The sequence below is a fragment of the Candidatus Eisenbacteria bacterium genome, from assembly GCA_005893305.1.
GTDB lineage: Bacteria > Eisenbacteria > RBG-16-71-46 > SZUA-252 > SZUA-252 > WS-9.
The window spans coordinates 214,738-256,277 of record VBOZ01000029.1 but is presented as its reverse complement, the minus strand read 5'-3'; the positions used below and the strand labels follow the sequence as shown (position 1 = coordinate 256,277).

The window sequence follows — 41,540 nt, the reverse complement described above, 5'->3', positions numbered from 1 at the left end:
TGCCTGCCTTCTCGTACACCACCCGATAGCGGGACGCCTGCGGTCCGCGCGCGGCAGCGGGCCAGACGCGGCGACGACGGCCGAACTCGCGGCCGTCTCCGTCCCCGTTGCCGTTTCCGTTCCCCTTGCCGTTGCCGTTCGCCGCGGGGGCCGGCGGGGTGGCCGCCTTGACGGGCGGGCCCGGCGGGGCCGTCACATCTTCCAACAGCGCTTCGATCGGCTTCGCCTTGAGCTCCTCGATCCGGGTCGTGATGTCCGCGCCGGTAACCTCGGGCGGAATGCTGAAGTCGAGCGACTTGGGCTCCACGCCCTGTCCCGGGGCCAGCTGCAGGGAGAGGTGCCGCCCGTCGCGAGCCTTGGGCGTGAAGCAGGGCGCCCCGCAGCGGTAACAGGCGTGATCCCTGCAGTCCGGCGTCAGCGCCGCCGCGTATGCCTTGGCCCGCTCCGTAAGGAGGAACTTCTTCACCACCGGGGTCCGGATGTGGTCCCAGGGGAGCTGCTCGTCCAGGTCCCGCGGGCGCAGGTAGATCGAGGGATCCATCCCGATCCGCTCGAACGCGCGCATCCAGAGATCGAAGTCGAAGCACTCCGACCAGCCGTCGAACCGGGCTCCCATCCGCCACGCCTCTTCCAGCGCGTCGGCGGTGCGTACGTCCCCGCGCGCGAACACGCCTTCCAGGAACGCCGTCTTGGGCTCGCGCCACTTCAGCCGCACGGTGCTCATCCCACGGAAGCCGATCTTGAGCCGGTCGATCTTCCGCTTCAGCGTGTCCATGTCGTCCTGGATCTCCCACTGGAACGGCGTGTGCGGCTTCGGCACGTGCGGCGAGAGGCCGACGTTGAAGTGCATCCGCTTGTTCCCGCCCTTGGCCCATTCCTGGGACTTGCGGAGCGTGTCCGCGATCCCGTCCACGTCGGCGTCGGTCTCGGTGGGGAGGCCGATCATGAAGTAGAACTTGATCCCGCCCCATCCCTGGTCGCGGGCCAGCTTGACCGAATATTCGAGCTCCGCCTCGTCGATTCCCTTGTTGATCACGTCGCGCATCCGCTGCGTCCCCGCTTCGGGCGCGAACGTGATGCTGCCCTTCCGACCCTGGCCGATCTTCTCCGCGACGGAGGGCGCGAGGGTGCCGACGCGGGTCGACGGGAGCGAGATCGATACGCCCTGTTCGTTGGTGAAGCGGTCCAGCTCGTGCAGCACCACCGGGAGCTGCTTGTAGTCGGTCGTCGAGAGCGAGAGCAGGGAGACTTCGTCCCACCCCGCGTGGACAATCCCGCACTGGACTTCCTTCACGACCTCATCCGCGCGCTTCTCGCGGAGCGGCCGGTTCATGTAGCCGGCGAGGCAGAAGCGGCATCCCCGCGTGCAGCCGCGCATCACCTCGACGCCCAGCCGGTCGTGCGTGATCTCGGTCGGGGAGATCAGCGGGCGCTCCGGGTAGTACTCCGGCAGGAGCGACGCGACGTAGCGGAACCGCGGCTTCGCGGCCGGCGCGTCCGGGAGCGGCTCGCGCGCGATGTACCCGAACGGGTTCTTGACCTCGGCGTAAAGCGCCGGAACGTAGACGCCCTCGACGGCGCCCATGCGCCGGATCACCTCGGCGCGCGGCATGCGGGTTTCCCGGCGCTCGGCCATGAGGTCGCAGAGCTCCTGGATAACCTCTTCCCCATCCCCGATCACGAAACCGTCGATGAACGGCGCCAGGGGCTCCGGGTTCACCGTGCAGAGACCGCCCGCGATCACGATCGGATCGTCCTCGCGGCGATCCTTGGTGCGAAGCGGCATCTGCGCGAGGTCGATCATCGTGAGCACGTTGGTGTACGAGAGCTCGTACTGGAGCGAGAAGCCGATCAGATCGAACTCCCGGGCCGGCGTGCGCGACTCGAGCGAGTAGAGCGGCAGCCCCTCCGCGCGCATCAGGCGCTCCATGTCGCTCCACGGCGTGAAGCAAAGCTCGGCGACCCCGTCGGGGCGCCCGTTGATGATGTGGTAGAGGATCTTGAGCCCGAGGTAGGACATCCCGATCTCGTAGAGGTCGGGGAAACAAAGCAGGAGGCGAACGCGGGCCTTGGAGGGATCCTTCCGCGCCGCGTGGAGAAAGCTTCCCGTGTACCGACTCGGCTTCGTCACGAGCGGCAGGTATGCTTCATCCAGAAGGCGGAGCTTGTCCATGGCGCCTCTCCAATAAGGCTCGGGTCTAGGGTAACCGACTGAAAGTGTAGGCGTTAAAACGAAATCGCATGGCGCGGTACCCTCCGCGACCAAGTCGCTGAGGCTACCACAGGCGCCGCTCCCCCACAACCGCATCCTGGGACATGGGTTCCGGCCACTTGGCAAGGCCTCCGTGGGTCGGGGAGAGCGCCAGAATCCACGCCGCGCCGGCAGATTCCAGGACCCCCGCCGCTTCGAGCAGCGTGCTTCCGGTCGTCACCACGTCGTCCACTAGGAGAACCGGCCGGTCGAGCACGAGGGTCGGGCGGGCCACACGGAACGCGCCTCGAACGTTCTCGCGCCGGACCACTGCGTCGAGGCGGGCCTGCGGCTCATGGTCCCGCACGCGCTCGAGGGCCTGGACCACGGGAATTCCCCACCGGAGCGACGCGTCCTCGGCCAGGAGGAGCGCCTGGTCGAAGCCGCGCCACGCCCGCCGCGCGGGATGGAGGGGCACCGGAACAAGAACGGCTTCTCGACCGATCGTGCCGGCCCGGTCGGGCGGCTCGGGAAGGAGCGAAGCGATCCAGGGGCCGAGGCGGCGCGCCCCATCGTACTTGAACGCGTGGAGGATCCTGTCGAGCGGAGCTTCGTAGCGCGGTCCCGCGAGCGCGAGGCGCCGCGATCCATGCGACGGACAGGCGCCTACCGACGCGGCGGGATCCGAAGGGTCTTCATGCAGGCAGTGAAGGCAGAGGACCGAGCCGCTCCGGGGCACCATGGCGTCGCACGCGTCACAGACCTCGCGGTCGCGTGGAACGCGTCCGACGCAGCCGGGGCACCGCCGGTCGGACAAGCAATCGATGAGATCGCGCCACCACCACACCGCCGAAGGTCCCCCACACGTCTCACCGCGATCCCCCGCCCGCGACGAGCGCCGCGCGCATCGCGTCGAGAGGCGCCGGCTTACCGGTCCAGTACTCGAACGAGATCGCCCCCTGGTGAAGCAACATCCCGAGCCCGTCCTCGAATCGATGCTTCCACGCTGCGGCTTTCTCGCGCGTCGCGACGGCGCGGGCTCCGTAGTTCAGGTCGAGGACCAGCCCGCCCGGATCGAGATGTTCCCACCAAAGGGCCTCGACCGCATCCACGGCGCTCGAGGAAAGGGCGCGAACGAGCAGATCCCACCCTCGCCCCGGTTCGCTCTTCTCGGCGAGCGCCGCGGCCGTCACCTCGGTCGAGGGGCCGCCACGGCCGCTGGGACGGATCTCGTCCGCGACCGCCCGCGCGCGACCGCGGTCGCGGCTGACGACGTGGACCGAGGCCGGCTGGAGCGAAGCCAGGACCGGTGCCACACTCCGGGCCGCGCCTCCCGCACCCAGCAGGAGCACGCGCGCTCCCCGTACGGCGACGCCGAGCGAGTCGATCCACGCGGCGAATCCCGGACCGTCCGTCGCGTGCCCCGCCCATCCCGATTCCTCGCGGCGGAGCGTGTTCACCGCGCGGGATCGCTTCGCCTCGTCCGTCGCGCCCCGAACGAGCGCCCACGCGGCTTCCTTGTGCGGCGCCGTGAGGTTGAGCCCGGAGAATCCCGCGGCGTGGAGCTCCCTCAAGACCTCCGCCAGCCGCTCGGGCGGAACGTCCAGCGCGACGTAGGTGGCGTCGATCCCGGTCGCGCGGAACGCCGCGTTCTGCATCGAGGGAGAGAGCGAATGATTCACCGGGTGCCCCAGCACCGCGTAGAGGCGGGTCGGGCCGGTGAGGCGCGGGGCCAAGCGGCCCTCCACCCTCAGCGCGCCGAGCGGGGCTCGGGGGCTCCCGTCGGGGGAGTCTCGACCTCGGCGCGGGGGCCCGTCCTGGCGTCCGGGGTACCGCCCTGCGGCGGGGCGCCGACCGCCGCGGCCCGTCGGCGGGAGAGGATCTTCAGCATCGCGATCGACGTGAGGAAGAGGACCGCGCTCAGGATCTGGTTGATGTTGAAGGATAGCCCGCCGATCTTGCCCAGGAACGAGGTGGAATCGTAGTAGCGGGTGAAGTCGATTCCGAACCGGAGAACAGAGTCGAGCGCGACCCCCATCCAAAAAAGATAGCCGTCGAAGCGCGGCTTCCGATCGAGGCGGAGAAGCACGACGAAGAGGAGGACGCCCGACAGCACCATGTAGAGCTGGGACGGGTGGATGTGCGATCCCGGGAATACAAATGTCGAATACGATCCTGGGGGAAACTGGACGCCCCAGGGCGCGTGGGTCGGGATCCCGAAGCAGCAGCCGTTCAGAAAGCAGCCGATCCGCCCGATGCCGATGCCCAGCGCCATCGCCGGCGCGGCGGCGTCGGCCACCTTCCAGAGCGGCAGCTTGGCCCGCCGCACGTAGACGATCCCGCCGACGATGGCAAGCACGTACCCGCCGTACAACATGAGGCCGCCTTCCCACAGGCGGAGGATTCCGAGCGGATCGGCGGCGTACTCGGACCAATGCGTCAGCACGAACAGGCCCCGCCCGCCCACGATCGCGAGGATCAGGAGGACCAGGGAGATCGTGTGGAGCGCGTCCTCGGAGATCCCGCGGCGCTTTCCGCGGACGACGAAGATCTGGATCGCGACGAGAAACGCGATCGCGAGGAGAAGGCCGTAGCTGTGAATCTGAAACGATCCGAGCTTCAACAGTGTTGGATGCAAGCGGATCTCCGGGTCAGTACTCGCGCCATCGCATGGCGATATTTTGAATCAGACCGACCTGCAGGAAGCTCGTCACGAGCGAGGTGCCGCCGTAGCTCAAGAGCGGAAGCGGCAACCCGGTGACGGGCGCGAGCCCGACGGTCATGCAAATGTTGACGACGACATGGTACAGAAAGATCGAGGTCATGCCAATGGCCAGGAGGCTGCCGAACCGGTTTCGCGCCCGATGGGCGACCCTCACCCCGCGCAGGATCAGCACCATGTAGAGCACCGTAACGAGCGCCGCTCCCAGGAATCCGGTCTCCTCGCCCACCACCGAGAAAATGAAGTCGGTGTGCTGCTCGGGGAGGAACTCGAGCGCCTTCTGCGTCCCGTGGAGGAAGCCCTTCCCCACGATCCCGCCCGAGCCGATCGCGATCTTGGATTGGATGATCTGATAGCCCGCCCCGTAGGAGTCGGCGCTGGGATCGATGAACGTCGTGATGCGCTGGCGCTGGTAGGGCTCGAGGTGGTTCCAGACCTGGGGCGTGACGATGCCCACCGCGAGGTTCACCGCCACCACCAGGACGAGCGGGGCGAGACGCAGCCGCGAGCGATAGAGGACGAACGCGAGAACGACGGCGAAAACCACCCAGGCCGGGAAATAGAACGACAGCGCGACATTGATCATCGGCGTCAGGAGCAGGAAGAGAAAGAGGAACGAGAGCCCGCCCCAGTAGAGCATCGTGATCAGAATGCTGATGAAGCAGAGCGACGTCCCCAGATCGGGCTGCTTCAAGACGAGGAGGAACGGGACGCCCGCGACGAAGATCGCCTTGGCCAGGGTACCGAGCTGCGTCAGGTCGACCCGACGCTGCGAGAGCATGCTCGCGAGCACGACCACGGTCGCCAACTTCGCGAGCTCGGAGGGCTGGAACTTGACCGGCCCCCACCCCAGCCACCGCTGGGCGCCGAGTCCGACGTGCCCGATCACGAGCGTCAGGAGAAGGAGCGCGACCCCGATCCCATAGAAAAGCCAAGCCGTCTTCCCCTCGTAGATCCGGTACGGCACCGCGGCCGCCAGCGCTCCGGCGCCAAGCGCGATCGCGAGCCAGATGAACTGTCTCAAGTAGAGCCCGTGCTCGACGGTGGAGGCCGGCATCATCGTCGCGCTGTAGACGAACGCGATGCCGATCAGAGCGAGCAGAACCGTCGTGACGAGGAGCGGCCGGTCCAGGTCGGAGGAAATCCGCGGCGTCAGCATGTCAGTTCCCCGCGATCACGGCGGCACTCTCGGGCTTCGCCGGGTGGAAGTAGGCCTGCAGCACCTTCTGGGCGAGCGGAGCCGCGGCGCTCGAGCCGTGGCCGGCGTTCTCGACCAGCACCGCCACCGCGATCACCGGATTCGCGGCCGGCGCGAAGCAGATGAACAGGGCGTGGTCGTTCCCGTGGGGGTTCTGCGCCGTTCCCGTCTTTCCCGCGACGATGACCGAATCGACCCGCGCCTGGCCGCCGGTGCCGCCGCCCTCGTTCACGACCGCGACCATCGCGCTCCGCACCGCCACCAGGTCGCCCTGGCTCAGGCCAAGGTCGCTGCGGAGGGAGTCTTCGAGCGGCACCGCGTGGGGTATATCGACGCCGTCCCGAGTAACCTGCCGGAGTAGGTGCGGCCGGAAGAGCAGCCCGTTGCTCGCGATCACGGCCGTGAGCTGTACCAGCTTGATCGGAGTGAGCGATACCTCGCCCTGGCCGATGGCGAGGTTCAGCACGAGGCCCTTGCTCCACCGTCCGGCGCCGTAGCGGCGGTCATACCAGGCGGGGTCGGGAAAGAGTCCGCGCCGTTCTTGCGGCAGGTCGATCCCAGTCCGCTCCGACGCCGTCAAACGCTTCATGAAGTCCGAGATCCTTCCAAGCCCGCTCCGAACCCCGAGCTGGTAGAAGTAGACGTCGCACGAGTGCTTGATGGCGTCCCGGAGCGACAGCAATCCGTGCCCGGTCTTCTCCCAGCACCCGAACCGGCGCCGGCCGAATTGGAAGTAGCCGTAGCAGGGCTCCTGGAACGTGGTCGTCGATGAGATCGCGTGCATGTCGAGCCCGGCCAGCGCGACGAACGGCTTCAGCGTCGAGCCCGGCGGATAGGCCGCCTGGATGGCTCGGTTGAAGAGCGGGTAGTTTCCCCCCTGGCTCATCTCGTTCCAGCGCGCCTGCGTGATCCCCGTCGAGAACTCGTTCGGGTCGTAGTTGGGCTTGCTCGCGAGGGCGAGCACCTCGCCGGTCCGCGGATCGAGAGCGACCACCGCCCCGCGCGTCCCTGGTTGGAACGCCTGCTCCGCCGCCCGCTGGAGATCGAGGTCGATGCTCAGCGTCACGTCGGCGCCGCGCTTGGGCAAGATTGGGTGCTTGTTGCCTAGGAGCTCGGCCTTACGTCCCATCGCGTTCACCTCCACGAACCGTTTCCCGTCCACGCCGCGCAGGTAGCTCTCGTACTGACGCTCGATCCCGGCCCGGCCGATGAGGTCGCCACGCATGTACGACGTCGCAAAGCGCGGATCCTCCAGCTCCTTGTCCGAGATTTCGCCGACGTACCCGAGGAGGTGGGACGCGAAGAGCCCGTAGGGATACCGCCGGAGCGGCTCCGCCTCGACCTCGACACCGGGGAGCTCGGCCCGGTGCTCCGAGACATAGGCCACCGACTTGAGATCGGCGTTCCGCTTCAAGCGAATGACCAGGAACGACTGCTTCCGCTCCTTCTTCACCTTGTCGATCAATTCCTCGGGGTCGACGCCCAAGATCCCGCTCAGCCGCACCAGGGTGGAGTCCAGGTAGCCCTGATTGGAGACGTACGTCTTTTCGTAGGGATCAATCGTGACCGTGAACGAGGGAACGTTGTCGGTCATGAGCCGTCCCTTCCGATCCCGGATCTCGCCGCGGGGAGCGGTCAGGACCTCGACTCGGATGCGGTTTTCCTCGGAGAGCTCGCGATAGCGGGTCCCCGCGAGCACTTGTAACGAGAAGAGGCGGAGCAGGACCATCCCGAAGATCGCGGCCACGAGGATGGTGAAAACGCGCTCCCGGCGCTGGGCGTTGACGTGCGATTCGGGATCGTACGCCACGGCTCAGGCCTCGTCGGTGAGGAGCAGCCCCTTCGAGACGCTCTCGACGAGGGTCAGGATGAGGAGCACGATCGCCGTGGTGTAGAGCGCCGTAGGAAGCGCGACGAAGAACATTTGAACGATGAATTTGCCCAGATCGCCCGACGTCGAAACGGCGAAATAGACCACGTCGTGCATCAGCATGGCGACGAAGAAGAACGCGAAGCGCACGCCGATGTTCGACCGGTGAACGCGGAATCCCGCCTTCGCGACGAGAAACCCGATCAGCGATTTGGAGAGCGCGTTCAACCCGAGCGGTCCCGGCGCGTCCAGATCCTGTATCAATCCCACGATGAAGCCCCCCGCCGTGCCCGCGATCGGCCCCCTCATCCATCCCAGATAGACCACGAACGCGACGAGAAGGTCCGGGCGAATTCCCGCGATCTCCATGCGGTAGACGACCGTCGCCTGGAGGATGAGCACGATCGCAAGGACGATGCCGTCGCGCATTCCCCTCACGGGGTCGCCATCCCGGTCGATTCCGACGAGACGCTCTCCGGCGGCGCCCCCACGCCCTTGGTGATCGCGCCGGGCGCAGGCTTGGCCGCCGGAGGCGGCGGGACCGGGGCCGACGGCGCCGTCGTGGACGTGGATGGGGCCGGGGCTGACGGAGTGGGCACGGCCGCCGTCGGCTCCGGCTGCTCCAAGAATAGGTCCGCGGGAGCCGAGCCGCGGAGCGTCGAGGGCAGGTAGACGAGGATCTCTTCCAGGGACCGGAAATTGACCGCGGGCCTGACCGTGATCTCCTTCATGAGCCCGTTCGGATCGAGGCTCACCCGGGCCACCGTGCCGATCCGGATCCCCGCCGGGAACATGTCGCCCAGACCCGAGGTCACGACGAGATCGCCGGCCTTCACGTCCTCCTGCGAGGAGACGTAGCGGAGGTTGAGCACCGGCTGCGTGCCGAATTCCCACTGCATGACGCCGTCGACGCGCGAGCGGTCGATCCGCGCGGCCACGGCGCAATCGCGATGGAGCAGCGTGAGGATCCTCGCCTGGTGCTGCGTCGCACGCTCGACGCGGCCGACGAGACCGTCGGGCGTCAGGATGGCGCGCCCCGCCTCGACGCCGTCGGCGATCCCCTTGTCGATGGTGAGGCTGCCGCCCAGCCGGTCGAGGCTCCGGCCGACCACGCTCGAGGCGACCAGACTATAGGGGTGCCGCTCTTCCAGCTTGAGGAGCTGGCGGAGGCGGGCGTTCTCCTGGCGCTCGCCGTGCAACGCGTCCGTCTCGATCTGGAGCCGCGTCAGCCTTTGGCGGAGGTGTTGATTATCCCAGTAGACGCCGACCGCGCTGTCCATCCACCCCATGGCGGCTTCGAAGGGGCCGAGGAGCGTGTGCTGGATGAACCATGCGACGCGGGCCTGCTCATGCCGCTCGAGAACCATGAGGGAGAAGGAGAGACCGCAGGCGATGACGAGGACCGTCCAATCGGTGCGACGGGCGAGCAGATTTCGCAGCATGTGGGCTCACGCCCCAGGCTCAGTCGCGGACGACCGACATGAGCACCTTTTCGTATTGGGTGGGGTCATCCAGGATCTTGCCGGTGCCCAGGACGACGCAGGTGAGCGGGTCCTCGGCGACGGTGATCGGCAAATTGGTCGCTTCGCGAAGGAGCATGTCGATCCCTCGAAGGAGCGAGCCTCCGCCCGTCATCACGATTCCGCGATCGACAATGTCCGACGCGAGCTCCGGAGGGGTCTTCTCGAGCGACTGCATGAGCGCGTCCACGATCTGCTGCAGCGGCTCGCTCAGCGCCTCCCGCACTTCCACCGAGGAGATCTTCATCGTCTTGGGAATCCCCGCGACGAGGTCGCGGCCCTTGATCTCCATCTCCTCCTCCTGCTCCAAGCGGAATGCGGATCCGATCTTGATCTTGATCTGCTCCGCGGTCTGCTCGCCGATAAGGAGGTTGTAGGCCTTCTTCACATACTGGACGATCGCCTCGTCCATCTCGTCGCCGCCCACCCGGATCGACTGCTGATTCACGATCGAGTTGAGGGCCATGACCGCGATCTCGGTGGTGCCGCCGCCGATGTCGATGATCATGTTGCCGGAGGGCTTCCCCACCGGGAGGCCGACGCCGATCGCAGCCGCGATCGGCTCGGGCACGAGCAGCACCTCGCGCGCGCCGGCGTGCTGCGCCGAGTCCTGCACCGCGCGCTTCTCCACCTCCGTGATGCCTGACGGGACACAGATGATGATCCGCGGCCGCACCCACGTGCGCCGACGGAGCGCCTTGGTGATGAACTCGCGAAGGAGGTCTTCCGTCTTCTCGAAGTCCGCGATGACGCCGTCCTTGAGGGGACGGACCGCGACGATTTCGTCGGGCGTGCGCCCGAGCATGCTCTTGGCCTCTTTCCCGACCGCGATGACCTTGCCGGTGGTCCGATCGACGGCCACGACCGAGGGCTCGTTCAGCACGATGCCCTTCCCCTTCAGATAGACCAGCGTGTTGGCCGTTCCGAGGTCGATCGCGACGTCGTTCGAGAAGACGCCCATCAACTGGTCGAGAAACATCCGTGCCTCCCGAAAGCCGTGCTTGGACATTGGTGGGCCACTCCCTGACCCCGGCCCGGGCGGGACGGAGCATTTCCTAGGTTCGGAGCGCTCGGACCGTAACAAACCGTCCTCCCAAGGCGCAAGGTGTTTCTCCTCGGGAAGCCGCGTTGACACGCCGAGATACGGGTGGTAGCGTCGCCTCGGGAATCCCCTTCGGCACGCGACACGGGAGGTATCGGCCATGATGCGTCCGAACTTGAGATTAGTCGTATTTTTCGCCGTTTTTTCCTTCGCGCCCGGTTTTGTCCTCGCGGCGCCCCCCAACACGACCCCGGGAAATGAGCCCAATGCCGGGTCGCCTGCCAATCAACCCCCGACGCGGGTCCAGGAGTTCCAGGGCCTTGGCATCGACCGCCGGGCGGCTTCCTTCTCGGGAAACGTACTGGACGTGAGCGATCACCCCATCGCGGGCGTGGCGGTCAAGCTGTTCCTCGACGGGCAATTGGCGGGCGCGTCGGTGACGGACGGGACCGGTCATTACGACCTCAAGTCGCCCTACGACGCCGCCGCTGATATCACCGTGCTCCTCTGGTTCGTCGCGCCGGATCACTCCCTGACGCCCAAAGAGCTGGTCATCCGCGAGAGCAAGGCGAGCCGGGACAATGGGCTGATCTCGCCCTGCGTGCCCCGCGCCGACCTGCTTCCGGGGCGCCAATTCCGCGTCTACCTGTTCGACCCGCAGAGCCGGAACAAGGAGCTTGCCGAGCTGAACTGCCTGCCGTAGTCAGGCGGTCGTGGAGCGGGCGATCTCCGCTTCGGTGCGCTCGACATGCTCGCGCACGACCCGCTCGATGTCGGGGGTCAACCGGCGGAGGAGCAGCTCGTCGTAGAGGTACTTCGCGCGGCCCGGGTTGTTGAGGGTCCGCTGCTCGATCTCCGCGCTCTTGAGAATCGCCACGGCCGCGCCTTCCCGATCGGGGTAGTGCCGCCCGAACGCCTCGTAGGCCCGGCTCGCGTCCCCGGGGCGCCCCAGCTCCTCGCACGCCCGGGCCACTCGGAGGAGATCCTCCGCGGGGAGCGTCACCGCACCGAGAAGTCGCTTCATCTCCTCGTAGGCGTCGCATGCCTTGGCGTTTTCCCCTCGCTTGAGCCAGATGTGGATCGCCTTACAGAAAGAATCTGCCGCGACCGCCTCCTGGTGCGTCACGCGATGGATCCGTCCGACCTGGGCGATCACGTCCGCGTCCTCGGGCGTCTTGGCCAGATAGGCCTCGTATTCGCCGAGGGCGGCGAACCACTCGGCCCGCGCGGCGTGACGGCTGCCCTGCGCGAGGCGGCTCTCGACCTGCCCTTCCCCAGCGAGGCCCAGGCCCCACCCGAAGAGAATTCCGACGAGGAGGCCGCCCAGCTGGCCGACGATCGCCATCTCCGGAATCGCGTCGCCCACATGGTGGAACGTCTGGAGCGCGAACCAGAATCCGATGCCGGCCAAGGCGGGAACGGTGAAGGGGCCCGCCTTCACGATGCCCTGGAGCAGGAGCTGGCTCACCGAGGCGAAACGAAGACGCGCGAAGTAGAGGCGCACGAGGAAGAGCCCCATCAATCCTGAAATCGCCCCCGAGGAGCCGAAGATAGGGATCGAGGCCATGCTGGGAATCACGGTCATGACCCAGGCGGCCTGGGCCAGGTGGGCGAGCCATCCGCATCCGACGAACGCGATCGCGAACCGGGCCCGGCCCAGCCTCGACTCAAGAGGCGGACCAAACACGCCCAGGAAGAGAAGGTTCTCGAGCAGGTGGAGAGGGCCGGCGTGGATGAAGAGCGAGGCGATCGCGGTCGGGACGGTCGGCTCGCCGGGCTTGAAGGCGAGGCGGTACGCGAGGGCCTCCGCCCCGGACACCGTATGGAGCGCGGCGAAGACCACGACGTTGGCCACCACGAGGGACACGGTGACCCAGGGGATTCCCCGGACCTTTGCGTCGGTCCCTATGGGCAGCCAGTAGAAGTAGTACATGCTTGCGTGGTCTCCCCGCCTTCTCTACACTAGTTGGGGCCTAAAAGCGAAGTATTTTCGTCACTTACGGATGAGCCCCAACCTCATTCGGGAAGGATTTATGATCGAAACCGCCACCGAATCCTCCGGCATGGACATGGGCTCGACGATTCAGAAGGAGCTCGATCCGCTCGAGAACGCCAGGCTCCAGTTCGAGGAAGCCGCGGCCCGCCTCAAGCTCGATCCCACGTTCGTCCAGATTATCAAGGAACCCCGCCGGGCCACGATCGTGAAGCTCCCCGTCCAGATGGACGACGGGAGCTTCCGCGTCTTCACCGGCTATCGCGTCCAGCACTCGATCATCCGCGGTCCGGCCAAAGGCGGCATCCGGTATCACCCGGACGTTCACTTAGAAGAGGTCATGGCTCTCGCGGCGTGGATGACCTGGAAGTGCGCCGTGGTGGGAATTCCGTTCGGCGGCGGAAAGGGCGGGATCGCGTGCGATCCGTCCAAGATGTCGAAGGGAGAGCTGGAGCGGCTCACCCGGCGCTATACCGCCGATTTGATCGATGTGTTCGGACCCGAGTCCGACGTTCCGGCCCCGGATGTGAACACGAATGAGCAGACGATGGCGTGGATCATGGACACCTACTCCATGCACTCCCGCCACACCGTGACGTCGGTCGTGACCGGAAAGCCGCTGGCCCTGGGCGGGTCCGCGGGGCGCCGGGAGGCGACGGGCCGCGGGGTCCTCCTCGTGGTGCGCGAGGCCGCGAAGCGGATCGGCCTCGCCCTGAAGGGCGCCCGGGTCGTCGTGCAGGGATTCGGAAACGTCGGCTCCGTCGCGGCGGATCTTCTCGCGAAGGAAGGCGCCCTCGTCGTCGCAGCCTCCGACGTGCAGGGCGGCATCACCAAGCCCGAGGGCCTCGACGTGCCGGCGCTCATCCAGCACGTGCAGCAGAAGAAGACGGTCGTCGGTTTTCCCGGCGCCACGCCGGTCGACGGGAAGAAGATCTTGGAGCTCCCGTGCGACATCCTGATCCCCGCGGCGCTCGAGAACCAGATCACCCATTCCAATGCGGGCCGGATCCACGCCCGGATCATCGCCGAGGGGGCGAACGGTCCCACCACGCACCAGGCGGACAAAATCTTGAACAAAGCGGGCGTGCTCGTGATCCCCGACATTCTCGCGAACAGCGGTGGGGTGACGGTCTCCTACTTCGAGTGGGTCCAGGACCGGCAGGGATTGTTCTGGCGCGAGGAGGAAGTGAACCAGCGTCTCGAGCACATCATGGTCGATTCGTTCAACGACGTGGCGCGGATGGCCGACGAGCACAAGGTTTCGTTCCGGGTGGCGGCGTTCATGCTCGCGATCAAGCGGGTCGTGGACGCGATGACGCTTCGCGGGGTCTACGCCTAAGGCGGATCCGGTCCGGAGCGCCGCGCCGGCGGCGTCGCCTTCAGGAAACCAGCCCCTGCTCGAACACGATCCGGCCCCGCCTTGCATCGAGCAGCGCCCGCGCGCCGAGCGGGAACGGAAGGTTGCGCCGCGCGTGACCTGCCTTGATCCCCATGAGCGCCGGGACGCGCGATGCGCGAACGTGATCTTCGAGCACCTCCCGGAGCGGAAGCTCCGGCCGCCTGGGCTTCGGCTTGCAGCGGTAGAAATCCCCCAGGGCGATGCCGCGAAGCCCCGCCAGAACCCCTGAAAGCCGTAGGTGGGTGAGCATCCCGTCGATCTTGTAGGGCGGCTCGTTCACTTCCTCCAGAAAGAGAATCGACCCTCGAAAACTCGGCATCACGCGCGTCCCGATCGCGTGGTCGAGCAGCGTCAGATTCCCACCGAGCACGGGGCCGCGCGCCACCGCGCGCCCTCCCGCGAGCCGGACCGGCGCGTTGAGGAAGCGGATCGACTCGGGCGGCATCGGCTCCGTCACCCAGGCGACCCAGCGTTTCACGCTCCCCCGCCTCATGCCGGCGAATCCGTGGAGATTGGGTCCGTGGAGGGTGCGCACGCCCGCGTGCCGCGCGAAACCAAGATGGAGGAAGGTCGCGTCCGAGAAGCCGGCGAAGATCTTGGGGTCGCGGCGCATGGCCCCCCACTCCACCGACTCGGCGATACGCATCGCCCCGTAGCCGCCCCGGGCCATGAGGACGCAGCGGATGTCCGGGTTTCGGAGCATGCGGTTCACGTCCTCGGCGCGCGCCCCATCCTCACCCGCGAGGTGTCCCTTTCGGTCGAAGACGTGCCGCGCCAGGATGACGCGGAATCCCTCGCGCTCGAGAGCGCGTGCGCCCCGCTCGACGAGCCGCCGGAGGACAGGTCCGGACGGCGCCACGACTCCGATGCGGTCGCCCGAACGGAGGCGCGGCGGCGCGATCAACGCGGAATCCCGATCGGCTGTGGGGCGGTTTGGGCCATGTGCCTGCTCCTGGCGAGCACCGTGACCAGCCGCTCCTCGGCGTCGCGGGCGGCGGCGACCGAGCTCCGGTTGCCGTTCGTCAGCATCGAGAAGACCACCCGCTCCCCGCCCGCCGCCGTCACGTAGCCGGCGAGGGCGCTCACGTTCGTCAAGGTTCCGGTCTTCCCCCGGAACGCCGCCGTGCTGTCCAGCGTCGCGAACCGGTTCTTCAGGGTCCCGTTCCCTCCGGGCCGCGCGAGACCTTCCCGAAACGCCCGTCCCAGGTTGGGATCGCGATCCATCGCGGTCAGCCACGTCACGATGGCGCGCGCCGTCACGAGGTCGAGAGGGGAAAGCCCCGAGCCGTCCACCAACGAGAGGTCGAGCGTATCGACGCCCGCCTCCGAGACGATCCGCGCGAGCTCGGCGAGCCCCTGCTCGCGGGTCTTCCCCGTCGGCGCGGGATCGAGGAGGCGGAGCAATGCCTCGGCTTCCGCGTTCAGGCTCCAGGCGTTCACGATGCCGACCACCTCGGCCGCCGGCGGAGACGCCAGCGAGACGATCGAGACGACCCCCTCGCGTCCCACCGCCGCCCACCCCGGCGTGCCCATCGCCGCCGCTGAATCGAATGTCGATTCCGGAACCCCGGAGAGCCCCCGCGCCCGCGCGTCGGCCGACGCTCCCTCATTCGAGAGGACGCGGGCTTGCGCCTCGACCTCGATTCCGGCACGGCGCATCGCCCCCAGGAGGATGAGGCCCGCCGTCGAATCGGGGTCCGGGACCGCGACCTGCTTCTTGACCGTGCTCCCACGCGGGATGACCCCGAAGACCTCGAGGACCCGGGAGCCGGGGGCGCGGCGGAAGTCCAGGCGCGGCATCGCCCCCGGCGCGCCGACCGAGGGCCGGCCCTTGAGGACGAGCGGGACCTCGGGCGGGTCGAGCGCGAGCTCGACGCCGCCGGGCGTGGCGGTCGCGATCAGGGTCGCGGCGTTCCCGTTCGCGAGGACCGCGTTCACGGCCGCGCCGTACGCGAACGAGAAGTCGTCGTGGGCCCATCCCGGCCCGTACGGCTCCTGCGCGAAGACCGAGCTGTCGATCCAGAGAATCCCCTCGAACCGCGCGAGGCCGCTCTGGCGGAGCAGGTAGGCAACCGAGTCGAGCAGCCCGCGCGAGCCCGGGGCGAGGAGCTGGTAGACGTCCGGCATCCCACTCCCGCGCAGCACCAGGTCGCCCTGGAAACGGACGTCGTGCCCTCCGTGTTTGGAGGCTTTCCCCCGTGCGACCAGGAGCGTCTCTCGGCGATAGTCTGGCCCATAACGGCGAAGGAAGGAGCCCGTCGTGAAGAGCTTGGCGTTGCTTCCCGGGATCATCCGGGCCGCGGCGTGGAGCGCCGCGAGGGTGTCCACCCGCTCCAGGGAGCAGGCAAGGAGCGCGATCTCGGACTGGCGCATGGAGGATGCCCCCAGGAAGTCCAGGGAGTCCGCGAGGAGCCCTGAGGGGCGCCCGGGGGCGCAGCACGCCGGATCGGCGGCCGCCGTCGCCGCGAGGAACAGGAGGAGCGTCGAGATGAGCGCGGGGCGGACCCTACTGGGCCCGCCCCGTGAAAGCGGGTGGGTGAACGGAAAGGTCAAAACGCGAGGCGCAGTGAGAACTGCTGGTTGTCGCCGAAGAATTGCCCGACGTGGGTTCCGGCCCAATCGAAATTGACGGGACGATCCCCGAGATTGAAATTGAGGCCGGCGCCGTACGAGAAGTTATAGAGGTAGTCGTTTTGGCGATCCTGCCCCTTGAGCGGGGCCTGCCCCTGGAATCCGCCGCGCAGCGCCAGGTGCCCCGCGAGCCGGCATTCGGCGCCGATCCGATATTCGTCGGTCGAGAAGTTGTTGCCCTGGTAGGTCGCGAACACCGTCCCATCGACCTTCTCGGAGAACTTGAGATCGTACGCGCCGCCGAGCTGCAGGTACGACGGCAGCTCGAACGAGGTCGACTCCAGCTGCACGACGTGGGGCTGGGCGGAAGGATCGTCGCCCGGCACGATGATCCGCTGCTCCAGATTTCCGCCCGTATAGTGCATGTTGGGTCCCACGTTTTTCATCGCGAAGCCGAAACGGAGGCCGCGCCACCCTGTGTCGTACTGCAGCCCCAGGTCGAGCGCGAAGCCGTTCGCCGTCAGATCCGCCACGCGCTCGTTGATGAACATGCCGGTCACCCCGAGGAGCACGCGATCCGTCATGCGCCGCCCGTAGGTGAGGCCGAACACGCCGAAGTTGGGCGAGAGAATCTGCCCCGTCCCCTCCGGAGCGTCCTCCGTGGTCACGGTGATGTCGCCGATGTTCAGGACCTTCACCGAGAGAGCGACCATTCCGGCCGAGCCCAGGCCGGTCGAGACGGCGCCGTAGTTCACCTTGGAATCGGCCAGGTAGGTGCTGTAGGAAACCATCGCCTCCGAGTTGTCGGTCGCGGCCAGCGAGGCGGGATTCCAGAACACGTTCGAGAGGCCGCCCCCCAGCGCAACGGCCGCGCCGCCCAGCGCGATCGATGCCGGCCCCATGGGAATGCGCAGCTCCTGCGCTCCCGCGGTTCCCACCCGATCGAGTCCGCCCGCCCGTCCCTGCCCGACGAGAGTCGAAAGGGCGATCGCCACCATGAGGATCGAAGCCAAGGACCTCATTCCCGTGTCCTCCGTCTTCCGAAAGAAATTCCGCCGGTCGTCACGCATTGGTCCGTCCATCGATCAATAGTTATCGAGGCGTTCGCGTTCGATGAAGACCGCGAGCCGATCGGTCTTGCTGCCCACGCCGTCCACGTCAACGCGATAGATGTAGATCCCGCTCGCCACAGGCAGGTTGTTGTCGGAGTTCAGATTCCAACGGATCTCGGCGCGCGCCATCTCGTCCGCGGTGCTGGCCACCCTTTGGATGGTCCGCACGAGATCCCCGTCCATGTTGAAGATCCGGATCGTCACTTTCTTCGCCGCAGGGATGTTCGTGAACTTCATGACCCGGTCGAACTGGTTCAGCTCGTACGCCGAGTGCGCGTAGTAGGGATTCGGAACGGCCAGGATCTTCTTGATGTCGTTCGCGACGATCGTACCGGGGGCCTTGCCCACCGGCACGAGTCGGAACTGGAACACGTCCTGGGGACAGAGGCGCCCGCCGCGGACAATCAGCCGGCTGGACGGAGGCAGCGCGTTGTTGTCCGTAAAGGCCGTATTAAACGGCTCGAAGCCGAACCGCCCCAGCGTCTGGTCGTCGTTCGCGGGGTTCACGTCGGTGGACTGAAGTCCCACCGTGCCCCATGGAACGCTGGCGTAGGGAATGTCACGGATATAGAGGCGGTCCCCCCACGTCCAGGACCCGCTCCCGTCGTCGTCGCGGATCATCGCCGTGGCCTTGAAGTCGTCCGAGGGATCCTGGAACGAGCACGCGCCCATGTCGTAGATCGCGAACGGGCACTTGAACGTCGCTTGAGGGGACGGATCGCCGAAGTTGTACTCCCAGCAGAACTCGGTCGTGTCGGGCAGAATCCGGATCTCGTAATCGTGATTCGTACCGTCCCCGAAATTGAACCCGTCTATGCCCGCGCCGATCTCGTTGTCCAGGGTGTAGACCCCGGCGGAATCGGCGCCTCCGTTCCCGAGGTCGAGCGAATCTCCGGCCGCCAAATGCTGGAAGATCGACGCCGGCTTCGTCGCGGCGATCACGCGAGGCATGAACCCGAGAACGATCGGGTAGTCGAAGTCCCCGCTCGTATTCGTCTGCGCCGCCAGAACCGTGTCGCCCGTAACGGCGTTGGCGAGCGTCCAGCTCTCGTCGGCGGCGAAGGTGACGCGGTAGAGGGAATCGGACAGGGCGTTCTGGTCCAGCTGCTCCACGGAGACCCGGTGCCCGACGCGGTCCCCCGCCGTTTGAGTCCCCGCGACGGTCAGGACGGCGTTGCTCCCTCGTGGCGTCGCCGTTTGTATCTTGAAGCCGCTCTCGAGCACCTCCGCGATCGTTCCGATCGGGTTGGGCCCGAGGAAGTAGGTAGAGGTGTTATTGACGTCGAACGAGTAGGAGGTGACGGCGAAATAATAGTCCCTGTTGTTGATGAGCCTGCCGCCCCGCAGCGCGTCATTGGTCAGATCGAGCGCGAACTGGAGCCCGCTGTTCGTCCCCGAGATGACGAGATTTCGCTCCACCCCGCCCTTCGCCGAGTTGAACAGATCGGAATAGATCGGCCCGACCGAATCATCCACGTCGAACGTCGCGACCACCTTCGGAGGAAATCCCGCGTTGTTTGAGGGGAACTGCCAGACGCGAAAGCCTTCAAAGTGAAAATCCTGCCCCAGATTCAGATTCTCCGAGTTGGTCCCGACCGGCTCCTTGCCCCAGATCAAACGGATCCCCCGATCCAGCGGGTGCACGTACACGGTCGGGTTCGGCGGGGGCGACGGGATGTCGAAATTCAGGTCGAACACGACCTGCGCCGCGGCATCCTTCTGCTTGAGATCCGTGATAGAGCTGATGTTGTTGGACCCCTGGCCGACGATCAGCGCGCAGACGACGTCCTGCGTATCCCCCGGCGCCATCGTGAAGGGCCCCGTCGAGAGCTGCATCCTTCGGTCGTTCCCCCCTCCGTCGAGCCAGCCCGAGGGCGCGACCGGATCGCCGGGAAACTGGAACGTGGTGATCGGGTCGAGAGGATTGTCGTTCTCATGGAGCGCGGAGCCGTCCTTCTTGCGCCCCTGCATGAGGTGATAGGCCTCCGTCGCGCTCGTCGGATCCTCGCCGTTGATGTACTTGTTGAACGAGGTCATCCCGAGCGTGTCGTAGACACCCGGGGAGACCTGCACGATCGGGCCGCGGAAGAAGTCGAATCCGACCGCGGGGCACGCCCCTCCGTACACGGCGTCGTTGTTCGTCTCGTTGTAGCAGTAGCCGAGGCTGAGCGTGGTGTCGCACCCCACCAGGTCGTCCGAGGCGTCGCCCAAATCGGGATCCGCCCAGATCGAGACGTAGGTGCTGTCGAGGTTGTTGGCTCCCTTGTTGATCATCCGGAACTTGATGAAGATGATGTTTCCGAGCGCGCCGCCGCGCGCGAATGCGAACGTCGACTGCTGGATCTCGAGTCCGAGCGGCTTCGTCCGCCCCGCGCTGCCGTTCGTGTGACGGCCCGGATCGGCGTCGTTGTAGACGCTCCAGAGCGTCAGATCACCCTGAAGGAGCGGATTGCCGAGCGTGTCGACCGGCGCGCCCTGACCGCTGGGCGCCGGCTGCGAGGGCCAGTTCAAGTAGTCGTCGCTCGTCGTGTTGTTGGCCTCCAGCCTGTAGTTCTTGAACGTCGGCTGGTCGACCTGGAACGTCCCGTTGTACATCGGGCCGGGCGCGTATTCCTGAGAGTACTCGGCGATGCAGGTCCGGACCGTGTCGTTCACCTGGGCTCCAACCCAAATCCCCGCCGCGAACAGGGCGGTCTTGGTTGTCCCCTTCGGATAACGGAGGCCAGGCTCGGAGGTGGACAGGTCCCACCCGAACGAGCCGTGATTCGTCAGGAACATGTCGAGATTGTTCGCGTCCACCCGCCCGCTGTTATCGGTGGCGGCCGCGGATCGCCGAATCGTAGGCGGCCTCCGCACGTTGCCCGCGCCCGACTTCGGCGCGGCGGCGATCGCCTCCGGAGCCAGCAGCGCCAGGAGCACCAACGCAACGCCACCAACCCTACCAAGCGTACGCATTCGCACAGTCCCCCCTAGCCGTTGACGTCCTCTGCCGATCACCCTAGAAGCTCACCCTCGCGCCCAAGCGCACCAGGCGAGGATTGCCGAAGGCGTCCGGGTTGAGCTCCGCGAGATGGTACCGACGTTCGGCGTCCTGTCCGTTGTCGGCGAGGAACTTCTGGCCTGCATCCGTGGTCAGATAGCCCGTCGTCTCCGCGTCGCCCGTGCCCGTGTAGACCGAGTAAATGTTCTTCCGGTCGAAGAGGTTCAGAACCCAGAGGTAGATCTCGAGGCTCTGCTGGCCGAATTTCAGAGTCTTGCCTCCCTTGAGGTCCACCGTGAACGTCCACGGCCCGTATTGAGAATTGATCTCGCCGGTGGGCGTCGGGAAAACGGCCCCGAGAGTCACGGCGTTGTAGACCTTGGTCGGGGTGTACGGCGTCCCGCTTCCGGCGTTGAAGAGCACGTTCACGCCGGCGTTCTCGAACCAGTGCGAGCCGTGCACCGTCGGGCCCTCCGACTGGCCCAGGCGGTAATCCATGTTGAGCGTGAACCGATGCCGCTGGTCGAACGCGAGCGGGGTGGCGATCTTGGGCGGGGTCTTCGCCGTCCACGCGATCGTCCGCTGCGATTGCGAGATCGAGCCCGTTCCCCTCGCCCACGAAAGGCTGTAGTTGGCGTTCATGGCGACGTGATTGACACGCCTGAGGGTGTAGGCGAGGTCGATCCCCTTGATCGTCGCGAAGTCTCGATTCCGGTAGGAGGAGAACGCGTTCGGGGCCGATCGGATGGTCGTGATCTCCACGAGGTCCCTCACGTCCTTGTAGTAGGTCGCCACCTCGATGCGGGACCGGTCGGTCGGCGTGTGGGTGATCCCCAGCTCGTAGGCCGTCGTCTGCTCCGGCTTCAAGTTCGGGTTCCCGAACCCGACGAAATAGCCCCCGATATTGATCTTGTGCTCGAGGAACGCGTAGCTCGCGTAGAGATCCTGAAGATTCGGCTGCTGGTAGAACTTCCCGTAATTGACGTGGACGAGCGTCTGGTCCGTCACCGGGAAGCCCACGCCGAGCCGGGGGCTCAGGCGTTGGTAGACCTTCGAGTCCGTCAGATCCTGGGGACCCAGGGCGCTCGGATCGTTCAGGGAGTCGCCGAACTCGGGGCCGAGCGGGAAGGCCTCGCTCCTGAGCGCGCGCGTCGAGGGTGTCAGATAGTCCCACCGAAGACCCGCGTTCACGACCAGCCCGAGCGCCTCGTACTTGCTCTGCACGTAAAGCGAGGCGACCTTCGGGTGCTTCGCCACATCCAGCGGGTTGTCGTAGATCCCGTTTCCGTTCTTGTCCTGGAACGGCTCCCCGGCGTCGCGGCTCTTGTTCCCGTTCAGGTCGGTGAAGGTGTCGCCTTCGTTGAGCTCGTTCCCGAGGGCATCGTAGCCGTAGTGATCGACGTCCTTCACGTTGTCCGGGTTGCCGGCGCCGTCGTACGCCTGCGTCGGGGCGTAGTGGTCATAGTAGCGAAGCGTGTGCCGCTGATAGTCCCCACCGAACTTGAGCTGCACGCTGTGAGAGAGCTGACTCGCGTAATTCGCCGCGAAGCCGACGTACGAGGACTTCCGGTGGAGCAGGTCGTTCCAAACGTGCGCCTCGTTCGCCCCCGTGGCGGGGTCGTCCCCATCCCAGAAAAGGGCCTCCTTGCTGCTGAACGTCGGGTCCCCGTTCGGCCTCGAGTACTCGGCGAGGTTGTCGAAATAGACCCCGTCGCCGCGGATGCGCTCGGTCGAGAAGAAGTTGCCCTTTATCTCATAGAACGTCCGGTCCGAGAGGCTGTGGTTCCAGTTCCCCGAGACGGAATAGTTCCTGTCCAGGTACTTCGGAGCGTGAGGCAGGTTGAAGCGGTAGGAGTTCAGGAACTGGTGCCACTTGTCCTCGTTGTAGGTGCCCGCCAGCCGGAGCGTCTGGAGCGGGGAGAGGCGAAGCGCCAGCTTGCCCGCGCTCGCCCAGGACTTGCTGTCGTTCGTGGGGAGCACTCCGTTCTCGAAGAGCCCGGGCTGCGTGTAGAAGCCGAGCTGGTCGGTGATGATGCTCGGCTTCCGATCCTCGGTATCCCGCCGCTCGCCCGACAGGTAGAAGGTGACCTTCTTCCAGCTGGGGACGATCGGACCGCCGAAGGCCAGCGAGGCGATCTTGTTTCCACGGCTGTTGCTGAAATGGTCGCCGTAGATCCCCTCGAGCGTGCCCGAGTACCGGTCACCGCCCTCGCGGGTCACGACGTTCACGATGCCCGAGTTGATCCGCCCGTACTCGGCGTTGTAGCCGCCGGCCTGGACGACCACTTCATCGACGGCCTCGGGGGCGATATTGGTGGTCGAGAACCCGGTCAGCGGATCCTGCTGGGAAAATCCGTCGACGTAGTAGGCGACCTCATTGGGGCGTCCGCCGCGGATGATCAAGGTGTTGCTGTTCGTGATCTCGGTCGCGCTGTTGACCTGGTTCAGGTTGTTCAAATTAAAGCTGACCACGCCCGACTGCTGGGCCACGGCGTCCTGGTATCCGCGGAGGGGCTGATATCGGAGCTCCTCGCCGTTCAGGAATTTCGTGGTTGCGGTCACGTCTTTCTGGATGAGAGGTCGCTCCGCCTTCACCTCGACCTCGGCCACGTCCTTGAGAACCGTGGGCTCCATGGGTATGTCGAGCTTCGTCGTGAAGTCGGGGAATACCTCGATCCCCTCCCGCGCTTGCGGGACGTAGCCGAGGAGCGCGACCCGTACGGAGTACTTACCTGCCGGCAGATTGGTGACGTAGTAATGGCCCTGGGCGTCGCTCGTCGCCCCGCGCTTGAGCTCCGGAATCGTGACCGTGGCAAGCCCGATCGGCTCGCCGGTCTTGGAGTCCGTGACGGTGCCGCTGATCGTGCCCGTCGTTCCCGCCCACGATTTCCCAAAAACAAAAAAGGCGCACGCCACGATGAACGTGACGACGCCCAGCCTCCGACGCATCCGAGGTCGCGTCATGACTCTCCCTCCCCTGCACTCCTGTGGAAGCGCCATCCGAGGGTCACTCATTCCTTGAGTGATGTTCTCCCTTGTCCCATGAGTCCCCAAGACCGGCTCCGCGATGACCCCGGTCCATTCCAGCACGCCATTGGGTCCCTCTATCGGCTGTTCTCCACTCGTTCCGGCGTTTTTCTTTGGTTACCCCCTTGCCTTCCTTCCCCACTGACTCAGCGCGGCCACGTTCCGGCTTGGAGCCGCCATCCATTTGCTTCCCACCCAACTTAGAAACCGGCCCGTACCGTGTCAACTACTTTCGTTGCAAAAAGTAAGGCCGCCCGGCGATGACGCCGAGCGGCCCCAGGCTTTTTTGGACCCGTCGCCGGGCCCTTGATTCAGACTTTCTTCTAGAAGTGGTACGTCCCCGAGACGCGGGTGAACGGCGTCGCCGGATCGCCCGAAAGAACCCAGCCGCCCGACAGCGGGAAGGACTGGTTCAGGGTCATGTCGACGTCGAAATTGTTGAACTTGATGCCCGTGCCGAGGCTGAACGCGAAGTCCGAGAACCGCTCCTTGAGCTTCGAGGTCACCGGGACCGTGTTGAAGTCGGACGTCTCGGTGTTCTCCGACTGCATGGACTTCGACGCGCCGAGGCGCCCCTTGAGCCAGCGGGTGAGGTCGGTCTCGAGCGAGGCGAAGAAGCGCGGCGCGAGCGTCGTCTTGAACTCGCGGTGCTTGAGGTTGCCGTTCGCGACGCCGTCGTTGTTGTCCGTCCGGTCGTACGTCGCCTTCGACTGCGACACGGACGCGCCGAAGATCAGGAGGTTGTTGTCGTTCACTCTCATGTTGTGAGAGATCCCGGCCCCAAGCTGCTTGTACGTCTCGTCGGCAGAGCGCGGGCCGACGGTGGCCGGGTTGTTCCTGACCTCATAGCTCAGGTCGTCGTTGATGTACCAGAATGCCGGGTACCACGTCGCCCGGTCGCCCTGATGGAGGATTCCACGGGCAGCAACCGCGTAGGACATGTTTCCTCCGTCCTTCCACGACTCGCCGGCCACGCCTGCCGTGGAGGTCTTGCGGTCGAGCGTGTAGCGACGGAAATCAACCGTACCCTCGATGCGGTTGTCATTCGCCAGATGCAGGGCGATCGCAGGGCCCACGCCCCACGTGTTGAGCTCGACGCCCGTGCCCACAATGATATCGTTGACGAATAAGGCGCCGAACGGATACGGGTCACCCGGCAGGAAGCCGTCGCCGTGAGCCTCGTTGTGCGTCGGGCCGCCGCTCAAGTCCTGGTTGAACGAAGAATTCGTCACATCGACGCGAACGGCGATGTCCATCTTCGCCAGGCCGGTTCCCCAGATCACGTCGAAAATCTCATTATTGAGGTTGCCCGGGAACGCGGAGTTGAGCGCGTTCTGCTTCATCTGGAATGCGATGGAGCCGAAGCGCGGGAAATTCCTGATGAGCGTGAGGCTCTGGTCAATGTGCGAAACCGCGTCCACGAAGCCGCCCGGGTTGTTGCCGAGCTCTGCGAGCACCAGGTTGTTCTGCCGGACGACCGATGTCGGGTAGTAGTAGATGTTCGCGTAGTCGTCCGTGAACTGGCTGAGCTGAGGCGTTCCGAGCCCCATGCCTTCCACGCGCGACAGCGACGCCTGACTCACTCCCGCCGTCAAAGCGACGAGGGCCACGACCAAAACGACAATCAGCTTGCGCTGAAACATCTGAGTTCGCCTCCTTGTTTTAGGACCCTAGACCATCCAGGGTCTACCGCCCGGGCCGATCACACAGTGAAGTTGGATATCGTCCCAGGGAGATCCGAGAGAGCAGTTGCTGCTCGTTAGGACCTAGCCGCCACCCCCTTTCGGTTAGGTATTTGGGTTGGGTCGCACAAGACCAAGTCGCTCAAACTATTTCGCTGCAGCGCCCCAGCGTCGCTCTAAATTTTCGGGGGACCATAGGCACCGCCCCCAGGGTGTGTCAAACGAATATTTATCTATAATGGGATAACTTGTGTTGTGGTAAGTGGTTATGTTGATGGCTCAGGTCGACCCCCTGAGGCGCGCGATCCGCGGCATCGGGAGCAGAGGCCCCGAATGCGTAGGACAAACTCCTCCGGCGCAAAGGCCGCCCTGCGAGCCGCTTCGCGGACCGCTCGCGTCAGCGACGCGTCGGTGACCTCCTGGACGGAGCCGCAGCGCCGGCAGACAAGATGATGGTGCGGATCGTTCGGACGGGAGAGCTCGTAGTGGAGCGTACCCTCCACGAGCTGCACCCTTCTCAGGATCCCACAGCTCTGGAGCAGGGCGAGAGTCCGGTAGATCGTGGCGCGGGAGAGGCGCCGCCCCTGGCCCCTCAGCCGGAGCCGAAGCGTCTCCGCGTCGAAGTGCCCCGGCGACTGGGCGATCGCCTGGGCGATGAGCCGGCGCGGCTCGGTGACACGAAGATGATGGGCGGCAAGGAACTCGGCCCAGCTCTGGAGTGCCGATCCGGCGCTATCGGGAGCGTTCGCGGTCAAGCTCATAGCGACCAAAACCGTCCCGATCGACGAAGGTGAAGACCCTCCGCGATTGATAGTAGTACCAAATCTCCTCGGGCGGGCCGTCGAACCGGAACGGGTTCCGCACGATCTCGTCGGGCGGGCCGTACTGGATGTAGGTAGCGCCCATGTCGGTCTTCCAGCCTGGCCCCCCCACGCCGAAGCGCTGATCCGCGTAACGCACGCGCCTGTAGAACTCCTCCAGCGCCTCGTTGCGGGGCGTCTCGGGGGTCGGATCGCGGCTCTTCCAGAAGGCATCCCAGAACGCCTGGCGCTCCTCCGGGGTCCGCTGCCGGTCCATCTCGCGCAACTCCGCGTCGGTCGCGATCAAGCGCACCACCTCCAGGGAGGTCTTGATATCGGTCACCGCGCTCGCCGAGCTGGGCACGACTGTGAACGCCTTCTCCCGGCGGATGGGGCTCGGCTTCTTCTGACCCTTGATCGTGACGAGCGGGCTCACGAGCTCGACGACGACGCGATACGAGGCCGCCTCCAAGGGGCCGAAGGCGGGGCGGATCAGAAACGGAGTGCGCGGGCCCCGTCGCGCGATCGAAGTGTCGCCGTGGGCCACGGCGACCTGAAGCTCGTTCAGGACCTTGTAGCTCAGCTGAAAGGCGGAATCCGGGGCGCCGGCCGGCCGGTTGTCCACGATCTCGCCTGCCGCCGCGAAGCGCGGAAGCTCGTCTCCGAAGGTGCGCGATGGATTCGGAATCAGACCCGCATGCTGCCCCGCGCTACCCGTGGAGTCCACGGTACCCAGGTAGAGGTCGGTGAGCCAGAGCTGTCCCGCGGCGACCCCCGGCACCTCGAGGGGAATCGTCGTGGAGGAGGTGCGCTCCGCGTTCAGATCCGTGAGGTAGACCTCGATCCGGTACTTGCCCGGTGGCACCCGGAATGGGATGTGATCGGCGATGTCGTCTCCGATCGCCTGGGTCTCGGTATACCGCGCCACCCGGAGCTCGCGGGTGTGGGCATCCCCCGCGACCTCCCTCTTCCCCTTCTCGCTCACGAAAATGGCCCGGAGCTCGTACGCAGCGTGGTAACCGGACGAAGTGCGCTCGAAGAGGAGCTCGCTGCGCGCGAGGCGGTAGTCGATGCGGACCTCGGGCTCACCGGTCTCGCCGGGCTGGACCGTCGCGTCGGCGGAGAATCTCGGTCGAGCCAGGCTGATGCCGGGGCTTGGGACCTCGGGCGGAGGAGCCGGAACGGGGCTGGGATACTGAGCCAAGGCGCGGCCCACGAGAGGCGGCGCCGGCTCCGCGGCCAGCGTCACCGCCAGAAGGCAGATCAGCCTCTTAATGTAAGAGGACGAACTGGCGTGCATCGTCGATCCCCGGTCCCCGCACTCGCGCGAAGTAGACGCCGTCCGGCGCCTTGCGGCCTCGCCCGTCGCGGCCGTCCCACGCCGCAGTCCCGAATCCGCCTCCCGCCCCGACGGCCTGAACCGACCGGCGGACGAGCCTGCCGGAAGCATCGTGGATGGTTACCTCGACGGTCCCCGCGGGTGAGCCCGGAGCGATCCGAAACGGCAGCGTGAGCGCGGCGCCGCCATTCGGCCGGTAGGGATTCGGGAACGGACGTCCCACCGCGGAATTGGACGGAACGAAGATCGAGCCCTCGGCCACTTTGATCGCGCTTCCGTCCGCGAAGAACGCCTCGAGCCTGTAGCGGCAGGTCGTCCCCGCCACGAGCGAGTCGTCGACCGCCTCCGTCGCGCCCGGGCTCAACAGCGATTTGTTCACGAGCGTCCCCGCGGGCGACGTGCCTTGCCGGCCCGGCAGCAGGTCGCGATAGACGTTGAGCCCCACCATGCCGGGGAGCGACACGGGCGTCCATCGGATCCTGGCGCGAGGAAGGAGGAGCGCGCGATCGAACTCGATCGTGAGCGCGGGCACCACGGTCGGCGCGGGGCTCACGCGGAAACGCTCCAGGGCGAAGCCGGTCGCGACCAGGAGCGTGTCGCCCACCCAGATCCCGTCGCGCGACGCACCCGGAACTCCGATCGGTCCGCGGAGCACGGGGGCGGAAGGATTGTTCAGGTCGACGACAAGCGCCCCCTCGTCTCCCAGGAAGAGAGCGGCGGAGTTGGCCGACCGCGCCACCCCCAGGAGAGCGGGTGTCGCCACCTGAGATTGGAGGACCGGAATCACGGGATTGGAAACGTTGACCACTTGGAGCCCGGCGGCGCCCGTCGCGACCAGGAGCACGTTGCCTGAGAGATCGAGGTCGCGCGCGGCGGTGCCGGTGGGCGTCCCGACCAAGCCAGGAGCATCGGGGTTGCCGAAACGCACCGCGAGCAAGCCGAGCGATTCGTCCGCCACGAACGCGATCGTGTCCTTGACCGCGATGGCGCGGGGATCGGGAATGGAGCCGCTTCCCAGCTGGCCGCGCGGCGCGGGAGAGGCCGGAGAGGTGACGTCAACGAAGGTGAGTCCGGCCCCGACCGTTCCGCGCCGGCCCACCACGACGAGGTCGGAATCGACGACCGCCACCGCGCTCGCCAGGCCCGGGAGCGGGAGCGCGGAGAGGAGCGCGGGTGCCGACGGATCCGTGGTGTCCACGATCTGGAGCCCCTGGCTGCCGGCCGCCAGGTAGGCCCGGTGCCGCGGAGGATCGAGGGCGATGTCCACGACGCGGGTGCTCGATCCGAGCGGGAGGACCCCGACGAGGCTGGTGTCGGATCCGTCCGCGCGGTAGATGCGGAGGCCGCCCGTATAGTCGGCGACGTACGCGAGGCCGGCGCTCCAGGCGACGCGGCGGGTCCGCCCGGTCCCACCCACCGCGGGGATCGCGAGCGTCAGGTCCAGATCCCGGAATTCGATCGCGCCGCGTCCGACCTCGTCCGGGTCCTGCGCCGAGTCGACGTCCTGCACCGAGATCGCGACGCGGCTCCCCGAGAGCGCGATGTGGATCGGCTCGAGCGGAAGCGACTCGAAGGTCGGGTTGATGAGGGTAGCGCCCCCGGAGCCGCTTCGCCTTAAGCGGACGAACGTTCCGGCCTGCGCCGCGGCGACGACGACCGAGTCGTTCGCGTCGACTTCACGGACGTATTTCCCGATGCCGGCCGGACCGGTCACGACGCCCGTACGCACGTTCGCCGTGAGTATGCCGAGACTCCCCGCGCCGATGAACGCGAGATCCCCGCGCCAGACCATCCCCGTCGGAGCCTGGTTCGGAACCGGGATCTCGCTCACGAATTGGGGCTGCGCGGCGCCGGCCGGCAGCCGGTAGAGCGTGAGGAAGAGGCGCTGAAGCGGCGTAGATCTCTCGCTCACCACGAGGAAGGAATCCGACCGAGCGACGATCGCGCGGACGATACGGTCGTCCGCGTATCGAAGCGTCGCGAGCAAGGAGAGCGCGCCGGGCGAGGAGCGGCCGAGGAAGTGGAGCTCGGAGGCGTTCGCGGCCGCGAGCCCATAACCGTTCGGAGAGGCCGCGCCGAGCTTCAGATCGCCCAGGTCGCCGCGCGATCCGATCGCCGCTGGATTCGCGGGATCGGTGACGTCCACCGCCACGATGCCCCGCGTTCCCGCGAAGAGGTAGAGCGTGTTCCCGTCCGCGGCCACCGCGTTCACGGCGCCCGAGGTGCGGAACGCGCCGACCGGCGCCTCCGCGCCCGACACGGCATCGCGGATCTCGACGCCCCATCGCGTGGAGATCGCGAAGAGCCCCGCTGTGGATGGATCCCCGAGCGGAACGGCGGTGCCGTAGGTGGACGAGATCGAGGACGGAAGACCCCTCGTCGCGACGACCTCGGGCAGGGCGTCGGCGGCCGGGGCTGTGGCGGCGAGGAGGCACCCCGCAAGGAGCGCGTGCCGGAGCGGGCGCGACCGTCGAACCGAAGAGGATGTCATCCGCCTCGACGCTATCACGCGCACGCGGAACCCCTCAAGGCGGAAGTCTTTCCGCTTGTCTGCCGCGAAGCGCGTCGCGTAGGGTTCGCGCGTGCATTTGCTGGATCGGATCGTCGCCCCGCTCGCCGCCTTCATCCTCGCCGTGATCTCGACGCTCGGATACGGCGGGATCGTGCTCTGCATGGCCATCGAGAGCGCCTGCATTCCCCTCCCCAGCGAGATCATCATGCCGTTCTCGGGCTACCTGGTGACCACGGGGCGGTTCACGCTCTGGGGCGTCGTGCTCGCGGGCGCCTTTGGAAACGTGCTCGGATCGTGGGTCTCGTACTGGCTCGGGGTGAAGGGCGGCCGCCCTCTCGCCGAGCGCCTCGCGCGCTGGCGCCTGATCCGGGTGGAGGAGTACGACCGAGCGGACGGCTGGCTGAAGCGACACGGGCTTCAGGTCGCCTTCTGGACCCGGCTTCTTCCCATCGTGCGGACCTTCATCTCCTTCCCCGCGGGCGCGGCGCGCGTTCCCTTCTGGCGGTTCTCGCTCTACACATTCCTGGGATCGGCGGTCTGGTCGCTCGTGCTCGCGCAGGTCGGGGTCATGTTCCGCGAGCATTGGGAGCGAATTCGCGAGTACTGGCGCGGGTTCGACCTCGCCGTCGTCGCCGCGCTCGGCCTCCTCTTCCTCCTCTGGCTCCGCAGTCATTTCCGGTCGAGCCACGATCCCGCGCCGCCTGACTCGAGCGGCCCGCGGCGTTGACGCCCTCCGAGCGCCTTTGCTAAACTCCGACGCCTTTTGGGGGATCGTCCAGTGGTAGGACACGTGGCTCTGGACCACGGTACAGGGGTTCGAATCCTCTTCCCCCAGCCAAGCTCATCGCGTGCCACTTCATAGAGCCGGCGTCGTGGCGCTATCGTCTAGGGGTTAGGACGGATGGTTCTCAGCCATCAAACCGGGGTTCGATTCCCCGTAGCGCTACCACTCTTCGCGCGCGGATCGGCGCGGTCGCTTGCGGCCGCGCTGATCCTGTGCGCCTGCGCGTTGTCCGCGCCGGTCTCGGCGCAGCCCCGCGAAACCCCTCGCCCGTCGTCGACCTCGCGCGACTTAGCGCTCCCTGCGAACGTCGAGCGGCTCGACTCCATGGGCGGGATCACGCAGTACCGGCTTCGCTCGAACGGGATGAAGATCCTGCTCTCCCCGAGTCACGCGGCCCCCGTCATCACCTTCCTCGTCGTCTATCACGTCGGATCCCGGAACGAGGCTCCGGGAAACACCGGGTCGGCGCATCTCCTCGAGCACATGATCTTCAACAAGAGCACGAAGAACTTCGGTCGCGCGAACGGCCACCAGACGTTCCAGGAGGTCCTCTACGAGGCCGGCGCCGATTTCTCGAGTACCAACATGACCACCTGGTACGACCGGATGACCGGGTACTCGACGCTGCCGTCCGACAAGCTCGACCTCGCGATACGGATCGAAGCGGACCGGATGGGCCGCGCGCTCATCCTCGACCAGGAGCGGCAACCCGAGATGTCGGTGGTGAGGAACGAGTACGAGATCGGGGAGAACAATCCCGCGCGCGCGCTCGACAAATCGGTCATCGCGGCCTGCATCGTCGCCCACCCCTACCACTGGCCCACGATCGGGTATCGCTCCGACATCGAAGGGGTCACGACGGAGAAATTGCGGGAGCACTACAAGAACTTCTTCTGGCCCAACAACGCCGAGGCGATCCTGGTCGGCGATTTCGACCCGCTCGACGCTCTGCGGCGCTTCGATCGCGAGTTCGGAACCTTCCCGCGCTCCACGACCCCGATCCCGGAAATCATCACGGTCGAGCCGCCCCAGGAGGGAGAGCGGCGCGTCATCGTGAGCCGGCCCGGTGAGGTGGGACTCGTCGAGATCGCCTACCTCCGTCCCGGCGCCCTACATCCCGACTTCATCCCGCTCGATGTGCTGGCCACGATCCTCTCCGGCGGCGTGAACTCGAGGCTCTATCAGGCCGTCGTGGAGACCGGTCTCGCCACCGACGTGGACGCCGAAAGCTACGGCCTCCGGGATCCCTACCCGCTCGTGGCGACCGCGACCGTGTCTCCGGGCTCGACGCCCGCCAAGGTGGAAGCCGCCATCAAGGAAACCCTGTACCGCGTCGCGGAGCATGGCGTGACGGATGTGGAGCTGGCTCGCGCGAAGAGCCGCCTCGAGGTCTCGATCATCCGCTCCCGCGACGGGACCTACCAGCTCGCTTCCTCGCTGGGCGAGGCGGTCGCCTCCGCCGATTGGAAGTGGTTCGTGGGATACATCGACGCGATGAAGCGAGTATCCGCCGAGGATGTCCAGCGCGTCGCCAAGAGCTACCTCGTTCCGGCGCACGCCACCGTCGGCTGGTTCGTGCCGGTCCAGGGCGACGCCGCGCCGGCGAAGCCCGCGCAGGCACCGAGCAAGCGGCCCGCCCGATCGAAGCGGCCGGGCGCCGGCGGGGCGACCGAGACCGCGCGCGGCGAGAGGTTCGCCGATCGCACGCTCCACCGCGTCCTTCCGAACGGGGTGATCCTGGACGTGATCGCGAACCCCGCGGTCCCCACCGTCGCGGTGAGCGGCCTCGTGCTCGCGGGACGCCAGGAGGCGCCGGCCGGGAAGCCGGCGATCCCGTCGCTCGCCGCGATGATGCTGACCCGCGGAACCACGACGCGCGACAAGCGCGCCATCGCGGCGCTCCTCGACGACGTCGGAGCGAGCGTCTCGATCGGCGCCGATCTGAGCGAGGCGACGATCGTGGGCTCCGCCCTCTCGCGCGACGTTCGGCTCCTGCTCTCCGTGATCGCCGACGAGGTCCGGCATCCGGCCTTCGCGCCGGACGAATTGGCGAAGGCCAAAAGCGAGCTCAGGGCCGATTTCCTCCGCAGTTACGAGAGCACCGGCATCCGCGCTCGAGACCGCCTCTCGCGGCTCATCTTCCCGAAGGGCCATCCGTACCGGGCCGCCGACCGCGAGGAGATGCTCGCGAGCCTCGACGCGGCGACGGTGGCGGACCTCCGGTCGTTCCACCGCGGACACTACGTCGGGTCGGGGCTCATCCTCTCCGTCGCGGGCGACGTCGACACGGCGATGGTGGCCGCGCTCGTGGACTCGCTCTTCGCGCCGATCCCGAGGGGCGACCGGCCCGACTACGACCGCGCCCGCACGGCGCCCAACGCGGCGGAGCGCGCGGTGGAGACGATGCGCGGGAAGGCCAACATGAACTTCACGTTCGGAGAGGCCAGCGGGTTGAAGCGCACGGATTCCGAGTGGGAGGCCGCGATCGTCGCGAACGCCGCGCTCGGCCAGAGCTCGCTGACGTCGCGGATCGGGAAGCGCGTGCGCGACCGCGAAGGGTTGAGCTACACCCTGGCGTCGCGATTCGCCTGGTCCGACTACCTGGACGGAATCTGGATGGTCAACGTCGCGGTGGCGCCCAAGAATCTGGCGAAGGCGATGCACTCGACGCGGGAGGAGATCGAGCGCTACTGCAAGGAGGGGATCACCGACGCGGAGGTCGAGACCCAGAAGAACTATTTCGCCGGGAGCTTCCGCGTGCAGCTGGGGACCAACGCCGGCGTGGCCTCCGCGCTCGCCTTCGCCGATAAGTATGGTTTCGGGCCGCGCTACCTGGACGAATTCCCCGATCGGGTCCGCGCGGTCACCCGCGATCAGGTGGACGCGGTCATCCGGTCGCGCCTGCTCCCCGAGAAGCTCCACCTGGTCGTCGCCGGCGACCTCGATTCAATCCCGCAGTAGCGCCCCGGCAACTCCCGCTACTTGATGAGGGTCATGTCCCTCGTCAGGACCTTCGGCCCGACGCGGAGCCGGTAGTAGTAGCGCCCGCTCGCGGCCGGTCGGCCTTGATCATCCGCGCCGTCCCAGCGCACGGTATGCCGCCCCGCGGGCACGTTGGCGTCGACGAGGGTTCGCACGAGCCGCCCGGCCGCGTCGAACACGTGGAGCTTCACCGTGCCCGCGTGGGCCACATCATAGGCGATCACCGTCGATGGATTGAACGGATTCGGCGCGTTCTGCGACAGCCGCGCGATCGGAGCGGTCGGAGGCATCGTGATCGCGCTCACCGACGGGACCGAGCTCGCATCGGCGGGATCGGACCCGAGCGCGATCTCGTAGCGGTCGCGGTACCCGTCCCGGTCGCGATCGATCCCCATCCGCACGCCCGAGCCCGGCGGCACGCCGAGATAGGTGATCGCCTCGCCGGGAGCGTCGGGGAGCCCGCGGAGGAGATCGGCGTCAAGGACGCCCTCCGGGTTGTAATCGCTCTCGAACTTGCGGGCGCCGGTGTATCGGTAGCCGCGATTCTGGCCGTCGATGTACCCGTGCGCCACCAGGTCGCAGTTGCCGATGTCGGCCTCAAGGTAGAGCGAGTCGAGCAGCGACGTCGTTGAGGCCAGATTCTTGGTCGAGGCGCTGATCGTGAGCTGCCGGCCGACCGATGGGGCCATCCCGGTGTCGAACGAGAGGATGAACGACGCGAGGTCGCGCCGCTGCTGCTCGTTCTGGAAATTGAACACCGGGAGGTGCAGAAACGTGATCAGGTTGTCGATCGAGCCGTCGTGAATGTAGCCGAAGCCCCGTTTCTGGGGGCCGGCCGCGTTGGTAAAGCCGGTCTTGGCGTACGCGTTCCGCAGCTGCGGCACCTTCATCCCCTGGCTCTCTTGAAGCAGCGGCCCCGGGATGATCGTCCCGTTCGTGCCGGCCGGGAAGGCGTGGCACGCGGCGCAGGTGCCCCCGTCGTGGTTGTTCGTGTCGAACTCGATCTTCCCGCGCGTCGGACTCGGAGTTGGCGCCGCCGGGTCCGGCCACGTCCGGTCCAGATTCTGATTCGGGTTCGGGGGGTAGACCACCGTCATGATGAAGTCGTTGTACCTCTGCATGTCGGTGGTCGAGAGCTGAGCATCATTCCCCATCAGCTTCACGAAGGCGGGGTTGAAGGCGAGGAAGTTCTCACGGTCGGCCCGCCAGTGCAGGTTCCCCGTTCCGCTCAGCCCGCGCAGCGACTGCGTCGTCATCGGGCCCTTCATCGGATCGAACGGCGGTAGGAACGGCGACTGCCCCGGCGGCACCGGGATGGGATCGCCCTGCGGGTCACCGAGATCCCAGGCGATGTTGTCGAAGTTGCTCGCGATGTGACAGGAGGAGCAGGCGAGATCGCCGTGGCCCGAGAGCGTCGCGTCGTAGAGGAACCGCCGTCCCTCGAACACCTCCCGGGGAGTCGGATAGAAACGAAAGAACGTCTCCCCGACGATGTTCTCCGTGCCGAGGTCCACGATCGAGACCGAGTTGGCGAATCGGTTGAGCACGAAAAGCTGCGCCCTGGCCTCGTCCAGCGCCAATCCGGTCGGGCCCCCGCGCTTCGGCAGCGGGGCGAGCGAGGACGGAATCCGGTTCACCACCGTTCCCTGCGAGAGATCGAAGACCCCCACCCTGTCCGACCCGAGCGCGGCCACGTAGACGCGCGTCTCGGCAGCGTTCACCGCGATGTCGATCGGCTGGGAGAGGCTCAGGTCCCTCTCGAACGACGGGCCCGGAATCGTGTCGTAGACGATGTGGCTGTTCAGGTGCCAGACGTCGGACGGGAGTGTCTGCCCGGGTCGGATCCGCGAAATCCGATTCTGCGCGAACCGTCCCCTTAAGTTCGGCTCGAAGCGCGTGCGGTTGAAGGCCTCGGTGTTCGTGACGTAGACGTTTCCGCTCCCGGGCGCCACGGCGAGGTTGAAGAGGTTGGTGCCTACGTCGGAGACCGTTCGGACCGGCGCCCCCGAGCTCGCGTCGAGGACCTGCACGTCGCGGTCGGGCAGGGTGTAGGGGATGACCGAGTTCCAGGTCTTCTGGGAGGCGGCGCGCTCGTCCACCCAATCGCTTCCGACCTGCTGCACGATGAGGGCGACGTCGGGCGCGGAGGAGGTCAGCTTGCGCGGCGGGCTCGGCGGCGGCGGGCCGCCGCCGGCCCGCACGAGGCTCGCGCTCACGACACTCGTCCGGTTCCCGGCGTCCAGCACGCCGACGTAGACCTCGTTGCCCCACGCGGCCAGGGCGCGCGGGTGCGTGCCCTGGATCGTCTGGTTCGCGGCGAGCGTCGGCGCGAGCGGATCCACGAGATCGTAGAGCTTCACGGCGTCCTCGCCGCTGACGCAGACGAAGGCCCGCTTTGGACTCCCGGCGAAGACCACGTCGGTCGGCTCGTCCCCGACCGTGAGCGTGTTCTCCACGCTGAAGGTCCGTAGATTCACGATGCTCACCGCATCGGAGACGTTGTCGACCACCCAGGCGATGCTGTCGTTGAACGCCGAGACCGAAACGGGCTCCAATCCCACCGGGATCTCGCCGAGCCGGCTCAGGGTGTGGGCACCGATCGTGAGCACCTCGAGCCGGGCATCGGGCGTGTTCACGGCGAGGAGCCGGGTCCGGTCGGGCGTTATGGCCAGCGGATGGACCTGGAGCGCCTCGAAGTTCGCGTAGTCGCTGGTCGCGGTCGTCGAGGAGCGGAGGGACGACGGTCTGAGGAGGAGGAGGATCGCGATCGTCGCGACCCCGGCGGCCGCGAGCACGGCGAGGGCCGGCCTCATGACGGCGACGCGGGAGACGGAAGCGGAAGAACCGGCATGGAGCCTCCTGGAGCGTGTCTCCCGGGACTCGGTTGAAAGCGATCCTACAACCTATTATACCACAGTGTCTTGCTCGGCGCAAGCTCCGGCCAGACGGTCGAGCCCGGGAGGATCCGCCTCCCGCCTCTGAAACGCTTCAACCGCCTCGTGGAGGAGCGCCTCCATCGCCTCGCGATAGACCTGCCGGTCGAACCCGAGTGCGTGGCGCCGGACCTCGGCGGGATTGAATCGCCGCGACTCGAATTCGTCGACGGCCCGCTCCAAGCCCCCCTCCGTCGCCTCGTCGAACAGGACCCCCGTGCCCGCCGCGACGACCTCGGCGGCGCCGCCCTTCCGGAGCGCGATCACGGGGCGGCCGCACGCCATCGCCTCGAGCGGCGCGATACCGAAGTCTTCCTCGTGGGCCTGGATCAGCGCCCTCGAGCCCCGATACGCGTCGCGCAACGCCTCCATCGAGAGCCACTCGTCGAAGCGGACCGTGGGGCCCGCGATGGAGCGCAGCCGGTTCTCTTCGGGGCCGGTCCCGACGATCCGCAGCGGAAATCGCCGCCGGTTCGCGACCCGGATCGTCCGCTCGACCCCCTTATAAGGAACGAGCGCCGACACGACGAGATACGGCGCGGCCGCCCCTCCGGCGCTCTCCACGCCGGGCGAGGCCGCGGCGCCACCCGCGCCGGCCGCCGCGGTCCCCGAATCGGGTTGACCCGCCGGTATCGTCGCGGGCGTGAAGAAGGCGGTGTCGACGGGCGGGTAGATCACGCGCGCGGGACGGCGGTAGTGCTTCGCGATCCGGGCCCGGACATGGCGCGAGTCGGCAACGAAGAGATCGACCCTGTCCGCGCTCACGCGATCCCAGATTCGAAAGTAGTGGGCGATCCAGGGCGCCAGCGCCCGTCCGAGCGCGCTTCCCCGCCCGGGGCCGAAGTAGTCCGGGTAGAGATCCCAGAAGTATCGGACCGGAGTAAAGCAGTAGCAGACGTGGAGCGTGTCCGCGCGCGTGAGCGCCCCCTTCGCGGCGCAGTGGCTGGTCGAGATCACGAGGTCGTAGCCGGTCAGATCGAACGACTCGATCGCCAGCGGATAGAGCGGCACGTACCAGCGATAGTGGCGACGGCCTCCGGGGAGGCGGGCGATCCACGACTCGCGCACGGTTCGGGACTCGATCGTCTTGGAAACGCTGCCGCGGCGGTGAACGAGCGTGTACAGGTCGGCGTGCGGGAAGAGCTCGCAGAGGACCTCGAGGCACTTTTCTCCGCCGCGCATCCCGGTCAGCCAGTCGTGGACGAGGGCGACGCGCAACGTCTGGAGCGTGAGCGCCATCCGCTAGCCGGCCGGCGCCGGGGAGGGCGCCTCCAGCCGATCGGCCGCGTCGGCGAGCCGCCGCACCGTGCGCTCGCGCCCCAGAAGAAGCATGACGTCGAAGATGCCGGGCGTGACCTTCTTGCCGGTCAGCGCGATCCGGGCCGGCATGATCACCTCGCCCGCCTTCACGCCCTCTTCCTTCGCCACGGCGCGCGTGGCCTCTTCCAGCGGATCGTGCTCGAACGGAGTGACCCGCTCGAGCGTCGAGGCGAGCTTTCGCAGGCGGGCGGCGACGCCGGGCTTCGCCTGAAGATCCTGCCAGGGACCCGGCTCGGGTAGTCCATGAAGTGCTGGGGCCGCTTGATCCGGTCCCCGGCCGCCTCGACGGCGCGCATGAGGAACGTGCGGTCCTTGAGCGCCGACTCCGGGAGCGCCTTGGTCGCGCGACGGTGGTCGATCACGAGGTCCGTCCGGCGACCGAGCGGGAGCGCGCGGAAATACTCGCCGTTCATCCACTCCAGCTTCTCGTAGTTGAAGATCGCGGGATTCTTGGAGACGCGGTCCAGCGAGAAGAACTGCGTCAGCTCCTCCATCGTGAAGATCTCTCGCTCCCCGTCGTAGGCCCACCCCAAGAGCGCGAGGAAATTGACCATGGCTTCCGGAAGGAACCCTTCGTCCCGGAAGGATGTCACCGATGTCGCGCCGTGCCGCTTCGAGAGGCGTGTCCCGTCGGGGCCCAGGATCATCGGGATATGGGCAAACTGCGGCGGCGTGAGGCCGAGCGCGCGGTAGATCTGAATCTGGCGGGGCGTGTTCGAAATGTGGTCGTCCCCGCGCAGCACGTGCGTGATCTCCATCGCATGGTCGTCGACCACCGCGGCGAAATTGTAGGTCGGATGGCGGTCGGTCCGGAGAATCACGAGGTCGTCGAGCACCGCGTTCTGAAACGTCACGTCGCCCCGGACGAGGTCGTTCCACGTCGTCTCGCCATCCGGAATCCGGAATCGGATCGCGTGCGGCTCCCCCTTCGCGGCGCGGGCCGCGCTCTCCTCGGGCGATAGCTTGAGGCAGGCGCGGTCGTACTTCGGAGGCTCGCCCCGGCGCATGGCTTCGTCGCGGCGGCGCTTCAGGTCCTCCGGATCGCAGAAGCAGCGATAGGCCTTTCCATCTCCGAGCAGCCGCTTGCCCGCTTCGGCGTAGCGCGGAAGGCGCTCGCTCTGGAGGTACGGTCCGAACGATCCGCCGATCTCCGGCCCCTCGTCCCAGCTCATCCCGAGCCAGCGCAGGGCTTCGTAGATCGCGGCGATCGATTCGTCCGTCGAGCGCTCACGGTCCGTGTCCTCGATGCGCAGCACGAACGCGCCGCCGTGGCGCCGCGCGAAGAGGTAGTTGAAAAGGGCGGTGCGCGCTCCACCGACGTGGAGGAAGCCGGATGGGCTCGGCGCGAAGCGCACCCGCACGGGCGCCGCCATGATCTCTCCTCGGTGGAAGTGGGACCGTTCCGGCGGGCGTCCGCCCTCCGGCTATCGCAGCAGGGTCATCTTCCGCGTCAACGCGGTCCGGCCGATATCGGCCCGGTACAAATAGACCCCCGATGCGGCCGGGAGGCCGTGGTCGTCGCGGCCGTCCCAGCGGGCCTCATGATAGCCGGGTTCGACGCGCCGCGAAACCAGAGTCCGCACGAGGCGCCCGGCGATCGTGAAGACGCGCAGGCGGACCTCCTCCGGTCCCGCCGCGGCGACCGAATAGCCGATCACCGTCACCGGATTGAAGGGGTTGGGGCGATTCTGCGCGAGGGACGGGCGGGCCGGAGGGGCCGCGGCGGCCGGCTCCGTGTCCACCGCGGTGAGAATCGGGAACGTCGCGAGGCCGGTGCGCCAGTTGTCGTGATGGAACATCGGCCACGCCATCCCGCCCTGGTTGAAGGTGCCCGGATAGCGCCATGCGTAAATGTTTCGGTCCCAGCCCGCGACGACGATATCGCACGCGCCGTCACCGTCCAGGTCCCAAACCGCTGGCGTCCCGCGCAGCTCGGCTCCCGTTTCGATCGGAAATCCGCTCACCGGGGTCCCGTCGAATCGGAAGGCGTAGAGGCGGCGGTCCTCCGCTGCGATCAGCACCTCGAGCGCGCCGTCGCCGTCGATATCGGCGACGGCGGGCGACGCCTCCGTGGCGGCGTTCGCGCCCAGCTGGACCGAGCTCCAACCGGGGAGCGTGTTCCCGGCCGGATCGAACGCGGTCAGCTTTCCGTCCGCCCCGCAGATGATCACGCAGAGCGAGGGATCTCCGAGGTGCTTTCGAAGCGGCGCCAGGGCGGGGGACGGCGTGCGGCCGTTTCCGGTCGTCAGCTCCAGCGGGCGCGGCCAGCCTGGGGCGCGCGTTCCCGATGAGGTCAGGACGTAGACGCTGTCGTTCGAGGAAGCCATCGCGATCTCGAGGCCGCCGCCGGGGACGATGTCCCCGATCGCCGGCGAGGAGCTCATGAGACCCGTCGCGACAAAGGGCCATCCCGCGAGCGGGACCCCGTAGCGGAGCGCGTAGACCCGCCCCGCCGAGGTCCCGAAGACGACCTCGCGCACGCCGTCCTTGTCGATGTCCGCGATCGCGGGCGAGGAGATCGTGGTTCCGAGCGGAACGTAGTAGACGCCTTGGGTGGACGGATTCTGGTCGCCGTCCAGAACCTCGGTGCCGTCCGAGTTCCAGGCGTAGAGCCGGGACGAGTTGGAGCCGACCACGATTTCCATGCCTGGATCCCCGTCGATTTCGCCGACCGCGGGGACCGACCAGAACGGCGCCGCTCCCTTCCGCGGCCACCCGGGCATCATCGTTCCGTTCGACTTCCACACACCGACCGTGGAGTCGTCCCAGGACGCCGCGATGATCTCCGGAGTTCCGTCGAAATCGAGGTCGGCGGCGGTCGGAGAGGACGGGATGTAGTGGAGCGCGGTGCTGAAGATGCCGGTCGTGATCGCGTTTTGATCTCCGTCGAGCCAATCGGTGCCGTCGGGACGCAGGACGTAGAGGTACTCCGCGCCGACGATGACCTCGGGCCGATGGTCCCCGTCCAGGTCGGCGAGGCAGACCGACGAGGAGGTCGATTGTCCCATCGGGACGGGCCACCCGGTGAGGGACGGCGGGGTCGTGCTCGCGAGGAGGATGGGAGAGCGCGGCCCCTCGTTGCCGCTCGAGTCGACCGCGCTCACCTGGTAGCGGTACGAGGTCAAGGTCAAAAGCCCCGCGTCCTCGTAGCTGGGAATCCGGCGCACGGGAATCGACATCAACGGCTGCGGCGTGCTGGCGTCGTTCGGACCGCGATAGACCCGATACCCGAGAAGGTCGGTCGCCCCGACCGGGCTCCACCCGATCGTGATCCGGTTGATGCTCGAGGCTTCGACGTTCGGCGCGGCGGGCTGCCCCGGCGCCGAGCGCTCGATCGGGAAGGTCCACGAATGCCCGTACGTATCTTGAAGCTTGAGGTCGTAGAGGCGTCCTGAGGGAACGGCGGTGACCGAGAATCGGAGCGCGGGCGTCGTGGCGGTGGCGCCCGCGGCCACGTCGCCCAGGGTCGCGTTCGTGTCGATGAGCGTGACCCCGGAAGCCGGGTTCAAGACCTGGACCGTCACGCTCCGCGCGCGCGCGCCGCCGTCGTTTCCCACGGTGTA

General features: G+C 67.1%; 27 protein-coding genes, 2 tRNA genes and 2 pseudogenes (1 of these 31 running past the window's edge). 7 read left to right on the top strand and 24 right to left on the bottom strand.

What is annotated here, in order from left to right; translation table 11 throughout:
* From E6K79_09750 to E6K79_09710, 9 genes are all read right to left on the bottom strand, one after another.
* Window positions 1-2,308: TIGR03960 family B12-binding radical SAM protein (locus E6K79_09750; protein ID TMQ63900.1), on the bottom strand; the 2,308-nt coding region annotated here is incomplete at its 3' end.
* The gene (locus E6K79_09745; GenBank protein TMQ63899.1) at window positions 2,277-3,038 is read right to left on the bottom strand and encodes a ComF family protein; all 762 of its coding nucleotides are present in this window, start codon (window positions 3,036-3,038) and stop codon (window positions 2,277-2,279) included. The genes E6K79_09750 and E6K79_09745, both read right to left, overlap by 32 nt.
* Window positions 3,039-3,060: 22 nt before the next feature.
* Window positions 3,061-3,927 (bottom strand): shikimate dehydrogenase, encoded by an 867-nt coding sequence (locus E6K79_09740; GenBank protein ID TMQ63898.1) that lies wholly within the window; start codon window positions 3,925-3,927, stop codon window positions 3,061-3,063.
* Window positions 3,928-3,941: 14 nt separating this feature from the next.
* Complete coding sequence (gene lgt, locus E6K79_09735) at window positions 3,942-4,871, bottom strand: prolipoprotein diacylglyceryl transferase (GenBank protein TMQ63897.1); 930 nt, start codon at window positions 4,869-4,871, stop codon at window positions 3,942-3,944.
* A complete protein-coding gene (gene rodA, locus E6K79_09730; GenBank protein ID TMQ63896.1) occupies window positions 4,843-6,072 on the bottom strand; it encodes a rod shape-determining protein RodA in 1,230 nt (409 codons plus the stop codon). The genes lgt and rodA overlap by 29 nt, the downstream gene beginning before the upstream one ends.
* Before the next feature lies 1 nt (window position 6,073).
* Window positions 6,074-7,921 (bottom strand): penicillin-binding protein 2, encoded by a 1,848-nt coding sequence (mrdA, locus tag E6K79_09725; GenBank protein TMQ63895.1) that lies wholly within the window; start codon window positions 7,919-7,921, stop codon window positions 6,074-6,076.
* Between the two features lie 3 nt (window positions 7,922-7,924).
* Window positions 7,925-8,419, bottom strand: coding sequence for a rod shape-determining protein MreD (gene mreD, locus E6K79_09720; protein TMQ63894.1), 495 nt, complete (start codon window positions 8,417-8,419; stop codon window positions 7,925-7,927).
* Complete coding sequence (gene mreC / locus E6K79_09715) at window positions 8,416-9,423, bottom strand: rod shape-determining protein MreC (GenBank protein ID TMQ63893.1); 1,008 nt, start codon at window positions 9,421-9,423, stop codon at window positions 8,416-8,418. The genes mreD and mreC overlap by 4 nt, the downstream gene beginning before the upstream one ends.
* Before the next feature lie 19 nt (window positions 9,424-9,442).
* Window positions 9,443-10,480 (bottom strand): rod shape-determining protein, encoded by a 1,038-nt coding sequence (locus tag E6K79_09710; protein TMQ63892.1) that lies wholly within the window; start codon window positions 10,478-10,480, stop codon window positions 9,443-9,445.
* Between the two features lie 430 nt (window positions 10,481-10,910).
* Here E6K79_09710 and E6K79_09705 point away from each other — a divergent pair, with 430 nt between their 5' ends.
* The gene (locus E6K79_09705) at window positions 10,911-11,246 is read left to right on the top strand and encodes a hypothetical protein (GenBank protein ID TMQ63891.1); all 336 of its coding nucleotides are present in this window, start codon (window positions 10,911-10,913) and stop codon (window positions 11,244-11,246) included.
* Here the strand turns inward: E6K79_09705 and E6K79_09700 are convergent, their stop codons facing one another.
* Window positions 11,247-12,476 (bottom strand): rhomboid family intramembrane serine protease, encoded by a 1,230-nt coding sequence (locus E6K79_09700; protein TMQ63890.1) that lies wholly within the window; start codon window positions 12,474-12,476, stop codon window positions 11,247-11,249.
* A 136-nt stretch (window positions 12,477-12,612) separates the two neighbouring features.
* Here E6K79_09700 and E6K79_09695 point away from each other — a divergent pair, with 136 nt between their 5' ends.
* Window positions 12,613-13,875 (top strand): Glu/Leu/Phe/Val dehydrogenase, encoded by a 1,263-nt coding sequence (locus E6K79_09695; GenBank protein TMQ63919.1) that lies wholly within the window; start codon window positions 12,613-12,615, stop codon window positions 13,873-13,875.
* A 40-nt stretch (window positions 13,876-13,915) separates the two neighbouring features.
* Here E6K79_09695 and E6K79_09690 read toward each other — a convergent pair whose 3' ends face one another.
* The 9 genes from E6K79_09690 to E6K79_09650 form a co-directional block, all read right to left on the bottom strand.
* Window positions 13,916-14,839 carry an LD-carboxypeptidase gene (locus E6K79_09690; protein ID TMQ63889.1) on the bottom strand — a complete coding sequence of 308 codons (924 nt, stop codon included), beginning with the start codon at window positions 14,837-14,839 and terminating at the stop codon, window positions 13,916-13,918.
* Window positions 14,836-16,488: a hypothetical protein gene (locus E6K79_09685; protein TMQ63888.1), complete on the bottom strand. Its 1,653-nt coding sequence runs from the start codon at window positions 16,486-16,488 to the stop codon at window positions 14,836-14,838. Before E6K79_09685 ends, E6K79_09690 begins: the two co-directional genes overlap by 4 nt.
* Window positions 16,485-17,588 (bottom strand): PorV/PorQ family protein, encoded by a 1,104-nt coding sequence (locus tag E6K79_09680; GenBank protein TMQ63887.1) that lies wholly within the window; start codon window positions 17,586-17,588, stop codon window positions 16,485-16,487. The genes E6K79_09685 and E6K79_09680 overlap by 4 nt, the downstream gene beginning before the upstream one ends.
* A 3-nt stretch (window positions 17,589-17,591) precedes the next feature.
* Complete coding sequence (locus E6K79_09675) at window positions 17,592-20,537, bottom strand: T9SS type A sorting domain-containing protein (protein TMQ63886.1); 2,946 nt, start codon at window positions 20,535-20,537, stop codon at window positions 17,592-17,594.
* 79 nt (window positions 20,538-20,616) lie between these two features.
* Window positions 20,617-23,613, bottom strand: a complete 2,997-nt coding sequence (locus tag E6K79_09670) for a TonB-dependent receptor (GenBank protein TMQ63885.1) — start codon at window positions 23,611-23,613, stop codon at window positions 20,617-20,619.
* Between the two features lie 335 nt (window positions 23,614-23,948).
* On the bottom strand, window positions 23,949-25,268 hold the full coding sequence (locus tag E6K79_09665; protein ID TMQ63884.1) for a hypothetical protein: 1,320 nt from the start codon (window positions 25,266-25,268) through the stop codon (window positions 23,949-23,951).
* A 305-nt stretch (window positions 25,269-25,573) separates the two neighbouring features.
* A complete protein-coding gene (locus E6K79_09660; GenBank protein TMQ63883.1) occupies window positions 25,574-26,068 on the bottom strand; it encodes a transcriptional repressor in 495 nt (164 codons plus the stop codon).
* Window positions 26,040-26,384, bottom strand: a complete 345-nt coding sequence (locus E6K79_09655; protein ID TMQ63918.1) for a GWxTD domain-containing protein — start codon at window positions 26,382-26,384, stop codon at window positions 26,040-26,042. Before E6K79_09655 ends, E6K79_09660 begins: the two co-directional genes overlap by 29 nt.
* Before the next feature lie 994 nt (window positions 26,385-27,378).
* Window positions 27,379-30,141, bottom strand: coding sequence for a hypothetical protein (locus tag E6K79_09650; GenBank protein ID TMQ63882.1), 2,763 nt, complete (start codon window positions 30,139-30,141; stop codon window positions 27,379-27,381).
* Here E6K79_09650 and E6K79_09645 point away from each other — a divergent pair.
* From E6K79_09645 to E6K79_09635, 3 genes are all read left to right on the top strand, one after another.
* Window positions 30,035-30,685: a DedA family protein gene (locus tag E6K79_09645; GenBank protein TMQ63917.1), complete on the top strand. Its 651-nt coding sequence runs from the start codon at window positions 30,035-30,037 to the stop codon at window positions 30,683-30,685. The two genes, E6K79_09650 and E6K79_09645, sit on opposite strands and share 107 nt — an antisense overlap.
* 37 nt (window positions 30,686-30,722) lie before the next feature.
* Window positions 30,723-30,796: transfer RNA gene (locus E6K79_09640), tRNA-Gln, on the top strand.
* 36 nt (window positions 30,797-30,832) lie between these two features.
* A tRNA-Glu gene (locus tag E6K79_09635) sits at window positions 30,833-30,907 on the top strand.
* A 386-nt stretch (window positions 30,908-31,293) separates the two neighbouring features.
* Here the strand turns inward: E6K79_09635 and E6K79_09630 are convergent.
* Complete coding sequence (locus E6K79_09630; protein ID TMQ63881.1) at window positions 31,294-31,527, bottom strand: hypothetical protein; 234 nt, start codon at window positions 31,525-31,527, stop codon at window positions 31,294-31,296.
* Between E6K79_09630 and E6K79_09625 the strand changes: the two are divergent.
* Together E6K79_09625 and E6K79_09620 are read left to right on the top strand one after the other, a co-directional pair.
* A pseudogene (locus tag E6K79_09625) lies at window positions 31,415-32,128 on the top strand (insulinase family protein). The gene E6K79_09630 and the pseudogene E6K79_09625 overlap by 113 nt on opposite strands.
* Window positions 32,129-32,236: 108 nt before the next feature.
* Complete coding sequence (locus E6K79_09620; protein ID TMQ63916.1) at window positions 32,237-33,703, top strand: insulinase family protein; 1,467 nt, start codon at window positions 32,237-32,239, stop codon at window positions 33,701-33,703.
* Window positions 33,704-33,720: 17 nt separating this feature from the next.
* Here E6K79_09620 and E6K79_09615 read toward each other — a convergent pair whose 3' ends face one another.
* The 4 genes and pseudogenes from E6K79_09615 to E6K79_09600 all read right to left on the bottom strand — a co-directional run.
* Window positions 33,721-36,537 (bottom strand): hypothetical protein, encoded by a 2,817-nt coding sequence (locus E6K79_09615; protein ID TMQ63880.1) that lies wholly within the window; start codon window positions 36,535-36,537, stop codon window positions 33,721-33,723.
* A gap of 93 nt (window positions 36,538-36,630) precedes the next feature.
* Window positions 36,631-37,875, bottom strand: coding sequence for a glycosyltransferase family 4 protein (locus E6K79_09610; protein ID TMQ63915.1), 1,245 nt, complete (start codon window positions 37,873-37,875; stop codon window positions 36,631-36,633).
* Between the two features lie 24 nt (window positions 37,876-37,899).
* Window positions 37,900-39,350 (bottom strand): annotated as a pseudogene (locus E6K79_09605) (glutamate--tRNA ligase).
* A gap of 51 nt (window positions 39,351-39,401) precedes the next feature.
* Window positions 39,402-41,540 carry the 3' portion of a hypothetical protein gene (locus E6K79_09600; protein ID TMQ63879.1) on the bottom strand. It continues 1,989 nt past the right edge of the window, so only the last 2,139 of its 4,128 coding nucleotides appear in the window; the start codon falls outside the window, past its right edge — the gene reads right to left on this strand; the stop codon is at window positions 39,402-39,404.

Excerpts from the sequence above, each read along its gene's own strand:
- E6K79_09700 (TMQ63890.1), bottom strand. The coding sequence starts at position 12,476 with ATGTACTACTTCTACTGGCTGCCCATAGGGACCGACGCAAAGGTCCGG.
- E6K79_09630 (TMQ63881.1), bottom strand. The coding sequence starts at position 31,527 with ATGACCGATTTGTCGAGCGCGCGCGCGGGATTGTTCTCCCCGATCTCG.
- E6K79_09670 (TMQ63885.1), bottom strand. The coding sequence starts at position 23,613 with ATGAGTGACCCTCGGATGGCGCTTCCACAGGAGTGCAGGGGAGGGAGA.
- E6K79_09660 (TMQ63883.1), bottom strand. The coding sequence starts at position 26,068 with ATGAGCTTGACCGCGAACGCTCCCGATAGCGCCGGATCGGCACTCCAG.
- E6K79_09695 (TMQ63919.1), top strand. The coding sequence starts at position 12,613 with ATGGGCTCGACGATTCAGAAGGAGCTCGATCCGCTCGAGAACGCCAGG.
- E6K79_09615 (TMQ63880.1), bottom strand. The coding sequence starts at position 36,537 with ATGAGGCCGGCCCTCGCCGTGCTCGCGGCCGCCGGGGTCGCGACGATC.
- E6K79_09710 (TMQ63892.1), bottom strand. The coding sequence starts at position 10,480 with ATGTTTCTCGACCAGTTGATGGGCGTCTTCTCGAACGACGTCGCGATC.
- mreC (TMQ63893.1), bottom strand. The coding sequence starts at position 9,423 with ATGCTGCGAAATCTGCTCGCCCGTCGCACCGATTGGACGGTCCTCGTC.
- rodA (TMQ63896.1), bottom strand. The coding sequence starts at position 6,072 with ATGCTGACGCCGCGGATTTCCTCCGACCTGGACCGGCCGCTCCTCGTC.
- E6K79_09665 (TMQ63884.1), bottom strand. The coding sequence starts at position 25,268 with ATGTTTCAGCGCAAGCTGATTGTCGTTTTGGTCGTGGCCCTCGTCGCT.
- E6K79_09655 (TMQ63918.1), bottom strand. The coding sequence starts at position 26,384 with ATGGACCGGCAGCGGACCCCGGAGGAGCGCCAGGCGTTCTGGGATGCC.
- E6K79_09620 (TMQ63916.1), top strand. The coding sequence starts at position 32,237 with ATGAAGCGAGTATCCGCCGAGGATGTCCAGCGCGTCGCCAAGAGCTAC.
- E6K79_09680 (TMQ63887.1), bottom strand. The coding sequence starts at position 17,588 with ATGGACGGACCAATGCGTGACGACCGGCGGAATTTCTTTCGGAAGACG.
- E6K79_09650 (TMQ63882.1), bottom strand. The coding sequence starts at position 30,141 with ATGCAGGCGCTCTCGATGGCCATGCAGAGCACGATCCCGCCGTATCCG.